A 57,671-nucleotide genomic window follows, 5' to 3' on the forward strand; every position below is an offset into this window, starting at 1 on the left:
CGTATAATGCTTCATACGCACGATTATTGCATTTGATTATTTAAATCTTTTTGAAAGTTGCCTTAAATATTTAAATGTAGCACTTTTTGAAAAATGCCGTTAGGTAAGTGCAGGAGCCGCGCTATGCGGATCGAGGGGCGCTGCGACAATGGGCCGGGCAGGAAAGCGGTAAGCCGCTCCGGTTCATGTTGAATGCGCGTTGAAGATTGAGAATATTGTGGCTAAGAATAGTCAAAATATTTCAATGGGTGGAACTAAAAATGGCAGAACATCATACCGCAGCACCGGCTGAACTTGGCGCGAAGATGGATTATTCCGAGCATGAGAAAACTTATGCCGGTTTCACAAGCGTATTTAAATGGGGCACCGTGGCGCTTGTTGCGCTTCTGGCTTCCATGGCGTTCGGCTTTTTTGCGGGTGGTGCTTTCGCCGCATCCGTTCTTTTTGTCCTTATCTGCGTTGCTGCCTGGTTCATCCTCTAAGGATATAAAGCCGGAATAATCGCGTGATTTGATCGAATGCCTTGGTAAGGGTGCCGTTTGCGCCTCACCGGGGCTTTATGCATGTCGTTTGTTTGATAATTTGATGGGGTATCTTCCCGGATGCCCTGAATTCCGCCCGGCTGTGACGCCGGATCAAGCCACGAAAGGGAAACCAGTTGGCCCAGACTATATTCATTCCGAAAGAGAGTGATCCCAACGAGACCCGCGTTGCGGCATCTGCCGAGACGGTGAAGAAATTCATCGCGCTTGGTTTTGATGTCGTGGTGGAAAAAGGCGCAGGCGAAAAATCACGTATCATTGATACCGAGTTTGTCACTGCGGGTGCGCGCATAGGCACTGCGGCGGATGCCAAAGCGGCAGACGTGATCCTGAAAGTGCGCCGACCGAATGATGCGGAGCTTAAGGGGTATAAGTCGGGTGCAGCGCTTTTCGCGATGCTTGATCCTTACGGCCACGAAGATGCTGTGGCAGCACTTGGCAAGGCTGGAATTTCGGCATTCACGATGGAATTCATGCCACGCATAACGCGCGCGCAGGTGATGGACGTGTTGTCATCGCAGGCCAATCTGGCTGGCTATCAGGCTGTCATTGATGCTTCGGAAGTTTATGACCGTGCTATGCCGATGATGATGACGGCGGCTGGCACCGTGCCTGCTGCCCGTGTCTTTGTCATGGGGGCGGGCGTTGCAGGGCTTCAGGCGATTGCGACTGCTCGTCGTTTGGGTGCGGTTGTGACTGCAACCGATGTTCGCCCGGCGGCAAAAGAGCAGGTGGCTTCGCTTGGCGCGAAGTTCATCGCTGTCGAGGATGAGGAATTCAAGGCGGCGGAAACCTCCGGCGGCTATGCCAAGGAAATGTCGAAGGAATATCAGGCGAAGCAGGCGGCACTTGTTGCTGACCATATTGCCAAGCAGGATATCGTCATTACCACGGCACTTATTCCGGGTCGTGCCGCCCCGCGTCTTGTTTCAAAGGAAATGGTTGCGGCCATGCGTCCGGGGTCTGTGCTGGTCGATCTGGCAGTTGAACGCGGCGGCAATGTTGAAGGTGCTGTTGCCGGACAGATTGCGGAAGTTAACGGCGTGAAGATTGTGGGGTATCTCAACGTACCGGGCCGGATTGCAGCGACTGCTTCGCAGCTCTACGCACGCAATCTTTACGCATTCCTCGAAACGCTGGTCGATAAGGAAGCAAAGCTTCTGAAAATTGATCCGCAGGAAGAGCTGATCAAGGCAACGCTTCTGACCCATGAGGGCAAGGTCGTGCATCCGGCGTTTGCCAAGGCCGAAGCCGAAATAGCGCCGGCAGTCGTGGCTGAGAAGGTCGCCAAGCCAAAAACAGCAGCGAAGCCAAAGGCACCTGCTTTGGAAGCGGCTGCCGAAAAGCCTGTAGCGAAGAGAACCCGGAAAGCGCCCGCAAAAGCTGCAAAAACTTCTGCTGATGGAGGAGAGGCATAATGTCCGATACAGCACTCGAAAAAGCTCTTGAGAGCCTCAATCAGGCGGCAGAGGCCGTAAGGCAGGCAGCGGAAAATGCAGGCGGTTTAGGTGATGCAGCCGCTGCTGCAGCCCATGCCGCTTCCGGTGGAGTGGTCGATCCGTTTGTCTTCCGCCTTGCGATTTTTGTTCTGTCGATTTTCGTCGGTTATTACGTTGTCTGGTCGGTGACGCCTGCGCTGCATACGCCGCTTATGGCTGTCACCAACGCCATTTCATCGGTGATCGTGGTTGGCGCACTTCTTGCAGTCGGCCTGTCGCTTTCGGGCTGGGCAACCGGCTTCGGCTTCATCGCGCTCATCCTTGCCAGCGTGAATATTTTCGGCGGCTTCCTCGTTACCCAACGCATGCTTGCCATGTACAAGAAAAAAGAAAAGTGAGGGCTGAGCCATCATGAGCGTTAATCTCGCAGCCTTCCTTTATCTCGTCTCCGGTGTCCTGTTCATTCTGGCACTGCGCGGCCTGTCGCACCCAACCACCAGCCGTCAGGGTAATACCTATGGTATGATCGGTATGGGTATTTCCATTGTCACCACGCTGCTGCTGGCACGCCCAAGCTTTGGCGGTCTGGTGATGATCATTCTTGGTATCGGCATTGGTGGCGGTATCGGTGCCGTGATTGCGCGCCGCATTGCGATGACGGCCATGCCGCAGCTTGTGGCGGCCTTCCACTCGCTGATCGGTCTTGCAGCCGTGCTCGTTGCTGCCGCAGCCCTTTATTCACCGCATTCCTTTGGCATTGGCGAAGTGGGTCAAATCCACGGTCAGGCGCTGATTGAAATGTCGCTGGGTGTTGCGATTGGTGCAATCACCTTTACCGGTTCGATTATTGCGTTCCTGAAACTTGATGGCCGCATGTCGGGCAAGCCGATCATGTTGCCGGGACGCCATGTCATCAATGCGGCCCTTGCTGCTGCAATTGTGATCCTGATTGCTGTTCTGACCAACACCGAAAGCCATTTCGTGTTCTGGCTGATCGTTATTCTGGCGCTGGTATTCGGTGTGCTGATCATTATCCCGATTGGCGGCGCGGATATGCCGGTTGTCGTTTCCATGCTCAACTCCTATTCGGGCTGGGCTGCGGCAGGCATTGGCTTCACGCTTGGCAATCTGGCGCTGATTATCACTGGTGCGCTGGTCGGCTCATCGGGTGCGATTCTGTCCTACATCATGTGTAAAGGCATGAACCGCTCGTTCATCTCGGTTATTCTGGGTGGCTTTGGCGGTGACGTGACAGCAAGTGGTGGCGGTGAAGTGGAACAGCGTCCGGTCAAACAGGGTTCGGCAGATGATGCAGCCTTCATCATGAAGAATGCATCCAAGGTCATCATCGTTCCGGGTTACGGTATGGCGGTGGCACAGGCACAGCACGCGCTGCGTGAAATGGCCGACAAGCTGAAAGCCGAAGGCGTGGAAGTGAAATACGCAATCCACCCTGTTGCCGGTCGTATGCCGGGTCACATGAACGTGCTGTTGGCCGAAGCCAACGTGCCTTATGATGAAGTGTTCGAACTTGAAGACATCAATTCGGAATTTGCGACGGCTGATGTTGCCTTCGTGATTGGCGCGAATGACGTAACCAATCCGGCAGCGAAGACTGATCCGCAATCGCCGATCTTCGGTATGCCGATCCTTGATGTCGACAAGGCCGGTACGGTGCTGTTCATCAAGCGCGGCATGGGCTCAGGCTATGCGGGCGTGGAAAATGAGCTGTTCTTCCGCGATAACACCATGATGCTGTTTGCAGATGCGAAAAAGATGGTCGAAAGCATAGTTAAGGCTCTCGATCACTAGGCCTTTGATATTCGGGTTCTGGCAGCCTGCAAATGGCGAGGTTCTGCGCTTCCGGTGCGCATGTACGTTCAGTACATTCCGCTCCGGTTCTCGAACCTCACCATTTTAGGCTCGCCATTTCCCGAATCTCATAAGGCCACGGTGCTCTGGCAACAAACAAAAACGGCGGCTTCGAGCCGCCGTTTTTGTTTTTGCTGGTAATTTTCGATCAGCCGTAGATCATTTTGTCCTGCAAAGCGCGCAGCTCGGCGATCTTTGAGCCGGGTTGCGGTACTGCATTGGTATAGGTGATGAGTTCACCCTTCTTGATCGATGCGGTGACGGTGCCATTTTGCAGCAGGCCGCACGGAATGGCTTTCGCGGCCCGTGCTTCCGGCGTGGTCATGATCCATGAGCGATAGCAATATTGGCCAATCGCATCGAGCTTTTCGCCCGGCTGCAAATCTCTCTTTGCCACCGCGCAGACTTCTGCCACTGGCTTTGGCAGTGGCACCATGTCGGATTTGCCGTATAGGACTGCACGCGCGACTGTCAGCGGTACCTCAAGCGATGTAAGGTGGTAGGGGCGGTGGAAGGTGAAATAGGGCCCTTTGCCGATTTTCAGGTCTTCAAGCCGTTCATTCAGGCGCGGGTGGTCCATCTTGGCCACAACAAACACGCCCGGCGAAACGCCTTTGCCGATCGAATAATCAACCACGCCGCTTTTGCTGAGAACGCCGCCATCCGCCTGTGGGATGAGCGTGCTGCTCAACTGGTCAATACTGGCGCGCGGGCCGTGCATGCCAGCAATATCTGGAACAAGGCCTGTTGCATTGGCAATGGCTGCCATCTCGACCATGGTTTTTGAGCCATCGATGAATTCGACCAGCAGGCGGACATTCATGTTCCGGCGGTCGGCTTCTTCTTGATAATCATCAGGGATGGCATCAAAATTGAGCGGGTTGTTCTTGCCCTTGCCAGCAGAGACCACTTCATAACCAAGCGCTGAAACGAACTCTATCAGCTCCATGCAGGAGGAGGGTTCGTCGCCAGCACCCAGCGAATAGATCACGCCTTGCTTGTCGGCCTGTGCCTTGAGGTAAGGTCCGATGGTGACATCGGCTTCGACATTCATCATCACAAGATGCTTGCCGTGCTCAATCGCCTTGATGCCGGTTTCAGCGCCCACTTCCGGAATGCCGGTTGCATCGATAATGACATCAATCAGCGGATTGGAAAGGATCAGATCATTGTCGCCGGTGACGGCAATCTTGCCGCTCTCAATGGCGCTGGTCATAGTGCTTTCAGTGCTGGCTTCTTTGGCGTTGTCTTCGTTACCATAGGCAGTGCGCACAGCCTTGAATGTGTTCGGCAGCCGACGCGCGGAAAGCGCGCCGACTTCGATGCCGGGCATACGGGCAACCTGTGTGACGATATCTGTGCCCATCTCGCCAGCACCGATAAGGCCGATGCGGATTGGTTTTCCTGTTTCTGCGCGTGCCTGCAAGTCCCGCGCCAGTCCAACCAGTGCCACATTCGTCGTCATGAGAGTCTCCGCGATAATTTTGTCACGCTTCTGTTGTTATAGATGCGCAATCGACGAACAGTCTCTATATCGAAAGAGACAAACGCGCATCTCAAATCGGCGCGACAAAATATGCAATTTACCGGAGCCTTTATGAGCAATGCATCTTCCTTCGACCTCGTTATCTTTGATTGCGATGGTGTTCTTGTCGATAGTGAACCACTTTCCTGTCGCGCGTTTGAGCAGGTTTATGCCAATCACGGCATGATTTTGCCGGAAGGAACCGTCGCCAAAGGCATCGGCATGAAGCAGGCTGACATATTAGCGATGATTGCTGATCTGACGGGCCATCGTTTGCCAGATGAGGCTTTGAGCCAGTTCTGGCCCGAAACCAAAACCCTTTTTGCTGAGCATTTGCAGCCGGCGGTGGGAATCGCCGATTTTCTGAAAGTGCTGCCCTATAAGCGTTGTGTTGCCTCCTCCTCGCAGCCTGAGCGCATTGCATTCAGTTTGAAAAAGACAGGCATTGATCAATATTTTGGCGATGCAGTCTATTCATCCAGCATGGTTAAGCGCGGGAAGCCAGCGCCCGATCTTTTCCTGTTTGCTGCCGACAAAATGGGAATTGATCCGGCACGGTGTGTCGTGATCGAAGATTCGCCCTTTGGTGTTGAGGGTGCGATTGCAGCCGGTATGACAGCCTTTGGTTATACGGGCGGCGGGCATACCTATGAAGGGCATGCAGAACGCTTGTCTTCCAAGGGCGCGCAACAGGTTTTTGGCCATTGGGATGATATTGCACGTGAAATACTGGCCGCAGCCTGATCCACAGTCTTGCCGTGTGCTCATTAATGGATAACAAGAGAGTCTGAGTTCAGCAGAAAGTTTGAGGGCATGAAGGACGCAATTACGCTCGACCAGTTGCGCGAGGCGATTGGCACGGAAATCGGATGTTCCGAGTGGCGTGAAGTCACGCAGGAAATGATCAACCAGTTTGCGGATGCAACGGATGATCATCAGTTCATCCATGTTGATCCAGATCGTGCTGCCAAGGAAACGCCATTTGGCGGCACGATTGCGCATGGCTTTTTGACCTTGTCGCTGCTTTCGACGCTGGCATTTGAAGCGCTGCCGATGCTGGAAGGTGCCACGATGGGGATTAATTACGGCTTCGACAAAGTGCGTTTCATGTCACCGGTGAAGACCGGTGCGCGGGTGCGCGCGCGGTTCAAGCTCGCTGATGCCGATATTCGTCCCTCAGGCCGCGTGGTCAATCATTACGAAGTGACGCTGGAAGTCGAGAATATGGTCAAGCCAGCACTCACCGCGACATGGCTCACCATTGCTGTGGTTGAGCCGCCCAAGGCTTGATCCGTCTGTTCTTATGGATTGATAAGTCGTCCTTCTTCATCGAGAGGGGCGGCTTTGTCTTTTTGGGTGGTCATCAGATCACGGAAAAAGAAGGGGCCATGCAGGAACATGCCAAAGTCGTAAAAATTCTTCTTCTCAGCACCGCGCATGTAAAGCAGATGCATCAGGAAGAAATTGCCTTTTGAACGCTTGTAGCGGTTTTCACTGTGTATGTTCTTGAAGCGGATACGATGGATGAGCGGCGGGTTCTCAGTCTTTATTTTCAATGCTTTGGCCGGATCAGAGCCGTAAAAATGGATGATGTCGGTCAGAACCTGAAACTCCGACCAGAGCACAGGGCTTTCGTTCATCACCACGCGCATGTCTTCGCGCAAAGCCCGGGCCTTTGGGTGCAGTGCGATCATCAGTAGGCATGAGCCGATGGCCAGCATTGATACAGGCTGCTTTGTGAGCAGGTCAGGCCGCTCTCGCTGAAGATCCGCCAGAGCTTCAACCGCAGGTACTGTACCCAGGCTGTGGCCGACAATAATCACTTCGTCGGCATTGCTTTGCTCGATTTTCTTTTTGAGCGCTTCGGCAAACGCTTTGCGGCGCTCAATAAGCGTGTCATTGCGACCATAAATGCGGTCATAGGCTGCCGACCAGTCATCCAGCAGATAAGACATGAAGAATCGGTCGCCCGGCCAGCGCACGAGCAAGGTCGCAATCACAGCAGCAAGCGGCAGCGACCAGACGAGATTCCAGGATGGGAAACCTGCAAGCATGGGTGCTGATGCGATCAGAGCTGCAATCGCTATGATGAGGATGGACAGCAGAAACGGCCATAGGAAAAACATGACAAAGCGCCAGCTGGTTAGCAGATAGCGAAGCAGGGTGCCTGTAGATAAGATATTCATGAAAGCGCGAAAGCCGGTAAGCATCCGTTTTGGCGTGGAGCGTGCCGCATAATCATCGAAGACATCCGCAGTGCCAAACTGGCAGAATTCCGTTTCCGTCTCCCACCCATTGCCTTTTGTTCGAGCGGTCAGCGTTCCGCAATCATCCGCCTCGTCGGTCATGGGCGAAAGTTTTGTTTTGGCTTTCCATAACCGGTCAAAATCTTTCAACGCGAGCGCATGTCGCACGCGGACGGCTTTGGGGTGCAGGCCCTCATAGCCTGTGAATTGAATAACGAGTCGTTTGCGTGGGGACATGAATATGATGCGAAGGAATCAATCGAGGGGAAAAGGCTATGAACTGCCGGATTGCTTCTATCGTGGAGCAATGAGGCTGAATTGTGCGGAAGGTGGGGGCTCTCTAGCCTATTGGGTGCGATTTCGTCACTATAATTTATCGTGAGTCCATTATTTATGCGGAACGCCGGGCAAAGCTTTATCTTGATATGGACAAAAGCCGGACTATCTGGTAAAGCCAGCCCCAATTTGCAGCGTTTATGTTGCGAAGCTTGGGAGCCTTTCGGCGTTTATACAGTTGACTCTATCAGCTGGAACTCGTTAAGAGACGCCCTTAATGCCTCAGGCTCAATCGAAATTCTAACCGATACGGGATTACACGTGCAGGTACTCGTCCGCGATAACAATGTTGATCAGGCTCTCCGCGCTCTTAAGAAAAAGATGCAGCGCGAAGGTATCTTCCGCGAAATGAAGATGCGTGGCCATTATGAAAAGCCATCTGAAAAGCGCGCCCGCGAAAAGGCTGAAGCCGTTCGCCGTTCGCGTAAGCTGGCTCGTAAGCGCGCACAGCGTGAAGGTCTTATCGGCGGCGGTCGTACCGCAGCTCGCTAAGTGACCTGAAATTGGCGCTGCATTTGTAGCGCCTTTTGCTTGCCGGTGCAGCTTATGGCTCGCGCCGGTTTTTGCATGTCTGAACATCGGGTTGGTGTTTTGAGCCACTTCACGCGATAAGACATGTCGTTTTGAAGTGTCAGCGGACTGCCATATACTGACCTTTATTGTGGCGTTGAGCTTGTTGCGTCAGTTGGGTTGATCGGCGGTTTTGCCTGCCGCCTTCTCCTGTGCGATAGAATGAGAATATTGTGGCTGTTAAAGCAGCCGGGGACAAAGTTGAAGATAGGCTCCTTTGCTCCGCTCATGCAGAAAGGAACACTGCCGTTGCCAATGCGCTTTAAGGGTATGCATTCGTCCGGGAAATTTTTTGCCCGTAACAGCCTGTTGGCTGCAACAGCCGTTCTGGCACTTGGCCTTGTCGGTTGTCAGAGTTCCTCCAACAATGTGTTGACTTCGATTGATCGTGCGCAGGGTTCAAGTGAGAACATCAGTTCGCTGACCAGTGTCATTCAGAGCAATCCGCGTGATCCTGAAACTTATAATGTGCGTGGCTCTGCCTATGGCAAAGCTGGCCGTTACAAGGAGGCGCTGCGCGATTTCGATCAGGCGATTGCACTCAACCCAAATTTCTATCAGGCTTATGCAAACCGTGCGCTGATCTATCGTTATATGGGTGACAGCGGTAAAGCCGCGCAGGATTATAGCCGGGCGATCCAGATTAATCCGCAGTATGATGCCGCTTATATCGGGCGCGGTAATGTCTATCGGCAGGCCGGACGCCTTGATCAGGCATTGAGCGACTTTAATCAGGCGATTGCGCTTCAGACCACAGATGGACGCGCCTATCACAATCGCGGTTTGATCTATCAGGCCAAGGGGCAGCATAAGCAGGCGATTGAAGATTTCTCAAAAGCCATTTCGCTTAATTCCACTGCACCGGAACCTTATAATGGTCGCGGCCTGTCCTATGTTGCTCTGGGCGACTACGACAATGCTTTTGACGATTTCAATACAGCCATTACGCTTGATGGAAATATCGCTGAAAGCTGGGCCAATCAGGCGCTGGTTTACGAACACCGTGGTGATAAGGCCAAGGCTGCCAATTCTTACTTGCGCGCCACGCAGCTTGATCCGAATTATCAGCCTGCCAAGGCTGGTCTGGCGCGCACGCGCAGCTGATCATTTCTTTGTGAATAATAATAAGGGCGGTACTCTCCAAAATAGGGGGTGCCGCTTTCCTTTATTTAAAGGCGACATATAATAGTTGTATGTCGCTTTTCGATCATATTGGCTTTGAAACTAGAGATCTTCGCCGCAGCCTTTCTTTTTATGAAAGCTGCATGCCCACGCTTGGGCTGGCGGTTATTTCCCACGCAGACCGAGGTTTCTTCGTTAATGGTGGGGAAAGGGCGCCTGTGCCATTTTTGTGGATCCATAAAAGCCGGAAACCGGATGCAGACGCGCCTGACGGCAAGCCGGGCAATCATCTTCACTTGATGTTTACTGCGGTCAGTCGTGAAGATGTAGAGGCTTTTTTCCGTGCAGCGGTTCAGGCGGGTGGCATTGAGAGCGGCAAGCCAGCCTATCAGGGGCCCGAAGAGATGGGCTATTATGCGGCTCTCGTTTTCGATCCCGACGGAAACACACTGGAAGCAGGTTTCCGTCAGAGAGCAAGATAAATTGGTTTAAGCCCTTGAACGCAGGTTGCGCTTGTCGAGACGATTGACGAGAGAGTCGCCGATCAGCTGAATGCCGCACACCATAATGATGAGAATAATCACCACGGCGACCATGATCTGCGTTTCAAAGCGCTGATAGCCGTAGCGGATAGCCAGATCACCCAAGCCCCCCGCACCAATGGCACCAGCCATTGCAGACGCGCCAATAAGCGTGATGATGGTGACGGTAAAGCCTGCGATAATGCCCGGTAGCGCTTCGGGCACCAGCACTTCACGCACGATTGTCCAGCGGTTTGCGCCCATTGAACGGGCCGCTTCCACCAGGCCGTTATCCACTTCACGCAACGAGACTTCAGCGATACGCGCATAGTAGGGAATGGCTGCGATTGACAATGGCACGATAGACGCCCACGTGCCGATTGATGTGCCGACAACAAAACGCGTCACCGGAATGAGTGCCACCAGCAAAATGATGAAGGGCACAGAACGGAAGCCATTGATGATGGCACCGAGGATGGTGTTGACTGTCAGATTTTGCGCAAGGCCACCCCGTTCGGTCAGAATCATGATGAGAGCCAGCGGAAGGCCGACGACGAGCGAAATCAGGCTCGAAAAGCCGGTCATGATGATGGTCTCCCAGAAGGAGCGCCAGAGAAGATCAAGCATTGCCTGAGACATAGCCGAGAACCTCCGTGGCGTCTGCATGGGTGTTGAGATAGGCGAGTGCGGCGTCCAGTTTTGCTTTGTCCTGCGTGGGCAGGCCAATGAACATGGTTCCAACCGGCTCGCCCTGAATGGTATCCATGCCGCCATGGATCAGTTGCAGCGCAATACCAGTCGCAAGTGTTGCTTCGCTAAAAAATGCGCTTTTGGCGGCATCGCCTGAAAGCTTGACCTTAAGAATGGCAAGATCGCCGGTCTTGTCGAGGCGCTCGCGCCACACGACAGGCAGTTCCGGCTCCAGCACCTGCAACATGCTTTGCGTGATGGGCGACTGTGGATTGGCAAAGACTTTCCAGACCGGACCTTCTTCGGCGATTGCGCCATGATCCAGAACGATCACCCGATCGGCGATGCGGCGGATGACTTCCATCTCATGGGTGATGAGCAGAATGGTCAGGCCAAGCTTGGTGTTGATGTCTTTGAGCAGCGCCAGAATTGATTGGGTTGTCTCAGGATCGAGTGCCGAGGTGGCTTCGTCAGAAAGCAGAACGGCGGGTTCGGCAGCAAGTGCACGCGCAATGCCGACGCGCTGCTTCTGGCCGCCGGAAAGCTGTGCCGGATATTGCTTTGCCTTGTCGGAAAGACCGACGAGATCAAGCAGCTCTGCCACGCGCTTGATGCGTTGGGCTTTTGGCATACCGGCAATTTTGAGCGGCAGGGCAACATTTTGCGCGACGGTCTTGGCGGACAGGAGATTGAAGTGCTGAAACACCATGCCGATGCGGCGGCGCACAGGACGCAGCGCGTTTTCATCAAGGTTGGTGATTTCACGGCCTTCAATCTGGATTGAGCCGCTATCCGGCTTTTCAAGGCCGTTGACGCAACGAATCAGCGTGGATTTACCCGCGCCGCTGCGTCCGATGATACCGAGGATTTCGCCGCGTGCGACGGAAAGAGAGACGCCATTGATTGCCGGTGTTTCGCCGAACATTCGGCGCACGTCTTTCATGGCGACGATGGGCGCGGATGTTGCTGGTGGCGGTTCAATGGTCACGGTCGTGTCTTCTGTTTCTTATGCCGCGTTAAAACCGCGACTTGCTAAATCGATAAGGCTTCAAGGAAAATGACGCCAAAGGGCATGGGCGCTTTTTATCAAGCGCGCGCCGATGCTTTTGGGCAATTTTTTTGCGTACGTCAATAAAAGCCGCGCCGGAAAAGCTTTTTCCGGCGCGGTCTTTAAGGCGCTTTAAGGAATTAATTCCAGGCTGGAATGCCTGTGCCCTTGTAAACGCGGTCAAGCTCTGCCTTCACTGCGTCATTCTGGAAGGAGGCAACAAGGTTCTTTACCCAGTCAGCATTTTCATCTTCGGTGCGGACTGCGATGAAGTTGTTGTATGGGTTGTTTTCCTTGGATTCCCAACCGATCGCTTCTTCCTTCTTCAGGCCAGCCTTGGCGGCCCAGTCGTTGTTCACGATGGCGACATCCAGATCATCAATCGAACGGCCAACGACACCGGCGTCAAGCTCCTTGATTTCAAGTTTCTTTGGATTTTCGATGATGTCGATTGGGGTTGCCAGAATACCTGCATCTGGCTTCAGCTTGATGAGGCCCTTTTCTTCAAGCACGCGCAGTGCGCGACCTTCATTCGATGGATCGTTCGGCACGCCGATAACTGCGCCTTCTTTGATTTCATCAAGGCTTTTGATCTTGCGCGAATAGATGCCGATTGGCCAGACAGCGGTGTAACCGGCCACACTGATCTTGTAACCGTGCTGCTTGATCTGTTCGTCGAGGTAAGGCTTGTGCTGAAAGGCGTTCGCGTCGATTTCCTTGCGTTCCAGCGCTTCATTTGGCTGGTTGTAATCATTGAATGTCACGCGTTCGATGATGAGGCCATGCTTCTTGCCTTCTTCGGCAACGACTTTCCAGACGTCTTCATCTTCGCCGCCCATGATGCCGACCTTGATGGTCTTGTCTTCTGCGTGGCTTGGCGCGGCTGCAAAACCAAGGGTGAGGGCTGCTGCGGTGAAGAGAGCAGCTTTCAGACCCGCGCGGCGGGTCAGCGAATAGCGGGAAAGGACTGACGACATTTTTAATTTCCTTGTCTCAAGTTTTTTGGAGAGCCGGTCCCGGAAAGTGATCATGTTAGATGATCTTTCTCCCCCTGCCCACCTTGGGGCCGATAATTCCTGTTTGTACGGCAATAAACAAGGAAAATTATTTCTGATTCGTGCGAGTCAGCGATTTTGAAATTGCGTTCACAGGCATGTGAGCGGATTGCTATTTCCGCTCACGGCATTGACCAGAATCTGGTTCTAACGATTGTCTGAGATAATCATTTGTGCGGCTTTCTCTGCAATCATCAAAGTGGGTGAGTTTGTGTTGCCGGAGGTGATCGTGGGCATGACCGAGGCATCGGCCACACGTAGCCCCTGAATGCCGTTCAGTCTGAGACGCGGATCGACAATTGCTTCTGCATCCGCGCCCATTCGGCACGTGCCGGCGGGATGGAAAATTGTGGTTCCGATATCGCCTGCCACTTTCTCCAGCTGTTCCTGCGTTTCGTAAGACGGACCGGGCTTGAATTCTTCCGGGCGATATTTCTGCAAAGGTGCCTGTGCTACGATATGGCGGGTGAGGCGGATGGCGTCGGCTGCAACGCGGCGGTCACTTTCCGTTGCCAGATAGTTGGGGCGGATGGACGGTTGGGTCCGATGATCGGGGGACTTGATATGAATTGAGCCGCGGCTGTCGGGGCGCAGATTACAGACCGATGCCGTAAAGGCCGGGAAGGGGTGAACGGCCTCGCCGAATTTCTCAAGGCTCAATGGCTGCACATGATATTGCAGATTGGCTGTTTCATAGGACGGGTCTGAGCGGGTGAAAGCACCGAGCTGGCTGGGTGCCATCGACATGGGACCAGAACGGCGCAGGAAATATTCAAGGCCGATCATGGCTTTGCCGAAAAGCTTGCTGGCCTTTTCATTGAGCGTTGGAATGCCGGTCACTTTATAAGCGCAGCGCAGTTGCAGATGGTCCTGCAAGTTTTCGCCCAACTGTTTGCGTTCGAGTTTAGGCGCAATGCCTGCCTGTTGCAGTACATCGCCCCGTCCCACGCCGGAAAGCTCCAATATCTGCGGCGAGCCGACAGAGCCTGCCGTCAGAATAATCTCGCGCTTTGCTTTGACGGTTCGGGTTGTGCCATTTTGATCAAAGGTAACACCCGTTGCGCGTAATTCTTCGATCTCTATGCGGCGAACATGCGCGCCGGTTTCAACGCGCAGGTTGGGGCGGTCACGGGCCGGCCGCAGAAAGGCTTTGGCCGTGTTCCAGCGAATGCCGCGCTTCTGGTTGACCTTAAAATAGGACACGCCTTCATTGTCGCCGCGATTGAAATCGTCGGTTGCTGGAATTCCGGCCGCAACCGCTGCATCGCGGAAGGCATCCAGAATATCCCAGTGCAGACGTGCGTTTTCAACGCGCCATTCGCCGCCCGTACCATGCAGCTCGCTTGCGCCTTCAAAATAGTCTTCCGACTTTTTGAAGACGGGCAGCACGTCGTCCCAGCCCCAGCCGTCGCAACCGGCCTGGCGCCACAGATCATAATCGCGTGCCTGTCCGCGCATATAGATCATACCGTTGATTGAGGAACAGCCGCCAAGCACCTTGCCGCGCGGATAGCCCAGAGAACGACCGTTCAGGCCGGGTTCCGCTTCAGTTGTAAAGCACCAGTCGGTGCGCGGGTTACCGATGCAATAGAGATAGCCGACGGGGATGTGAATCCACGCGTAATTGTCTTTGCCGCCTGCTTCAAGCAGCAGCACGGAACGGTTTTTATCTGCGGAAAGCCGGTTCGCAAGCGCACACCCTGCCGTGCCCGCGCCAACCACGATGTAATCGTAGGTGTCGGTCATGATTTCATATCCAGTAAAAAGGTGGAGCCGCTATCTGATGAGCGTGCGGCTCCGTCGGTTATCCGAACAATTTCTTTCCAAGCCGCGAGGCATAGAACTCGCCGACGATGCCTCTGCGGAAGAGCAGAACGCAGGCCATGAAGATGATGCCGGTGACGATTGTGACGGGGAAGTCGGAGGTTGCGAGGTAGTTTTGCAAAGCTACCACGAAGGCTGCACCGACGATTGGGCCGATCAGCGTTCCAATGCCGCCAAGCAGTGTCATCAGGATCACTTCGCCCGACATCTGCCAGCCTACATCGGTCAGTGTTGCAAACTGGAAGACCAGGGCCTTCATACCGCCTGCAAGGCCTGCAAGCGCTGCCGACATCACAAAGGCTGCAAGCTTGTAGTGATTGACGGAATAGCCCAGCGACACGGCACGGTTCTCGTTTTCGCGGACTGATTTGAGGATCATCCCGAACGGCGAATTGATGATGCGCCAGATCGCAAAGACTCCGATCACGAAGAGTGCCAGCACCAGATAATACATGTTCATCGGCTGGTTGAGATCAATGATGCCAAACAGATAGCCGCGTGGCACGCCCTGCAACCCGTCTTCACCATGCGTGAAGGCCGCCTGCAGACAGAAGAAGAAGAACATCTGCGCTAAGGCCAGCGTGATCATTGTCGAATAGATGCCCTGACGGCGAATGGCGAGATAGCCGATGATGAGGCCAAGGCCTGCGGCTGTGAGCATACCGAGCAGAATGCCGATTTCGGGCGTGACACCCCATTCCTTGACCGCATGGGCCGTCACATAGGCAGCGCCGCCAAAGAAAGCCGCATGGCCGAACGACAGAATGCCGGTATAGCCAAGCAGCAGATTGAAGGCGGAGGCAAACAGCGCAAAGCACAGCATCTTCATCAGAAAGATCGGGTAGACCATGAACGGGGCTGCGATCAGGCCGATGAGGGCTACAGCCAAAACGATCGCCGAGAGGCTGTTGAGGGCGGGTGCCTTTGCCGCGTGCGGTGCAGCCGTTGCTTTAAGAGCGGTATCAGTCATATCAGGCCTCCTTCCCGAACAGTCCGGCGGGTCGCACCAGAAGGACGATAGCCATGATAACGAAGATGACGATGCTGGAGGCTTCAGGATAGAACACCTTGGTCAGACCTTCGGCCAGCCCGAGCACATAGCCGGTGATGATCGCGCCTAAGATCGACCCCATGCCGCCAACCACGACCACGGCAAAAACCACGATGATGATGTTGGAGCCCATCAGCGGGCTGACCTGATAGATGGGTGCTGCCAGAATTCCGGCAAAGCCAGCAAGGGCCGCACCCAGCGCATAGGTGAAGGTGAGAAGCAGCGGCACATTGATGCCAAAGGCTTTAACCAGTGTGGGGTTTTCGGTTGCTGCACGCAAATAAGCGCCGAGCTTGGTTTTTTCGATTAAAAGCCAGGTGCCGATACAGATGACGAGTGATGCCACAACCACCCATGCGCGATAGTTGGGCAGGAACATGAAGCCGAGATTATTGCCGCCTGCAAGGGATGGCGGCACGGCATAGGGCTGACCGGCAGCGCCATAATAATAGCGGAAAGTGCCTTCGATCACGAGTGCCAGACCAAAGGTAAACAGCAGCCCATAAAGCGGATCGAGATTATAAAGCCTTGAAAGCGCAACTCGCTCGATGATGGCGCCGCCCAGACCCACGATCAGCGGAGCCAGAATAAGCGCTGGCCAATAGCCGATGCCAAGGCCGCTCAACAGCAGATAGCCGACAAAGGCGCCAAGCATATATTGCGCGCCATGGGCAAAGTTGATGATGCGCAAAAGCCCGAAGATGATGGCGAGGCCAAGGCTCAGAATTGCATAGAAAGACCCGTTGATAAGGCCCACGAGCAACTGCCCAAGAAGTGCCTGAACAGGGATGCCGAAGATCATTGTCATTGGTTCAGACCCCCAGAGCTTCGTTTAGGGCTGCCATACGTTCGGGCAGCTCAGCGGTGGGGAAGTTCTCTGTCACCACACCATGATCCATCAGATAAAAACGGTCTGCGACTTTTGCGGCAAAGCGGAAGTTCTGCTCGACCAGAAGCACGGTCATGCCGCGCTTTTTGAGTTCCACCAGCACATCGCCGATGCGCTGGATGATGACGGGCGCAAGCCCTTCGGTCGGCTCATCCAGCAGTAGAATTTTGACGCCGGTGCGCAGAATACGGGCAATCGCCAGCATCTGCTGTTCGCCACCCGAAAGCTTGGTGCCGGGGCTGTTGCGGCGCTCATAGAGATTGGGGAACAGTTCGTAAATCTCATCGAGTGACATGGCGCCGCTGCCTTTGGCGACAACCGGTGGCAGCAGCAGATTTTCATGCACGTTGAGCGTTGCAAAGATCCCGCGCTCTTCCGGCACAAAGCCAAGGCCCGTGCGGGCAATGCGATGCAGCGGCACACGCAGAATGTCTTTGCCATCAAGCGTGATGGTGCCGGTGCGCTTGCGGATGATGCCCATGATCGTGCGCAGCGTTGTGGTTTTGCCAACGCCATTGCGGCCCAAAAGCGTGATGGTTTCACCGGGGTAGATATCGAGATCGACGCCGTGCAACGCATGGCTTTCGCCATACCAGGCATTGAGCCCGCGCACGGAAAGCAGAGGTTGGCCTCTATTCATGTTCGGTTCCCATATAAGCGGTACGCACGCGCTCGTCCTGTGCAACGGTTAAATAAGTGCCCGATGCGAGAATTTCGCCGCGTTGCAGCACCGTGACGTGGTGGGCGATGTCGGCCACCACTTTGAGATTGTGTTCGACCATCAGCACCGCGCGATCTTTTGCGACATCGGTGATGAGGGCGGCAATTGTGTGCACATCTTCGTGCCCCATGCCGGCCATTGGCTCATCAAGCAGCAGCACTTTCGGATCAAGTGCAAGTGTGGTTGCGATTTCAAGCGCGCGCTTGCGGCCATAAGAAAGATCGGCGGCCAGCGCATGACGGGCATCGGCAAGACCGACGCGCTCCAGCAGCTCAACCGCCTGTGCATCCAGCCGGTCAAGTGCCGACAAAGGCCGCCAGAATTGCGTGGCCAGACCACTCGGACGCTGAAGCGCGACCTTGACGTTTTCCAGCACAGTCAAATGCGGAAAAGTTGCGGAAATCTGGAACGAACGCACCAGACCCATCCGCGCCACTTTGGCAGGATTGGTTTTGGTGATGCTTTCGCCAAGCAACGTAATCTCGCCGCTTGTTGGCTGGAGAAACTTGGTAAGCAGGTTGAAAACGGTCGTCTTGCCTGCGCCATTCGGCCCGATCAGCGCATGAACGCGGGCGTGCTCGACATCAAGATCGACATTCTTCACCGCATGAAAGCCGCCAAACGACTTGCCCAGGCCGCGCGCCGAAAGAACCGCCCCTGACGGCTCTGCTTCTCGCAGAGCCGTGGCATTTTGAGTTGCTGTGTTCATCCCATTAGCCTCTTATTGTGTGACCAGTGGGCAGCCGCTTTCTTCCGGCTTCATGTAAGCCTGATCGCCGGGGATGGTGGCCAGCACCTTATAGTAGTCCCATGGAGCCTTGCTTTCGTCAGGCTTTTTCACTTCCATGAGATACATGTCATAGATCATGCGGCCATTGGGTCCGACTTTGCCGTTGCGGGCAAAAACATCATTGACCGGCATTTCATGCAGCTTCTTGGCGACGGCTTCCGTCTCGTCGGTGCCTGCTTCCTTGATGGCTTTCAGATACTGAAGAACTGCCGAATAGGTGCCTGCCTGAATCATGTTCGGCATGCGGCCGGTGCGCTCGAAAAAGCGCTTGCTGAACTCGCGCGATTCATCGTCGCGATCCCAGTAAAATCCTTCGGTGAGTGTCAGGCCCTGTGCCGCGTCAAGGCCCAGTCCGTGCACTTCCGCAAGCGTGAAGAGCAAAGCCGCAAGACGCTGGCCACCGGCCACGATGCCGAATTCCGCAGCCTGTTTGATCGCATTGGATGTATCAAGACCGGCATTGGCAAGGCCAACGACCTTGGCACCCGATGCCTGCGCCTGTAGCAGGAAGGAAGAGTAATCGGTGCTGCTCAGTGGATGGCGAACCGAGCCAAGGACTTTACCGCCCTTGGATTCTACGAATTTCGACGTCTGTTCTTCCAGCGAATAGCCGAAAGCATAGTCCGCTGTCAGGAAATACCATGTGTCGCCGCCCTGTTCAACGAGCGAGCCACCTGTGCCGACCGCCAGCGCATGGGTGTCATAGGCCCAGTGGAAACCGTAAGGTGTGCATTGCTTGCCTGTGAGTTCCGATGTCGCGGCACCTGTATTGATGGTGATTTTCTTTTTGTCTTTGGAGAGTGCCTGAACAGCGAGACCCACGGAGGAGCTGGTCAGCTCCATGATGGCATCGACCTGTTCGGTATCATACCACTGACGGGCGATATTGGCTGCAACGTCCGGCTTGTTCTGGTGGTCGGCAGTGATGATTTCAATCGGCGCATCCAGCACAGTGCCGCCAAAATCTTCAGCAGCCATTTTGGCCGCCTCATACGACCATTTGCCGCCGAAGTCAGCATAAACGCCAGACTGGTCGTTCAGAATGCCGATTTTGACTTTGCCGTCTGATATTTCCGCTGCGGATGAAATTGCGGTTGCAGCAAAAAGTGCAGCCGTAGCAAGTGCAAAAAGTTTCATTCAGTGTTCCTCCCAAAAACGTATGATCGTCGCGACAAAGTCGGACGGAATGCTTATTTGAAGCCGTCTTTTCAGACAGGGTGACCAATCTTCCTCATGATTAGGCACCCATATGCTTCTGCCCGGCTCGTTCCTCCTTTAGGGCCTCCATGCGGGCTTGTCCTATGGACGGTAGCATTGACAAATGCGTACAAGAATAGCAATTTTTGAACAGTGTCTGTTCAAAAATGTACAGAAGCTTTAAGGAGGAAACGTTGCGGCAGTTTTCATGGGATGATCTGCAATATTTTCTCGCGGTCGCGCGCACCGGCCAGCTTTCGACTGCCGCAAGACAATTACGCACCAGCCACGTTACGGTTCTGCGGCGCATTGATCGTCTGGAGCAAGCGCTTGCAACAAAGCTTTTTGAGCGCAATCCGCGCGGCTATCTTTTAACGCCGATGGGCGAGCGACTGGTTGAGCCTGCGGAAGTGATGGAGCGAGAGGCGCTGAAATTCCAGACAGAGACGACGGGCAGTTTTTCGGCATTGTCGGGTGTGGTGCGGCTTTCAACCCTTGAAGGTTTTGGCAATTTCTTTCTGGCAGACCGCCTTCCAGTGCTAGCCCAATCCTATCCAAGTCTTTCTGTGGAAGTGGTGACCATCCAGCAAATCATGTCGCTGTCGCGGCGTGAGGCGGAGCTTTCGATCACGCTGCATATGCCGCGTACCGGGCCTTATCACAGTGAAAAACTCACGCCCTATCGTTTGTTTGTTTATGGGCATCGCGATTATCTGAATTGTCATTCAGCGATCAAAACGCGTGAAGATATGACCCAGCATCCTTTTATCGGCTATATAGACGATATGGTGTTTACACCCGGTCTTGATTACATGCGTGAAATTTTGCCTGGAAAGCGTTGCAATTATCAAGGCTCAAGCATTCATGCGCAACTGGTGGCAACATTGACAGGCTATGGGCTGTGTGTGTTGCCATTTTTCATTGCCAGCCAATATTCTGAACTTGTGCCGGTTCTGCCAAAGGAAATGTATCTTGAGCGCGAATATTGGATGAATTGCCATGTCGATGTTATGGCCGCACCGCGTATCAGAGTGATCAGTGATTTTATGCTTGGAGCAGTGCGCGAAGCCTCGGCAAGCTTCTTAGGCGAGAGCCTTCTTCAATCTTAATGTAATCCACCAACAAGTGCATAAATGCAGGTCATGACAAGTGCGCTAAAGCCAAAACCAATAATAAAAAGATTAAGTGTTCGCAATTTCCCCTCCCATTGCAACCCGGGCGGTTTATGTGCGACTTGAGCGATGAAGTCTACTGTAAATTGTATCGATATAAACTAAAGTTGTATTGTCTGCTTTAAGACCTGTTCATACGTGACATCACGGCAATATCTCCGAACGGTAGGGGGATTCGCGCCATTTAAATGGATTGAATCGGCGCCTGCGGGATCTTGCCGAGTTTTCATGATGGTGAAAAACTCGGCTTGAAGTCGAAAGCAAAAGAGACTCGTTATCTCTGTTTGGCTAATCCCTGTTCGCGCATCTGGCTGAGCGTCATTTTGGGCGAAAGGGCTTCCGGGTCGATGCGGATTTCAATCAGCCCCGGCTTACCCGATTGCTCGCAGCGCTTGAAAGCTTCCGCAAAGTCTGCGGTCTTTTCCACCGTTTCCCCATGCAGGCCATAGGCGCGCGCGAGCGCTGCAAAGTCGGGATTTGCAAGGCCAGTGCCGGAAACGCGGCCCGGATAGGTGCGCTCCTGATGCATACGGATCGTGCCATACATGCCGTTATTGACCACAATGAAAATCGCATTGGCTTCATATTGCGCAGCCGTTGCAAGCTCCTGGCCATTCATCAGAAAACAGCCGTCACCGGCGAAACAGACGACTGTGCGTTCTGGTGCGGTCAGCTTGGCGGCAACGGCAGCTGGCACACCATAGCCCATGGAGCCATTGGTTGGTGCCAGCTGGCTGCGATAGGTGCGGTACTGATAAAAGCGGTGCGGCCATGCCGAATAATTGCCTGCACCATTGGTGATGATGGCATCACCGTCGAGATGTGCGCGCAGCCATTCCATGATCTCACCCATCTGAACGTCACCGGGAATTGTCGGCGTTTTCAGATTGTCACGGTAATCGGCTTTGGCGCTTTCAGCCCATGCTTTCCACCGAGGGTTAGAGATAGGCTCAAGCTTTGAGGCTGCTTTGGTGAAGGCTGTCATGCTGGCATTGATCGGAATATCAGCATGATAGACACGGCCAAGTTCTTCCGCACCCGGATGGACATGGATGAGCTTCTGCTTTGGCACAGGAATGTTGACCAGCTCATAGCCCTGCGTGGTCATTTCACCAAGGCGCGCACCCACCACCAGCAAAAGATCGGAATCTTTAACGCGGGCGGCGAGTTTCGGGCTGATCGACGTTCCCATTTCACCGGCATAAAGTGGATGATGATTGTCGAACATATCCTGACAACGGAAAGACGCTGCAACAGGCAGCGACATGTTTTCAGCGAATGTTTGCAGGTCGCGAACCGCTTGGCTATTCCAGCCGCCGCCGCCCACGATCATCAGTGGACGCTCGGCCTTTTCGAGCAGCGATTTCATGTCCTGTAGCTGATCGCTTCCCGGATGCATCTCGACATGTTTATAGGCCGGTGCATCGCTGACGGTTGCGTGTGAGGTCAGCATATCTTCGGGGAGAGCGATGACCACAGGGCCGGGGCGTCCGTTGACCGCGCGATGGAAAGCTTGACTGACCAGTTCCGGGATGCGGGCTGCGTCATCGATCTGCACCACCCATTTGGCCATCTGGCCGAACATGCGGCGATAATCGACTTCCTGAAATGCCTCCCGTTCCACCTGATCGCTTGCAACCTGCCCGATGAACAGAAGCATCGGTGTGGAATCCTGAAACGCGGTATGAACGCCCACGGAAGCATTGGTGGCACCGGGGCCGCGTGTTACAAAGCAGATGCCGGGCTTGCCGGTCAGCTTGCCATAGGCTTCGGCCATGTAAGAAGCCCCACCTTCCTGACGGCAGACGATAAGATCGATCTGGTCACTGACGTCATGGAAAGCATCGAGCGCCGCAAGGTAGCTTTCGCCGGGCACACAGAAAACGCGGTCAACGCCGTGAATGCCGAGTGCATCCACCAATATCTGGCCACCGGTCCGTATGTTGCTGTTTGTTGAGGTTTTATGCATTTCCCTACTCTCAAAATGTCTGAACGACTTTGGCGCGCATGCGCTCTATTTCGGAGGCATACGCAGCGCACCATCGAGCCGAATGGTTTCGCCGTTGAGCATGCTGTTTTCGATAATATGCAGCGCGAGTGCCGCATATTCGTCTGGCCGACCCAGACGCGGGGGGAAAGGAACCATCTGGCCCAACGCATCCTGTGCAGGCTGCGGCAGGCCTTTGAGCATGGGGGTTTCAAAAATACCGGGTGCAATGGCGCACACACGAATGCCAAGGGGGGCAAGTTCGCGTGCCGCAGGCAATGTCAGGCCGACGATGCCGCCTTTAGACGCTGCATAGGCCGTTTGGCCGATCTGGCCGTCAAAGGCCGCAACCGATGCTGTGTTGATGACAACGCCGCGCTCGCCCGTTGGCAGGGCTTCGCTTTTGGAGGCGACATCGGCAAACAGCCGCAGCAGATTGAACGAGCCGATCAGGTTGATCTCAACCGCTTTGCGGAAATCATCAAGCGGCATGACGCTGCCATCACGCGCCAGCATTTTCTTTGCTGGTGCTACGCCCGCGCAATTGACAAGAATCTGTGGTGATCCGAGCTTTTCGCCGATTGCCTTGAACGCGGCCTCAGCACTTGCAGCGTCTGAAACATCGCATTGAATGGCGATGCCGCCGATTTCGGCTGCCACTGTATTGGCGCCGTCAATATTGAAATCGAGGATTGCAACTTTCGCGCCTTTGGCTGCAAGCGCACGTGCGGTTGCGGCACCAAGGCCTGATGCACCACCGCTGACGATGGCGATTTTTCCTTCAATATCCATTTTCCCCCTCATATTGTTTCAACAGCAATGGCTGTTGCTTCGCCGCCACCGATACAGACTGAAGCCATGCCGCGCTTGAGATCGTTCAGCTTCATGGCATGAAGCAGGGTAACGATGATGCGCGCGCCGGAGCAGCCAATCGGATGGCCCATAGCGCAGGCACCGCCATGGATATTCACGGTGTCAGCGGGGAGGTCGAGTTCCTGCATTGCAGCCATAACAACCACAGCGAAAGCTTCATTGATTTCAAACAAATCAACGTCGCGTGCAGTCCAGCCGGTTTTGTCGAAGAGTTTTTTCATCGCAAAAATCGGGGCTGTGGTGAAGAGCGAGGGCTGTTGTGCGTGGCTTGCGTGGCCGTGAATAATGGCAAGCGGTTCTGCGCCCAGCTTTTGGGCTTTGGACAGGCGCATCAGGGTAAGCGATGCCGCACCATCGGAAATCGATGAGGAATTGGCGGCTGTAACCGTGCCGCCTTCGCGGAAGGCAGGCTTGAGGTTTGGTATTTTTTCGGGCTTTGCGCGGGTTGGCTGCTCGTCGCGGTCAAGCGCTGCAACATGGACCAGCTCTTGTGCGAAAGAACCCGCCTCAGCTGCCTTGAGTGCGCGCGAAAGTGAGCGGAGGGCAAATTCGTCCTGTTGCTCACGCGTGAACTGGTAGTGATCTGCTGTTTCTTCCGCGAATGTTCCCATGGCACGGCCTTTGTCATAGGCGTCTTCAAGACCGTCGAGAAACATGTGATCGTAGATTTTGCCGTGGCCCATGCGATAGCCACTGCGTGCTTTTTCAAGCAAATAAGGTGCATTGGTCATGCTTTCCATGCCGCCTGCAACCACAATGTCCGCACTTCCTGCGGCAATGAGATCGGCGCCCAGCATGACGGTTTTCATACCCGATCCGCAAACCTTGTTGATGGTTGAGCAGGGCACAGATTGCGGAAGACCGGCATGAATTGCGGCTTGACGTCCGGGTGCCTGTCCGAGCCCTGCGGGCAACACACAACCCATAAGCACTTCGTCGATCTGATCGGGGTCAAGCTTCGCCCGGTGAACCGCTTCCTTGATTGTGGCTGCGCCCAGTGCTGTTGCACTCTCCCCCTTGAGCGCGCCTTGAAAACTTCCGATCGGTGTTCGTACCGCACTGGCGATAACGATCGGATCTTTTGTTTCCGACATTTGTTTACTCCTCCAGTAAAGCACAGTGATAACAGCATAGCGGAGGCTGTGAAAACAGCCTAAATATGATGAGCAAAGCTGATGAACTCATGTCGCGAAGGTATGGATGAAATGCGTGAGACAAATTCAGGCAGAATCCGTGTGGGTATTGGCGGCTGGGCTTTCGAGGAGTGGGACAAGAGTTTCTATCCGGAAAAGCTCTCCAAAAAACGCCAGCTCGAATATGCTTCGAGCAAGCTGACTTCGATTGAAATCAACAGCACCTATTATGGTCCGCAAAAGCCCACGACTTTTGCCAAATGGCATGATGGAACGCCGGATGATTTCGTTTTTTCGCTGAAAGCGCCGCGCTTTTCGACCAATCGGCGGGTGCTGGCCGAGGCGGGAGAGAGCATCGAGAAATTCGTGACCGGCGGACTGCTTGAGCTCAAAGACAAGCTTGGTGTCATCAACTGGCAGTTCATGGGTACGAAAAAGTTCGATCCAGCCGATTTTGAAGCTTTTCTCAAGCTTCTGCCAAAACGTGTCGATGGGCGTGATCTGCGCCATGCGGTCGAAGTGCGCCACGACAGTTTCAACTCTCCGGATTTCATCGCGCTGCTGCGGGAATATGGCGTTGCGGTGGTGATTGCGGGCGACAGCAAATTCGTGGAAATTGCTGATATGACTGCGCCTTTTGCCTATCTGCGCATCATGGGTACGCAGGAAGGCCAGAAGCTCGGCTACAGCGAGGCGGATCTTGACCATTGGGCAGAGCGGGCCAAAGCAATTGCGGTTGGGCATGTGCCCGATAGTCTTAAAACCATCACGCCACCGCTTCCCGATAACGTTGCCCGCGATGTTTATCTTTATGTCATCAGCGGCCATAAGGCGCACAACCCACAAGCTGCAATGGCCTTGATTGATCGTTTGAAATGATAGGTGTTGTGTGAAGTATTGGAGGCTTTGGTGATGAGTGAACTGAAATTCAGAACCCGCGAAACCGGGGCGGTCGCGGAAATGCCACATGGCAAGCTGCCGACAATCACAACGCCGACAGGCGGCGCGGTGGAGATTGTCACCAGCGTCAGCCAGCCGGGTTTTAACCCGCTCGATCTGATCTATGCATCACTTGCAGCCTGCATGGCGCTCAGTGCGCGTGTTGCTGCGACCAAGCTCGAATTGCGTGAAAAGCTTGACCATGTTCGGGTGGAGGTAAAAGGCGATAAGGCACATGAAGGCCCGTCACGCATCGAACGATTCGCTGTAACATTTCATTTCGATGGCGATCTCACGGAAGATGAAAAGCATCGTCTTGCAGAGGTGGCCGAGCAAATCTGCACCGTCAGCAATACGTTGCGCGGCGATCCGAAGTTCGATCTCAAAGTCACGTAATCAGATTTCTTCGCGTATACGGTCAACGCCAAGCGCGATCACGCTTTCCATCGCAGCACGTGCTTTTTGCTGATCGCGCGAGGCAATTGCATGAGCAATGCGCATGTGATTGGCGGCACATTCTGCAATGCCTTCGGGTGAACTTGCCGGAGACGATAACTGGAACGAAATTGCAAGCGCTGCTTCAATCAGGCTGCTCACGGAACGCATGAACGGATTGCCTGACATGCGGGCAATTGCCAGATGAAACTCAAGGTCGACCTTAGCGATGGATTCTGGCGTATGCATGGGGTCGTCAAATTTCGCAGCAAGCGCATAAAGCTCAACAAGTTCCTCGCTGGTTGCATTTTTTGCGGCAGCAGCGGCAGCAGCTGGTTCAAGCGCCATGCGCATTTCCGCCAGATGATCGACAAAGACCTCATCAAAGCCTGCTTCGAACCGCCATGTCAGCACGTCAGGATCAAAAAAGTTCCAGCTGCTTGCGCCGAGCACACGGGTTCCAACTTTGGCTTTTGGTTCGATCAGGCGTTTTGCAGACAGCGTTTTCATCGCTTCGCGCAGAACAGTGCGGGAAACGCCAAAGCGCAGCGACAATTCGTTATCGCCCGGAAGTATCGAGCCTTCGGGAATGGTGCCTGCGACGATGCCGCGCCCCAGTTCACCCACGACAACGGCGTGGCTGTTATGGCGCTTGCGTCCGGTTATGGCCGTTTCCAGTAATCCCAATTCAGGCCTCCTTCATGCGTTGACGCGCGAGTCTTATATCGGAAAACCATACAAGTCCTCGCTGTAGCGCAATGAACAGGAACAGCAAGATACCGATTGCTATTTTTGTCCACCACGAAGACAGCGTTCCATCGAAAACGATATAAGTCTGTATGAGGCCCTGTATCAGAATACCGACGAACGTACCTGCCACCAGACCGGCGCCACCGGTGAGAAGTGTGCCGCCGATGACCACCGATGCAATGGCGTCAAGCTCCACTCCAACGGTTGCCAGCGAATAGCCGGATGATGTGTAGAGCGTATAAACGATGCCTGCCAAGCCGGAAAGCATGCCCGACATCGTATAGATGCCGATTGTCGTGCGGCCAATGGGAACGCCCATCAGTTCTGCCGATTGTGCATTGCCGCCGAGCGCATAGATGTTTGCGCCAAAGCGTGTGCGATGCGCAATGATGCCGCCGATGATGAAGACAGCCAGCATCAGCATGGCGACAAAAGTCAGTCTGCCACCACCGGGAAGCCTGAAGTAAAAGCCCTGTAAGGTTTCGATGAATGGATGCGAAATCGGCACAGACTGCGTCGAGATCAGGAATGCCGCACCGCGTGCGAGAAACATGCCTGCAAGCGTTGCCACAAAAGGCGGTATCCCGAGATAATGGATCATCATACCCATCCACGCGCCAAACATTGCGGCAATCACCAGAATGAGGCCAAAGGCGATCAACGGATGCACGCCATGTCCTACAAGGACTGCCACAAAAACGCTGGTAAAGGCGATGACTGATCCGACTGATAGGTCGATGCCGCCGGAGATGATCACAAAGGTCATGCCAACGGCTGCGATACCTAAAAAGGCATTGTCCGTCAGAAGATTACCGATCACTCGTGTTGACAGCATGTTCGGGAACTGGATCACGCAGACCGCATAGGCGAGCAGGAAAATCGCGACCGTTGTGACGAAAGGCAGATTGCGAAGCACTCTCATTGCCGTGCTCCCTGTTGGCTATGTTGGTTTGTATTGGTTGTATTGCCTTTGCGTTCAGCGCGCAGGAAGGTGAAGAAGCCAGCAATTGCAGGCGACTGGAACGTGAGTACGATCACGATAATGCCTGCCTTGATGATGAGGTTGAATTCTGGCGGAAACCCAGCCATCAGAATGCCGGTATTGATCGACTGGATGATCAGCGCGCCGAGCAGCGATGCCATGATCGAGAAACGTCCGCCATTCAATGATGTGCCGCCGATGACGACCGCCAGAATGGCATCGAGTTCAAGCCAGAGGCCGGCATTGTTGGCATCTGCGCCGCGAATATCGGCGGTTGCGATCAGTCCGGCAAGCGCTGCACAAACGCCTGATACTGCATAGACGCTGAACAGAAGAAAGCGGGCTTTAACGCCTGCCAGCATGGCTGCGCGGCGGTTGATGCCGGTTGCTTCAATCAGGAAGCCAAGCGCTGTCGAGCGCACGACAAGCCCGACGACAAGGCCTGCCAATATCCAGATCAGCACCGGCACCGGCACGCCAAGAAACGAACCGGAGCCAAGAGTTGCAAAGGAATCATTGTTGAAGGTGAGGATTGCGCCTTCGGTGATAAGCTGCGCGATGCCACGCCCAGCCACCATCAATATCAGCGTTGCGATGATCGGCTGGATGTCGAAAACGGCGACAAGAAAGCCGTTCCATAGACCGCAGAGCAGACCCACGCCGAGTGCCACGGGAATGACGATCGCCAGCGGATAGCCAGAAACGATGAGCGATGCAGCCGCAGCGCCGCTGATTGCCATGACCGCGCCGACCGACAGATCAATACCGCGTGTCGCAATCACCAGTGTCATGCCGACGGCGAGAATGGCAACGGGCGCAGCACGTACCAGAATATCGATCAGGCTTCCGTAGAGGCGCCCGTTCTGAAAAGAAATGCCCAGAAAGCCCGGTGATATAATGGTGTTTACAATCAGAATGAGCGCAAGGGCTGCGAGCTGTGGGCTTAGTCTTTTCAGTTTTTTGCCAATACGCGCCATCATGCTGCATCTTCCTTTATGCTTCCGGTCTCGGCGATGGCACGCACGATATTGTCGGCGGTGATTTCTGCGCCCGAAAGTTCTGCCACATGGCGGCGGTCTGAGAGCACGACAACGCGGTTTGCCACCGCCGCAAGCTCCTCAAACTCGGATGAAATAATCACCAGAGACATGCCTTCGGTGCAGAGTTCGCCGATCAGTTTGAGGATTTCCGCATGGGCGCCGATGTCGATGCCGCGGGTTGGTTCATCCAGAATCAGCAGGCGCGGATCGGTGGCCAGCCAGCGTGCCAGAATGGCCTTTTGCTGGTTACCGCCCGATAGAAACTTGATCGGTTTGTCTGGATCTGCGGGGCGGATATCCAGCGCCTTGATATAGCGCTCTGCAAGCGCTGCTTTTTCGCGTGAGGAAATCGGCTTCGACCAGCCGTGTTTTGCCTGTATGGCGAGCGCGATATTTTCTGCCACCGAAAAATCGCCGATGATGCCATCGGTTTTGCGCTCTTCCGGGCAGAAGGCAAAGCGTTCGGCAATGGCTGCAACAGGTGAGGGCAGCTTTGTGTCTTTGCCATCAACCATGAGTGCACCGCTGTCTGCCTGATCGACGCCGAACATGAGCAATGCGGTTTCTGTCCGGCCAGAGCCGAGAAGGCCTGCAATGCCGACCGCTTCACCCGGCTTGATGGCAAGATCGAATGGTGCAACACTGCCTTTTTTACCAAAGCCTGAAAAGCGAATGGGGGCAGTCCCGTTATCGCTTGCTTCTTCCGTCAGCTGTCTGCGGACGGTTTCCTGCAACTGATGGCCAAGCATCATTGAGATCAAATCGGTGCGCGGTAGTTCTGAAAGATTGCGACTGCCAACCAGCCGGCCATTGCGCAGTACGGTGACGCAATCGGCAATGGCATAGACCTGATCCAGAAAATGCGTGATGACGATGATGCCGAGGCCTTCGGCTTTCAACTGACGCAGCACACCAAACAGCATCTCGACTTCGCGGGCATCAAGACTGGCGGTCGGCTCATCCAGCACCAGCACCTTGCCGGAAACATCGACGGCGCGGGCTATTGCGATAATCTGCCGGATCGCCACCGAATAAGCGGACAGAGGTGCGCCGACATCAATGGTGAGGCCATAGCGCGCGAGCAGGGTGGCTGCGTCCGTCTCCATGCGGCGACGGTCGATGAAACCGAAACGCCGTGGCTGACGACCCAAAAACAGGTTTTCGGCAACGGTCAGATTCTCCAAGAGATTGACCTCCTGATAGACCGTGCCGATACCAAGCGTCTGCGCTTCTGAAACGGAAGCTGGCGCAATTTCTTGTCCATCAAGCAAAACCGAACCGTCAAAGCCATGATAGGCGCCAGTCAATATCTTGATAAGCGTTGATTTTCCTGCCCCGTTTTCGCCGAGCAGCGCGTGTATTTCACCACGATTGAGCACGAAATCGACGTGATCAAGCGCAGTTACTCCGAGAAAGGATTTGGTTATTGAGCGCGCTTCAAGAAGCGGCGTTGCTGGCGTCTCGTGCGCAGCGATGTCGGGGCGAGCCATGGCAGTCTTCCGTTCGCATCTTGCAGAACCGCTCCGGGCCGCGATGAGAAGCGGCCCGGAGGCATGAAGGTGTGATCTGAGGCTTAGTAGCCGAGGCCCTTCTTGGCTTCATAAACGGCCTTTGGATCGTCAGCCTGTGTGTAAAGCTTGGATTCGGTCTGGATCCATTTTGGCGGAACAGTGCCATTGGCTTTGAGTGCTTCGATGACGTCGAAAGCAGGACCTGCCATGTTTGGCGTCAGCTCAACCGTTGCATTGGCTTCGCCATTGGCCATTGCCTGGAAAATATCCGGCACGGCATCGATTGAAACGACCTTAATGTCGGTTCCGGGCTTGAGACCAGCTTCCTTAATGGCTTGAATGGCGCCGACGGCCATGTCGTCATTATGCGCGTAGACTGCACAAATGTCCTTGCCGCCATTTTCCGCCTTGATGAAGCTTTCCATGACTTCCTTGCCCTTGGTGCGGGTGAAGTCGCCAGTCTGCGAGCGGGAAATCTTGATGTTATCGTGGCCTGCAAGTGCTTCTTCAAAGCCCTTCTTGCGGTTGATCGCCGGAGAAGAACCTGTCGTGCCCTGAAGCTCGACGACCGAACAAGGCTTGTCGCCGACTTCCTTGACCAGCCAGTCGCCCGCAACCTTGCCTTCATGGACCTGATCGGAAGTCACAGCGGTGAGATAGAGATCTTCCGGTGCATCAATCTGGCGGTCGAGAAGCACGACCGGAATTTCGGCTTCCTTGGCTTCTTTCAGAACGGCGTCCCAGCCGGTTGCAACAACCGGCGCAATCAGGATGGCATCAACGCCTTGTGCAATGAAGCCGCGAACGGCCTTGATCTGATTTTCCTGCTTCTGCTGTGCGTCGGCAAATTTGAGAGTGTGGCCGCGCTTCTCAGCTTCCTGCTTTGTTACACTTGTTTCGGCGGCGCGCCAGCCCGATTCTGAACCGATCTGCGAGAAGCCGACCGTCAGGGAAGCGGCGGATGCGCTTGAGATCAGAGCGAATGAAAATGCGGCTGTCAGAGCCGTCAGACTGCGTTTCATATTAAGTCCTCCCAATAAAAAGGCTCTCCCAGCCTTCGTGTTTATGAAGCATATAATATTACTTTATGGCAAGTACATTTCGTATATTCGCTGAAAATTGGGGGTGCGACAAACGTGCATGATGGCGAATTTTATAGTGAAATCATGCGTTTATTAAAGGGGCGGCAATGGTCTTGGTGTGGGGGTGGTGCGCGCTGTGTTTCCCTTGCTTGACAAGTGGGTATTTGCCGAAATAGTCATATTAATGAGAAGGAGCCGTTCATCCGCATACCTGTGTTTTTGAACGGTCGAGAAGAATGTTCCGCAAGCGTTTTGCGGAAAATGGGAGGTTTAATGTTACGTCTGGTACAAATCCGCGACTTGCGCGGAGAAACACGTGTGGCCGCTTGCGATGATGAAGGCGCGGCCCATATCGTCAATGGCGTGACGACGACTTACGAACTGGCATGGGCGGCGATCTCTGCGGGCATTAGCCTTGCTGAGCAGGTTGAGCGTAATGGCAAAGGTGAAGCTGTCGATCTTGATGCCGCACTTGCTGATGGTCAGGTTGACCTGCCTATTACCCATGAAGATCCCGCGCATTTGATTGTTGCAGGGACAGGCCTCACACATCTTGGTTCGGCGGATGGTCGTGACAAGATGCACAAGGCAGCACAGGCCGCTGAAAAGCCGACCGACTCGATGCGCATGTTTTTGATGGGTGTTGAAGGCGGTAAACCAAAGCGCGGTGAGACGGGCGTTCAGCCGGAATGGTTTTACAAAGGCGATGGGTCGGCGCTGGTCGCGACGGGCGGTGAACTCGTCTCTCCAGCTTTTGCCGAGGATGGCGGTGAAGAGCCGGAACTCGCAGGCATCTATCTGATCGGCCCGGACGGTACGCCGTTCCGCCTTGGCTTCTGCCTCGCCAATGAGTTTTCCGATCATGTGATCGAAAAGCAGAATTATCTGTGGCTGGCGCATTCAAAGCTGCGTCAGGCGTCGCTGGGGCCAGAGCTTTATGTGGGCGCTCTGCCGGATCATGTTGAGGGTGTTTCGCGGATCAAGCGTGGCGATCAGGTGATCTTTGAAAAGCCGTTTCTGTCGGGCGAAGCGAACATGTCGCATACGATCGCCAATCTGGAACATCATCATTTCAAATATGAACTGTTCCGTCGTCCGGGAGACATTCATGTGCATTTCTTCGGCACGGCGACATTGTCGTTTTCGGAAGGTGTTAAGACGGAAAACGGCGACCAGTTCGAAATTTCCGCAAAGCCTTTCCGTTATCCGCTGGTCAACAGGCTGGCGCAGGCGAAAGCCGAAGATATTGCCGTGAAGGCGCTTTGAGATGACAGTGGCGTCCAATATCAATCTGGCAATTGTTGGTCTTGGCAAGATTGCCCGCGACCAGCATCTGCCATCGATTGAAGCGACGAGTGGCATTGAACTCAAAGCCATTGCCAGCCGCAATGCGGGTCTTGATGGGTTGCCGTCGTTCCATGACATTGAAGAGCTGCTTGAGAGTGATGTTGCAATCGATGCGGTGTCGCTTTGCACGCCGCCGCAGGGGCGTTTCAATCAGGCTTATGCAGCCCTTGCGGCGCGCAAGCATGTGATGCTGGAGAAACCTCCGGGCGCGACGATTTCGGAAGTGCAGGCGCTGACGCGTTTTGCTGAAAAGCAGGGCGTTACGCTTTATGCGACCTGGCATTCGCGCGAAGCCGCAGCCGTTGAACCGGCACGCGGATTTCTGAAAGATGCCGCAATCAAATCTGTTGCGGTGTCGTGGAAAGAGGACGTGCGCCACTGGCATCCCGGCCAGCAATGGATCTGGGAGCCGGGTGGTCTTGGTGTGTTCGATCCGGGCATCAATGCGCTCTCAATCGTGACGCATATTCTGCCGGAACGGTTTTTTCTCACCAAGTCCGACCTCTATTTTCCAGAAAATCGGGCGGCACCGATTGCCGCTGATCTCGCGTTTGAAACGGAAGGCGGCGTGCCGGTTTCCTTTGAACTCGACTGGCGCCAGACGGGTCCGCAGACATGGGATATTCGGGTCGAGACAGACAAGGGAACGCTGCTTCTCAGTCATGGCGGCAGTCGGCTGACGATCGCAGGCACGGAAAAAATGGCGGAGCCTGATCGTGAATATCAGCGTCTTTACCAGAATTTTGTGAAGCTGGTTGGCGAAGGGCAGAGCGATGTTGACCTAGCACCTCTGACCCATGTTGCCGATGCTTTCCTTCTCGGAAAGCGCCATGCCGTTGAATCTTTTGAAGACTAGGAATTGGGGCCGCGCGGCGGTCTCTTACCCATGCAGGACAATGAAATGAATAAGCCCGTTACGCCGAAAGCACCGAGATTTCGCTCACGCGCATGGTTCGATAACCCGGACAATGTTGATATGACGGCGCTCTATCTTGAGCGTTACATGAATTACGGTCTCAGTCAGGAAGAACTGCAATCCGGTCGTCCGATCATCGGCATTGCGCAGACGGGTTCTGATCTTTCGCCGTGCAACCGTCATCATCTGGAACTTGCCAATCGCGTGCGTGAAGGTGTGCGTGAAGCGGGCGGCATCGTGATCGAATTTCCGGTCCATCCGATTCAGGAAACCGGCAAGCGTCCGACTGCGGGCCTTGATCGCAACCTTGCTTATCTCGGCCTCGTTGAAGTGCTTTATGGCTATCCGTTGGATGGCGTTGTGCTGACCATTGGTTGCGACAAGACCACGCCTGCCTGCCTGATGGCTGCTGCGACCGTCAATATTCCGGCAATTGCGCTCTCCGTTGGTCCGATGCTCAATGGCTGGTTCCGGGGTGAACGCACGGGTTCGGGCACCATCGTCTGGAAGGCGCGTGAGTTGCTCGCCAAGGGTGAGATCGACTATGCGGGCTTTGTAAAGCTGGTTGCGTCTTCCGCACCATCGACCGGTTATTGCAACACGATGGGTACGGCCACGACGATGAATTCGCTTGCCGAAGCACTCGGAATGCAGCTTCCGGGTTCGGCGGCGATTCCGGCCCCTTACCGTGATCGTCAGGAAGTGGCTTATCTGACCGGCCGCCGCATTGTGGAAATGGTTTATGAAGACCTCAAGCCAACTGACATCATGACGAAGGAAGCCTTTATCAATGCGATCCGCGTCAATTCCGCGATTGGCGGTTCGACCAATGCGCCGATCCATCTCAATGCACTGGCACGTCATGTCGGCGTGGAGCTGAGCGTCGATGACTGGCAGAAATATGGCGAGGAAATTCCGCTTCTGGTCAATCTCCAGCCAGCGGGCGAATATCTCGGCGAAGATTACTACCACGCGGGCGGCGTGCCAGCAGTCGTCAATCAGCTGATGGGGCAGGGCCTCATTCATGAGGATGCGATCACTGTCAACGGCAAGACCATCGGTGAAAACTGCAAAAATGCTACGATTGAAGACAGCAATGTCATCAAGACCTTTGACCAGCCATTGAAGAAACATGCCGGTTTCCGCGTGCTGCGCGGCAATCTCTTCTCGTCGGCGATCATGAAATTGAGCGTTATTTCGGAAGAATTCCGCAATCGCTATCTCACAGACGAAAAAGACCCGAATGCCTTTGAAGGCAAGGCGATTGTGTTTGATGGCCCGGAAGATTATCACCACCGGATTGATGATCCGTCGCTCGAAATTGACGAGCGTTCGGTGCTGTTCATGCGTGGTGCGGGTCCAATTGGCTATCCGGGGGCAGCAGAAGTCGTGAATATGCGCGCGCCTGATTATCTTTTGAAGAAGGGCATCAGTTCGCTCCCTTGCATCGGCGACGGTCGCCAGTCGGGCACGTCGGGTTCGCCGTCGATCCTCAACGCGTCGCCGGAAGCAGCCGCTGGCGGTGGCCTTGCCATCCTCAAGACGGGTGATCGGGTCCGCATCGATATTGGTCGTGGTACGGCGGATATTCTGATTTCGGATGACGAGCTGGCCGAACGCCGCAAGGCTTTGGAAGCTGCCGGTGGTTATAAATATCCGGAAAGCCAGACGCCGTGGCAGGAAATTCAGCGCGCGGTTGTTGGTCAGATGGAAACGGGTGCGGTTCTCGAAAACGCGGTCAAGTATCAGGACATTGCGCATACGCGTGGCCTGCCACGAGATAACCATTGATGTTGGGAGTGAAAACACCATTTGCGGCAGTTGCGGACTGGGGAACAACCCGGTTCCGCCTCTGGACGCTGGATGTTGATGGCAACGTGCTCAATGAAAGCCGTGGTGATGACGGGCTGATCTCTGCAAAAGAAACGGGCTTTGAAACGCTGCTTGAACAGCATCTGGCAAAGCTTGGTGCGCCGGATGATCTGCCGGTGGTGATCTGCGGCATGGCGGGTTCGCGCACTGGCTGGATCGAAGCACCTTATATGAGCTTGCCTGCCGGGCTTGAAGGCGTCGTTGCTGCTGCGGTTCGCGTGCCTGCAAAGCGCCCCGTCATCATGCTGCCGGGTGTTGCACGGCGGAGCGTCGATGCGCCGGATGTGATGCGCGGCGAGGAAACCAAGCTGCTTGGTCTGGTACATCGCGGTACGCGGGATGCCGTGGTGGTGATGCCCGGAACGCACGCCAAATGGGTGCAGATTGCAGATGGCAAGCTTAACGATTACCGCTCTTTCATGACGGGTGAATTGTTTGCGCTTCTCAAAGACAAGTCGGTTCTCGCCGGTGCACTTGAAGGAGCGGGACCGGTTGACCCGAAGAGTGCTGCCTTTGCTAGAGGCGTGAAAGCTTCGCTTGAAACACCGGAGCTTATCGCCAACGCGCTCTTTACGGTGCGTGCTGGCTGGCTGGTGCATGACTATAAGCCGACCGATCAGCTTGCACGTCTGTCGGGTCTGCTGATCGGGCTGGAGGTTGCCGGTGGCCGCACATTGTTTGGCAAACCTCATGAAGTTCTGCTGCTTTCCGACGGCATGATGGGCGCGCTTTATGCGGCTGCACTTGAGATTGCCGGTGTGAAAGTGAGCCACATCGAGGCTGATGAACTGGTGCGCGATGGGTTGTTCATGGCCGCCCGCCATGCTTTTGCGGGAGGTGCGCAATGAGCGATCATATCGCATGGCCCAAACTGCGCTATCCGCTGGTTGCCATTCTGCGTGGCATTCGGCCGGAAGAAACCGAAGCCATTGTCTCCACTCTGATTGAGACGGGCTTTGAGGCGATTGAAATTCCGCTCAATTCGCCGGAGCCGTTTGTCTCCATTGAAAAGGCAGCAAAGCTTGCGCCGGGCAATGTGCTGATCGGTGCTGGCACCGTGCTGTCGGTTGAAAATGTTGATCGGCTTCATGATGTCGGCGGCAGGCTTCTGGTCAGCCCGAATGTCGAGCCGGATGTCATTCGCCGCGCGGCCCATCATGGCATGGTGACGATGCCCGGCGTGTTCACACCGACCGAGGCTTTCAGCGCCATTCATGCAGGCGCATCGGCGTTGAAGTTCTTCCCGGCGAGTGTGCTGGGGGCCGATGGTATCAAGGCCATTTGTGCAGTCTTGCCAAAAGATATTCCGGTGGGTGCTGTGGGTGGCGTATCGGAAGATAATTTTGCCACTTATGTCGGCGCGGGCGTGCGCTGTTTTGGACTAGGTTCCAGTCTTTATAAGGCTGGACTGACTGCTGCTGAGGTTCGCTACCGCGCGCAGCGTGCAGTTGAAGCATGGGACAAGATCGCAGGCTGAGTGCTGTTGTGACTTGTTTTGGAGGAATTCCGCATAGCCAGATGGCGGTAGCGGAAGTTTGGGAGAATGGCAGGCCTTAAAAGCCTGTCCTACGATGGGAGTGAACCAATGGCAGGCATAAAATCATTCACACTGGCGGCAGCATTAGCTGCATTTGCCTTTACCGGCTTTGCACAGGCAGAGGACAAGGGTCTTGTTGGCGTTGCTATGCCAACCAAGTCGTCGGCGCGCTGGATTGCTGACGGCGATAACATGGTCAAGGTGCTTCAGGAGCGCGGTTATAAGACCGATCTTCAGTACGCTGAAGATGATGTTCCGAACCAGTTGGCCCAGATCGAAAACATGGTGACCAAGGGTGCCAAGGTTCTGGTCGTGGCATCAATTGATGGCACCACGCTGTCCGATGTTCTGGCAAAGGCCAATGATGCAGGCATCAAGGTCATCGCCTATGACCGCCTGATCCGCGACACACCGAATGTGTCCTATTATGCGACCTTTGATAATTTCCAGGTTGGTGTGTTGCAGGCACAGTCGATTGAAAAGGCACTTGATCTCAAGAACAAGGAAGGTCCTTTCTATATCGAATTGTTCGGCGGCTCGCCTGACGATAACAACGCCTATTTCTTCTATAATGGCGCAATGTCCGTTCTTCAGCCTTACATCGACAGCGGCAAGCTTGTTGTTGGCAGCGGCCAGACCGGCATGGACAAGGTCGCAACGCTGCGCTGGGATGGGGCAACCGCTCAGGCACGTATGGATTCAATCCTCTCGGCCTTTTATTCCGACAAGAAGCTTGACGCTGTTCTGTCACCTTATGACGGTATTTCGATTGGTATTCTGTCGTCGCTTAAGGGTGTTGGTTATGGCAGCGGCGACATGCCGATGCCTGCCGTTTCCGGTCAGGATGCGGAGGTACCTTCGGTCAAGTCGATCCTTGCTGGCGAACAGAATTCGACAATCTTCAAGGATACCCGCGAACTCGCCAAGGTCACCGTTGATATGGTTGACGCTGCGATGAGCGGCAAAGAGCCGGAAGTGAACGACACCAAGACCTATGACAATGGCGTCAAGGTTGTCCCGTCCTATCTGCTCAAGCCGGTGATCGTCGATAAGTCGAACTGGAAGGAAGTTCTGGTCGATAGCGGTTACTACAAAGAAGATCAGATCCAGTAAATTTTGTGCCCGGACGCGCCGCAAAACAAGTGCGTCCGGAATGCCTGCTCTAATGCCATCATCCCCGCCGCCCAGTTTTCGAACTGGGTTAGGCCAACAGATTGACAGCGTTGTCTTTTTGAAGGCGATAAAACCGGGAGTGGTGGCATGGCAGGTTCGTTATGGGAGCGAGCGATGAACGTAACCAATTCTGTCCTGCTTGAGCAGAACAGTGGACAGCCGGATAGTGCCGGTAAACCACTGCTGGAAATGCGCGGCATCAGCAAATCTTTCGGCGTTGTGAAGGCGTTGAGTGACGTCAATTTCACGGTAATGCCGGGAGAAATTCACGCATTTGTGGGTGAAAATGGTGCGGGTAAATCCACGCTGATGAAAGTGCTGTCGGGTGTTTATCCCTCTGGCAGTTATGACGGTTCGATTGTCTTTGACGGAGAGGAGCGGCATTTCCGCGACATCAATGATTCCGAGGCGCTTGGCATCGTGATCATCCATCAGGAGCTTGCACTGGTGCCGCTGATGTCGATTGCCGAGAATATTTTTCTCGTCAATCCACCCGGCTCTTACGGTGTGATTGATCGCAACGAAGTCTATCAGCGCACAAAGGCGCTTTTGAAGAAAGTCGGACTGACGGAGTCGCCTGATACGCTGGTGACGGATATTGGTGTTGGCAAACAGCAGCTTGTTGAAATCGCCAAAGCGCTCTCCAAACGGGTACGCTTGCTCATTCTTGATGAACCAACGGCAAGTCTGAATGAAACCGACAGTGCGGCGCTTTTGGCCTTGCTGAAAGAATTTCGTGCGCAGGGCATCACTTCGATCCTGATTTCGCACAAGCTCAATGAAATTCGCGAAGTGGCTGACAAGATTACCGTGCTGCGCGATGGACGCGCGGTTGCGACGTTGGATTGTCATGCGGGCGAAGTCGAGGAAGATGACATTATCCGCAAGATGGTCGATCGTGATCTGGAAAGCCGCTATCCAAAGCGTGATCCGAAGATCGGCGATGTGATTTTCGAGGTCGACAATTGGTCGGTTTATCATCCGTTGCACCCGGAACGTCACTCGGTTAAAAACGTGTCGTTCAAAGTGAAAGCGGGCGAAATCGTCGGCATTGCTGGCCTTATGGGTGCGGGTCGTACCGAATTTGCCATGAGCCTGTTCGGACGCTCATGGGGTACAAATATTTCCGGCGATGTGCGCATGCATGGCAAGCCGGTTGATATTTCGAGCGTTGCCCGCGCCATTAAATCGGGTCTCGCCTATGTGACTGAGGACCGCAAGAAGCTGGGCCTTGTTCTGGGCGAAAATATTTCGCGCAACATATCACTCGCGCATTTGCGCGGCGTCAGCCCCAAGGGGGTGATCGACAGCATTCGCGAAATGAAGGTCGCGAACGACTACCGCTCTCAAATGAGCATTCGCTGCCACAATGTTTATCAGGAAACCGGCACGCTTTCAGGCGGCAACCAGCAGAAGGTGGTGCTGTCGAAATGGCTGTTCACCGGACCCGATGTGCTGATCCTCGATGAACCGACACGTGGCATCGATGTGGGCGCGAAATACGACATCTATACAATCATCAATTCACTGGCTGACAGCGGCAAGGGCGTGGTCGTCATTTCATCCGAAATGCCGGAGCTGATCGGGATCTGCGACCGCATTGTCGTCATGCACGAGGGCGCTTTCGTCGGCGAAGTGGCGGGCGAGGCAGCAACGCAGGAAAACATCATGCGCGCCATCATGCAGAACAAAGGAAAACAACAATGAGCGAGAACGTTATCCAGGGCGGTCAGAAGGCGCCAAGCAGCGTGGGGCGCTATTTAAAGAACAATCTGCGTGAATCGGGAATGCTGCTCTCGCTGATTGCAATCATGATCTTTTTCCAGATTGTTACCGGCGGCGTGCTGATGAAGCCGCTGAACCTGACTAACCTCGTGTTACAAAACAGTTATATCGTCATCATGGCGCTTGGAATGTTGCTGATTATTGTGACCGGGCACATCGATTTGTCGGTCGGATCGGTCTGCGGTTTCATCGGCGCGCTGGCGGCTGTGATGATGGTGCGATGGGGAATTCCGTTTCCAATTGCCGCCATTCTGTGCCTGATTGCCGGTGGCATTATTGGTGCGATGCAGGGCTTCTGGGTTGCCTATTTCAATATCCCGTCCTTTATCGTCACACTTGCTGGCATGCTGGTTTTCAAGGGGTTGATGCTGGCGGTGCTCGGCGGACAGTCGGTCGGTCCATTCCCACCGATGTTTCAGAAGCTCTCGTCAGGCTTTATTCCTGAATTCATTGGTGTGACAGGCGGTATTTATCTCACATCGCTGATCCTTGGTCTGGTTCTTGCTGGTTTTATCGTCTGGCAGAACACACGCTCGCGTGCACGTCATATTGCGCATGAGGTCGAGACAGAACCGTTCGGCCTGTTTGTGGTCAAGAATATTCTGTTCTTTGCAGGCATCGCCTATCTGGCGCTGCTGATCTCGTCGCATCGCGGCATGCCTAACGTGCTGATTATTATGGCTGTTTTGATCGCGGCCTATGCGTTTCTCACAAGCCGCACGGTTATTGGTCGTCAGATTTATGCGGTCGGTGGCAATCGCCATGCAGCGAAGCTTTCGGGCGTCAAGACCGAGCGGCTGACCTTCCTTGCATTTGTGAATATGGGCGTGCTGGCAGCCCTTGCCGGTCTGGTTTTTGCAGCACGTCTGAACACGGCGACACCAAAGGCCGGTCTTGGATTTGAGCTTGATGTGATTGCTGCCTGCTTCATCGGTGGCGCATCGGCTTATGGTGGTGTGGGGCGTGTGACGGGGGCTGTGATCGGCGCGCTGATCATGGGTGTGATGAACAACGGCATGTCGATTCTCGGGATCGGGATCGACTATCAGCAGGTCATCAAGGGGATCGTTCTGCTGGGCGCTGTTTGCATCGATGTTTACAACCAACGCCGCTAAAATAGGGATTTGCCATGAATTGGCCATATTATGAACACGAGCTTGCCGTGAAAATCACATTTTGAACATCACTTTTCGCGAATTAAACATCGCTTTTCGCGAAAAAATGCTCAGAAAAAGCGCGTTTTCGCGCTTTTGCTCCGCCCTTTTGGGAGAGGGAGGCGTGAGCCAGTCGGGCCGGAACTTAAGTTCCGGCCCGATCTGTTTTCAACTTGATTTACGATTTTCAGATTGCAGTGCGGCGCGCGTGGTCGAGATAGATATCACGCAGCTTGAGCGCCACCGGACCGGGTTTGCCGCCACCGATTGGTTTGTCGTCGATAAACGAAATCGGCGTTACGAAAGTGCCCGCACTGGTCATGAAGGCTTCTTTCGCAGCATAAGCTTCATCAAGCGTGAAAGCGCGCTCTTCGAGCGTCATGCCGGTCTCGGCAATGAGCTGCAACAGCGACAGGCGTGTACAGCCCGGAAGCACCGCATTGGAGTTGGGGCGGGTGACGATGACATCGTCCTGCGTGACGATATAGCCAGTTGAAGAGGCGCCTTCGGTGACAAATCCGTCTTCCAGCATCCAGGCTTCATCGCAACCGGCATTCTTTGCGATTTCTTTGGCGAGCGCCTGCGGCAGAAGGCAGACGGTTTTGATGTCGCGGCGTTTCCAGCGCAGATCATCAAGTGACAGCACGCGGATGCCTGTTTCGACTTCCGGTCTGTTGGCAAGGGCCTTAACTTGAGTGAACAGGACGACTGATGGCTTCAAGCCCTTGGCGACAAAATCACGGTCGCGACCGTCACCGCGCGTGACCTGAAGATAGACCAGACCTTCGGTCAGGTTATTACGGCGGATCAGTTCGCGCTCGATCTCGACGATCTCATCTTCGCTCATCGGCATCGGAATACCAATTTCACCGGTTGAACGACGCAGGCGCTTCATATGCGGATCACTATCGACCAGCTTACCGTCAAGCACGGCGGTCACTTCGTAAATGCCGTCACCGAAGAGAAAGCCACGGTCAAAGATGGAAATACGGGCATCGCGGGCGGCAACATATTCGCCATTCACGTAAACGATGCGGTTTTCAAGTGCTGCTGAAATAGCCATGGTCTGTCCTGAGATGGGAAAATTGCGAACAACATCGCAGCAATTTCTTATGCGTTCAATGCTTCAAGTGAAACATCTATTTTCAGGTGATGTGAGGTTTTCAAGGAGGGGGACAGGCGACTGGCGACATGCGTGAGAGTGCAATTTGGAAAGCGTCAAAGAGCCAAAGACAGGCATGTAACGTAATGTTATTTCAGCTTTGGCCTGCTTTTAAGAATGGTGCGCTAAAATAATCGGTTTCAGAACGGTTTATCGACTTCAACGAAGAATGTGATTCATGAAAAAGCCGCCGCAGGGGAAAGCGGCGGCCAAGTTGCGGCTTAATCTGGGTGGCGATCAGGCCGCGCGTTTTAACGCATCTCCAATCATGGAAACGATGGTGTCGATCTGTTCCTTTTCCACGATGAGCGGTGGCGAAAGCGCGATCACATCGCCGGTGACGCGGATCAGAAGACCCTTCTTGAAGCAGTCGACAAAGACATCGTAAGCGCGCGCGCCAATGGCGCCTTCGCGTGACGACAGTTCGATTGCGCCGACGAGGCCCAAGTTGCGGATGTCGATGACATTTGGTGCGTCTTTGAGCGAATGAAGTGCGTTCTGCCAATGCTCGGCCAGTTCAGCGCCGCGGGTAAGCAGGCCTTCTTCGGCGTAGATTTCAAGCGTTGCGAGACCGGCAGCACAGGCAACCGGATGGCCGGAATAGGTGTAGCCGTGGAACAGCTCGATGGCGTTTTCCGGGCCGGTCATCAGTGCGTCATGCACCGCACGGCTTGCAAAGACAGCACCCATTGGAATTGCGCCGTTTGTCAGGCCCTTGGCGGTGGTGACGAGATCAGGCTTGACGCCGAAATAATCGACAGCAAATGGTGTGCCGAGGCGTCCGAAGCCGGTGATGACTTCATCATAGATCACCAGAATGCCGTGCTTGTCAGCGGTTGCGCGGATGCGTTCGAGATAGCCCTTTGGTGGCAGGACAACACCGGCAGAACCGGACATTGGTTCAACGATGACGGCGGCAATCTTTTCTGCGCCGTGCAGCTGAACCAGACGTTCCAGATCGTCTGCAAGCTCAATGCCGTGCTCCGGCAGACCTTTGGAGAATGCATTGCGGCCAACATCAAGCGTATGGCGCATATGGTCGGCAGGGATTTGCGGGAAGACGCGGCGGTTGTTGACGAGACCGCCGACAGAAATGCCACCGAAGCCAACGCCGTGATAACCTTTTTCACGGCCGATCACGAGGGTACGGGTGCCCTGACCGATGGCGCGCTGATAGGCGATGGCGATCTTGAGAGCGGTATCAACCGATTCCGAGCCCGAATTGGTGAAGAACACGCGGTCCAGCTTGGCATCCGGGCCGCCGGGCGCAATGGCTGCGAGCTTTTCAGCAAAGTCGAAAGCGATGTTGTGGCCCATCTGGAAGGTTGGCGCGAAGTCCATGGTCGAGATCTGGCGCTCGACGGCTTCCGTGATGCGCTTGCGGCCGTGACCGGCATTGCAGCACCAAAGGCCAGCCGTGCCATCGAGAACCTGATTGCCGTCGACATCGGTGTAATACATGCCCGAAGCGCTTGCGAGCAGGCGTGGAGCGGCCTTGAACTGGCGGTTCGCTGTGAACGGCATCCAGAAGTTATCAAGGCTTGGCGCGTTGGTGTTGTTAAGCATTAGAACCTCCTATTTTCGACCAACAGGACATGCTTTCTCGAAGGCAACAAGTCCTTTTCTTATGAAAATTAAAGCATTGAAATTTCGTGCTTCGAAATGGAAGTTTGTGATATATCGAACATCATAAACAGTAAGAGGACGTGTCGATGAGCATCGATATTGGTGGCAGGCTTCGCTATGTGCGCATGCGGCAGAATCTGTCTCAGCGAGAGCTTGCAAAACGGGCTGGCGTGACCAATTCCACCATATCGCTGATCGAAGCCAATCAGTCCAATCCATCAGTTGGTGCATTAAAGCGCATTCTGGATGGAATTCCTATCGGAATGGCCGAATTTTTCGCGCTGGAACCGGATGCGCCGCATAAGGTTTTCTATCAGGCGGATGAGCTGGTGGAGATCGGCAAGGGGCCGATTTCCTATCGGCAGGTGGGTGATCACCTCTTTGCGCGTTCGCTGCAAATCCTCAAAGAGCGTTATGAACCTGGATCGGATACCGGCAAGGTTCTGCTCATGCATGAAGGCGAGGAGGGGGGAATCGTCATTTCCGGCCGCATCGAAGTGACGGTCGGCAGCGAGCGCCGCATTCTTGGCCCGGGTGATGCCTATTATTTCTCAAGCAAGCTACCGCATCGGTTCAAATGCGTGGGACCGGTGGCTTGCGAGGTGGTGAGCGCCTGCACACCACCAAGTTTTTGATAGTGTTCAGCTTATGAGTAGCGGGCGATGCTTAAATCGTCGGCCTGAATGTCCGGTTTGTTGCCGGAAATAAGATCTGCGAGAAGCTTGCCGGAGCCGGGGCCCATGGTCCAGCCAAGTGTGCCGTGGCCCGCATTGATAAATACGTTTTCGTAGCGGGTTGCGCCGATGATCGGCGTTGAATCCGGCGTCATGGGACGCAGGCCCGACCAGAAGGTTGCAGCCTTGAGATCGCCGCCGGGGAACAGGTCGCTCACCGACAGATCAAGCGTTGCGCGACGTGCTGCCGGCAGATCTTTGGTAAAGCCGGAGACTTCGGCCATCCCGCCCACGCGGATGCGGTCGCCAAGGCGGGTGATGGCAATCTTGTAGCTTTCATCAAGCACGGTCGAGACCGGCGCCAGTTCTTCATTGATGATCGGAGCGGTGATCGAATAGCCTTTGACCGGATAGATTGGAGCGTTCAGGCCAAGCGACTTGACCAGTGCGGGCGTATAACTGCCGAGCGCCACAACATAACGATCAGCTGTCAGAATGCCTTCCGACGTTTCGACACCGGAGACTTTTCCACCTGTCAGCAAAAGCGATTTGATATCGACGCCGAAACGGAACTTGACGCCAAGGCCTTCGGCAATTTTCGCCAGTTCATTGGTGAATTTGAAGCAGTCTCCGGTCTCATCATTTGGCAGGCGCAGGCCGCCGACGAATTTATCGCGGGCGCGCGCCAGAGCAGGCTCAATGCGCACGCAGTCTTCGCGGTCGAGCACTTCAAACGGCACGCCATCCTGACGCAGCACTTCAATATCTTTGCCGATGCCGTCGAGCTGATACTGTTCGCGGAAGAGCTGCAAGGTGCCCTGCATGCGCTGGTCATATTGAATGCCAGTCTCATCGCGCAGCGCGATAAGGCAATCACGGCTATATTCGGCCACGCGGACCATACGGCTTTTATTGACCTTGTAGCGGCTCTCTGTGCAGTTGGCGAGCATCTGCAACAGCCAGCTATACTGCTTTGGATCAGAGCTCAGGCGCAGAATCAGCGGCGCATGTTTCTGAAACAGCCATTTTGCGGCTTTCAGCGGAATGCCGGGTGCGGCCCAAGGTGAAGCATAGCCTGGCGACACCTGACCGGCATTGGCGAAACTTGTTTCCAGCGCAGGGCCTTCTTCACGGTCAACGACAGTGACTTCGTGGCCAAGCTTGGCCAGATAATATGCAGTGGTGACGCCAACAACGCCGCTGCCCAGAATGATGATATGCATGTTCGCCTCTTATTATTATGCGTGTGTGCCGGCTTCGCTATCGTTGTAAACGCGGGCATAGCGGTGGCCTAATGATGTGAGAATTTCATAAGGAATTGTGTCGCAATCCCGCGCCACATCTTCAAGTCGTTGATGCGGGCCGACGAGTTCAACCAGACTGCCGAGCTTGAGCGTGTCTTCCGGCAGGGCCGTGACATCAAGCGTGATGGAATCCATCGAAACGCGCCCGACAATCGGCAGGCGCGTGTCACCATAAAAGGCCGATCCTTTGTTGCTCAAAGAGCGGAACCAGCCATCGGCATAGCCGACTGCAATGGTTGCAATGCGCATGGGTTTTTCTGCGATAAAGGTGCCGCCATAGCCGACCGCCGCGCCCTTGTCGATATCGCGCACCTGAATGACGCGTGCGGATAGTTCGAGCACGGGGCGGATTGGATTTTCGCGGGCGTCCGGGCCGACGCCATAAAGGGCGACACCGGGACGAGCGAGATTGAAGTGATAAGTCTGATCAAGGAAGCAGCCGCCGGAATTTGAAAATGCTACGGGCAGTTTTGGCAGACGCGCGAGCGCTGCATTCATGGCTGCAAGCTGGCGGGCATTGGCCGGATTTTGCGGCTCATCGCCGCTCGCCAGATGGCTGATGACAAATTTGACATCGATATGGTCGAGCAGATGCTGGTCATTGACCAGTTGGTCAAGTTCTTTGGCCGACAGGCCAAGACGCGACATGCCGGTATCGATTTGCAGCAAAGCGGGCAGTTTTTCGTTCAAGCTTGCAGCCAGTGCCGACCAGTTTTCAATCTGTTCCAGCGAATTGAGAACCGGCAGGATTTTCTCGCGTGCGCAGGCAGCTTCTGTGCCGGGTTGAAGGCCATTGAGCACGTAAAGCGTTGCATCCGGATTGAGAAAAGGCCGGAGCGAAATGGCTTCGCCCAGATGGGCGACGAAGAAATCGCGGCAGCCTGCTTCATAAAAAGCCGGTGCGACGCGATTTGCACCAAGGCCATAAGCATCAGCCTTCACCACAGCGGCGGTGCGCGTGGGGGCGATGCGACTGGAAATTGTCGAATAATTATGACGCAGAGCCGCAAGGTCGATCGTTAATATGCCACCCGCAGCAAGGTCGCGTTCGGTCTGGGAAAAATGCATCGACATATCGGTCATTTCCAGTTCACTCAAATGATTGCGGGATGAACAGGACTGATCCGCTTCCCCCCAAAAGCTGATTGTTGCGGAAAGCAAAGGCCATAATGTATTGCCTCCAAAACAATAGCGATCATGATAGTCGAAGACTATTCGAATGTTTTTGCAATTTTTCGCATAATATGCGAATTTTTGCATGATTTGCGCACTTATTAGCTTTTGAGTTGAAGATTCTGCATGGCCATACTGGATAGCATAGACCGCAATATCATCCGCTCTCTCAGGCGCGATGGTCGTATGACCAATAGCCAGCTTGCAGGCGAAGTGGGGCTGTCACAGTCGGCCTGTCTCAGGCGCGTGCAGATTTTGGAGGAAAGCGGTGTCATTCGCGGATATACCGCCATTGTCGGGTCTTCAGGCGGCGATGAGCGGCTTGTCGCCATTGTGCGCATCACGCTGGACCGGCAGACGGAAGAATATCTCAACCGCTTTGAAGAGGCGGTGCGCCGCCATCCTGAAGTGCAGGAATGTTATCTCATGACGGGGGATGCCGACTATATTCTGCGGGTTGAGGCAGAGAATGCGGCTTCTTATGAAGTCATTCATAAGGAAATTCTCTCGCGGCTCCCCGGCGTTGCGCGCATTCATTCGAGCTTTGCGATCCGCACCGTGCTTTTGTCAAAAGCGCCTACAAGTCGTGCATGAAAAAGCCCGGCGCAGGGCCGGGCTTTTCGTGATGATCATACGCTTGTTTTAGCGGAATTCGTAACGAAGACCGGCGCGGACAGTATGGAGGTTAAAGCCGTTATCGCGTGCCTGTGCGCCTGTTGCGCCGGGGCCGACCGCATTGCCGTAAGGGTTTGTGCTCTGATCTGCCGCATCGAACGCATAAGCTTTGCCGCCATTGACACGCAGATAGCGATAGCCAACATCAAGTTTGAGCTGGTCGGTGAGATCGTAGCTGACACCGGCCATCAGAGCCATTGCAAAACGCCAGCTGTCCAGTCCGTCCTTATCGCTTGTGTAAGAGCAGCCCGCGCAAACTTCATGGGTTTTCCATGTGTCGTATTTGACGAATGCTGCGCCAAGCCCCGCACCGACATAAGGTGTCAGGCCGCCAACCTTGCCAAGATCAACATAGGCGTTGGCCATGGCTGTCCAGATATTTGCTGTCGAGTTATCTTCGTAATTGCAATTGTCTTCGACGGGATTAAAGCCCTTGGCAGATTTGATGTAGCTTGGGCAGGCGGTCCGTCCGTTGATGCCGGCACGGAAGAAATCCAGTGTGGCATCGGTACGCAGCATTTCATTAAAGCGATAGCCAACACCGAGACCGTATGAAGCGCCGCCTTTGAGTTTGAAATCGTCATAACGCAGATTGTCATCAATGCCGCGATAAGGTGGGTCAAACTGATTCCAGAAGGCCCAATCGCCGTCAGTCTTGTTTTTGAAATTATAGCCGATATCACCGCGAATGTACCAACCCGCAGCGACAGGCAATGGAGCCGGCGCAACAACCGGATCGTCAAGAATAATGTCAGCTGCGTGCGCTCCATTTACAGCGATCAGCATCCCACATGCCATGAGCGCAATCGCGGAAACATTTTTCATCTAACCAACTCCAAAATAAACCAATGTCGGCCCCAGAACCGTTAGCTGAAGATGGTAAATGAATATGCTTAAGTTAATGTTACTTTCTATTAGGGAGTGCTAAATATGTAGTGCGGGTTGTAAAGAATAAGTTTCGCAGCGGCGATCTGATGCAATCAAATCGCCGCTTTATCTGTTTGTTTTTAAATGTTTTTTTAAAATACGGTGTCTATATTTTTTACTTGAAGTCCGCCGATTTTATTATTGAATGATCAATATCATCGATGTTGCGCTTGCCGCACAACGCCATGGTGATGTCGAGCTCCTTGCGGATGATTTCCAGCGCGAGTGTAACGCCTTCCTTGCCCATGGCACCAAGTCCGTAAAGGAATGGACGGCCAATAAAGACACCCTGAGCACCGAGCGCACGCGCTTTGAGCACATCTTGCCCGGAGCGGATGCCACCATCCATATGCACTTCGATCTTGTCGCCGACCGCATCGACAATCGGCTTAAGCATGGAAATGGATGAAGCGGCACCGTCCAACTGGCGGCCACCATGATTGGAAACGATGATGGCGTCGGCACCGGTTTTGGCTGCCATCTGTGCGTCTTCCACATCAAGGATGCCTTTGAGGATCAGCTTGCCGCCCCATTGTTCCTTGATCCATGCAACATCGTTCCAGTTGAGCTGGGGATCAAACTGTTCATTCGTCCATACAGAAAGGGAGGACAGATCCGTTACATTCTTTGCATGGCCTGCGATGTTGCGGAAGGTCCGGCGCTGTGTGCCCATCATGCCAATGCACCAGCCGGGCCGGGTCGCCATCTGCCAGATATGCTTTGGGGTAAATTTTGGCGGCGCGGAAAGTCCGTTGCGCAGGTCCTTGTGGCGCTGGCCAAGGATTTGCAGATCAAGTGTCAGCACCAAAGCCGAGCAACCAGCCGCTTTGGCACGGCTGATCAGGTTTTTGACAAATTCGCGATCCCGCATGACGTAGAGCTGGAACCAGAAAGGCTTTTTGGTCACAGAGGCCACATCTTCGATTGAGCAGATGCTCATGGTTGAAAGGGTGAAAGGAACACCGAAAGCCTCAGCAGCCTGTGCGGCCAGCATTTCACCGTCTGCATGCTGCATGCCGGTGAGGCCTGTCGGGGCAATTGCCACTGGCATTGAGACTTTTTCGCCGATCATCGTCGTTTCAAGCGAACGGTTGGTCATATCAACCAGCACGCGCTGGCGAAGCTTGATCTTCGCAAAATCAGCTTCGTTGGCGCGATAAGTCGATTCCGTCCAAGCCCCTGAATCCGCATAGTCGAAAAACATTTTTGGGACGCGGCGCTTGGCAAGTCGCTTCAGATCAGCGATCTCGACGATGTTGGGCATGGTCTCTCCCTTTGTGGTCAGTTTTGTTTACCAGTCGAATGACTGATTGTTTCAGGGAAATCAAGAGCGATCCAACAGGCGTTGGTTGTTCACTCTCGGTTATTTGATCACATCTCTCTTTCAACTATACTATCTACTGGCTTTTGTGACTGAGATATCGATGCCATATGCTATGACGTACAGATAAGCTTGTGAGAATTAGCGGCCATTTTTGACGCATATTGAAGGTCAATAGCCTGAAAAAAGTAGCATTGTTGTACATAAAAGGTTGGGCTGAAACGCTGTGCAGTCGAGGATAGCAAAATGAGCAAAACTCACGACACCAGATTTATTGGCAAGAAGTCGAGTGCTGCCGGCGGATGGGGTGCGTTGAAAAGCTGTGGCAAGCAATTGCTGGCCAGCGGTGCACCGCTGACAGGTGCGCGCGCCCTTCTCAAGGCCAATCAGCCTGACGGTTTTGATTGCCCCGGCTGCGCATGGGGCGACCCGGAACACGGCTCTTCCTTTGAGTTTTGTGAAAATGGCGTGAAGGCTGTCGCTTGGGAAGCGACGGAGCGGCGCACAACACCGAAATTTTTCACCGAGCATACGGTGTCCGAACTGCGCGCATGGACGGATTATGCGCTGGAAAACACGGGCCGCCTTACGCATCCGATGCGTTACAACGCGGCGACTGATACATACGAAGCCGTTGAATGGGATGAGGCTTTTGCTGCCATTGGCAATATTCTCAAAAGCTTTGACAGCCCTGATCGGGTTGAATTCTACACATCGGGCCGTGCTTCCAATGAGGCCGCTTTTCTCTACCAGCTTTTTGTGCGCTCTTATGGCACCAATAATTTCCCCGACTGCTCCAACATGTGCCACGAGGCCAGCGGTGTGGCTCTGACGCAATCGGTTGGTGTTGGCAAAGGGACGGTTCTGCTTGAAGATTTCGAGCAGGCCGATGCGATTTTCGTGGTCGGCCAGAACCCCGGTACCAACCATCCGCGGATGCTGGGCGATCTGCGTCGCGCAGCGGAGCGTGGTGCGCAGATTGTGGTGTTCAACCCAGTGCGCGAGCGTGGCCTTGAGCGGTTCTCTGATCCGCAGGACAAACTTGAAATGATGCATGGCGGCAGCGAAGCCATTGCAAGCGACTATTATCAACCGCGTCTTGGGGGTGATCTTGCGGCATTCCGCGGCATGGCCAAGGCTGTGTTTGCCGCCGATGATATAGCACTTGCCGCCGGAGAGCCTTCGGTTCTCGGCCGGGCGTTTCTCGCACAACATACGGCAGAGTTTGAAGCCTATCGCAAGGCTGTTGATGCGACGACCTGGGAGGAAATTGAAGACCAGTCCGGTTTGCTGCGTCCGTCGCTTGAACACGCAGCACGCATTTATATGCAGGCTGACAAGGTTATTTGCACATGGGCGATGGGCATTACGCAGCACCGCCATTCGGTGATCACGATCCGTGAAATCACCAATTTCATGCTGTTGCGCGGCAATATCGGTAAGCCCGGTGCCGGGCTTTGCCCTGTTCGCGGCCACTCCAATGTGCAGGGTGATCGCACGGTTGGCATCAATGAAAAGCCGTCAGCAGCGTTTCTTGATGCGCTTGAAAAAGAATTTGGTTTCAGCGCACCACGTGCGCCGGGGCACAATGTGCTGGCCGCGATTGGTGCGATGCTTGATGGCTCGGCAAAGGCATTTATCGGCCTTGGTGGCAATTTTGCGCGCGCAACACCGGACAGCCCGATGATTGCCAAGGCATTATCCGGTCAAAGGCTGACCGTGCATATCGCGACCAAGCTTAATCATTCGCATCTTGTGCCGGGAGAGGATTCCTTCATCCTGCCATGCCTTGGACGCACGGAAATTGATCTCAATTCCAAAGGCGTTGCGCAGATTGTGACTGTTGAGGATTCCATGAGCATGGTTCATGGATCGGGGGGCATTAATAAACCCGCATCGCCGTTGCTGCGTTCAGAGGTTGCGATCATTGCCGGTCTGGCCAATGCAACATTGGGGCCAAAGCCGGTTAATTGGCTTGAACTGGCTGATGATTATGATCTGATCCGCAATCATATAGCGCGGGTGCTGCCTGATTTTTATGATTTCAATGCGCGTGTTCGCGTGCCGCGCGGCTTTCATTTGCGCAACAGCGCGCGCGAACTCGAATGGGCAACGCCCAAAGGCAAGGCGACATTCTGGAGCGGTGCGCTGCCGGAAGCCGTTGAGCACCAGCAGGCACGTGATAAGCCGGGGCGTTATGTTCTGCAAACCTTCCGCAGCCATGACCAGTATAATACGACCATTTATGGCATGGATGACCGCTATCGCGGCGTTTACGGCGAACGACAGGTCGTGTTCATGAACCCTGCCGATATGTCGGATATTGGCGTTGAAGCGGGTGATCGGGCTGATATTGTCGGTGATTTTGATGATGGGATTGAACGGGTCGCGCGCAATTTCCGCTTTGTGCCTTATGATATACCGCGTGGCTGTATTGCCGGTTATTATCCCGAGATGAATGTCCTTGTGCCACTTGGCAGTGCAGGTGACGGAAGCGATACGCCGACATCAAAATCGGTTATCGTGTCATTTCGTCCTGTGCAGGCGGTGCGCGCGTGAGCGAAGAAGCCGAGTATATGGCGCTGGTCGACGCACTTGAGGCGGCATCAGGTAAAATTTCACGGCTCGGCGCGGGTATTCTTGCTGCCGCAGCACGCGATATTGCATCGGACAGCCGCAGTTTTTCACGGATATTTGGCGTTGCGCATGCGCTTGTGTTGCGGGAGCTTGTGACGCTTGGTGCAGAGGGCGGCTCTCTTCGCATCCGCCAAAGAGACGAGCGAACGCAACGCACCCGTTACGAGCTGAGCGCTGTCGGTCACCGGCTTGTCGAAGAGGTGCAATTATAATTTTCTATCATTAATTATGTTTATAAAGCCTGCTTTTAACGGCAACCTTTTGGTTGCATTGTGCCTGCGAAAAAACAGTGAGAATCGTTACATGGCCGCAAGAGTTCTTCTCCTTGTTCATGGTGGGCGGAGGGTGTGCAAAGCAATCGCGCGTGTCCTTATTGCGGCCGCTGCGGTTCTGGCTTCGGGCCTTGTGGCGCATTCTGAAATGAGCGGAACGATTCCGGTCGCTGTGATTGAAAGCAAGCTGGTCGATTACCAGCCGCAATTGACGCTGTCGGGGGCTGTTGCTGCCCGTTCTCTGGTCAATGTATCCTTTCGCCTGAATGGACAGGTTGTCGAGCGCCTTGTTGAGATTGGTCAGCATGTTGATAAAGGCGAGGTTCTTGCCCGGATCGATAATGCCGAGCAAAAGGCCAATATGCGCGTTGCACAAGCCTCGCAGGATGCTGCAAAAGCGCAGCTCGTTCAGGCAGAAGCCAGTTTTAAACGTCAGCAGACTTTGCTGGGGCAGGGGTTTACCACGCGCAGCCAGTTTGATCAGGCACAACAGGTTTTACGCACGGCACAAAGTACGCTTTCCAATGCTGAAAGCCAGTTGAGCAATGCGCGTGACGAGTTGTCTTACACAGAGCTTCGCGCTCCGGCTGCCGGTGTTGTAACCGCGCGCAATGTGGAGAGCGGGCAGGTTGTGCAGGCCGCACAAACCGCGTTTTCAATTGCCGAAGACGGTGCACGTGACGCGATTTTCGATGTTCAGGAAACGTTGGTCAACCATGCCAAAATTGGCATGGGCGTGACACTCGGCCTGCTTTCCGATGAAAATGTTAAAACCGAAGGAAGTATTCGTGAAATCTCTCCGGTGGTCGATGCGCAGACAGGCACTGTGCGCGTGAAGGTTGGTATCTCAGAGGTGCCAGCGCAAATGGCACTCGGCGCGATTGTGACCGGCACGGTTCATATGGATGGTCAGCAGGTTTTCATTTTGCCGTGGAGCGTGATGACATCGGATGCCGGGAAAACGGCTGTGTGGCGGGTGGACAAGAAGACCAAGCTTGCAACGCTGGCTCCTGTTCGGGTGCTGGCGTTTGAAAAGGAGCGGGTGATTGTTGCATCTGGTCTGAATGCCGGAGACCTTGTTGTCACCAAGGGCGCGCAATTGCTGCGTTCTGGTGCCCAGACAGAGATCATGCAGGGTCTGGAAGGAGCGGGCGCGCAATGAAACCGATGCTGAAACTCTGCTGCGCCTTCGTTTTTTCCGCTGTCCTTTTGACAGTTGCAGCCTGTGGCAAGGAGGACGATCAAACAGCAGGGACTGAGCCTGTTCGTCCCGTGCTTTACACAATTGCTGCGTCAAAGCCTGAAACACAAACCAGCTTTGCCGGTTCCATTGAGCCGCGTTATTCAACAAATCTGGCGTTTCGGGTGCTTGGTCGCATCATTGCGCGGCCTGTTAGTATCGGCGATCTGGTGAAAAAAGGCGAGACGGTCGCCATGCTTGATCCTGCGACGCTTGATCTTGCGGTGCAATCGGCAAAAGCCGACCTTGCAAGCGCGCAGGCTCAGTTTGCCAATGCTGCCGGTAGCGAAGAACGCCTGCATATTCTGCTTAAGGGCAATAACATTTCGCAAGCCGATTACGATGCAGCAAAGCAGGCGCGTGACAGTGCTGAAGCCGGACTTGAAAAAGCGCAGGCAGGCTTACGCAAGGCGGAAGATCAGCGTGGGTATGCTGTTTTGAGCCCGGATTTTGATGGTGTCGTCTCTGCCACCAATGCAGAAGTTGGTCAGGTTGTGGCCGCAGGACAAGCCGTGATGACGGTTGCACGCCCCGATATTCGCGAAGCAGTTCTCGATATTCCCGACAGTATGCGTGACTATTTTGCGGCCGGTACGCCTTTTCATGTTCAGTTGCAGGCGGATCCGAGCGTGACAGGTCTTGGCAGAGTGCGCGAGGTGGCGCCGCAAGCAGATGCGCAGACCCGCACGCGCCGTGTTCGGATTGCGCTTGATAATCCGCCGGAAGGTTTCCGCCTTGGCGCAACAATTCGGGCAGGGCTTGCAAGCGCTCAGAAAGATCATGTCACTTTGCCGATACAGGCATTGTTTGAAAAAGACGGAAAAACTGCAATCTGGGTGATTGATCCAAAAACGCAAACTGTAAGTCTTCACGAGGTTGAGCTTGTCGAGCGCCGCGCCGACAGTTTTCTGGCAAACAATGTGGAGGTGGGAAGCTATGTGGCGACGGCTGGTGTGCACCAGCTTGAAGAAGGTCAAAAAGTCCAGTTGGATGCAAGGGGAAGCAGCCTGTGAAAAAAGGTTTCAATCTTTCTGACTGGGCGCTGAACCACCGCTCGCTGGTGTGGTATTTTATGATGGTGTTTCTGGTCGCGGGGCTTGTGTCCTATCTCGACCTCGGTCGCGCCGAAGATCCGGAATTCACAGTCAAGACGATGGTCGTTCAGGCAAGTTGGCCAGGTGCTTCCATCGATGAGACGATGAACCAGGTCACAGACCGGCTTGAAAAGAAGCTCGAAGAGCTTGATACGCTTGACTACACACGCAGCGTGACAACGGCTGGCAAGTCGGTTGTGTTTGTGTTTCTTAAATCGACAGTGCGCAAGAAGCAGGTGGCAGAAGCCTGGACTGAAGTGCGGCACATGCTCGATGACATCAAGCCCAGTTTGCCTGATGGCGTTTATGGGCCTTATTACAACGATAAGTTCGGTGATGTATTCGGCAATATTTTTGCCTTCACCGCTGACGGGTTGTCGATGCGGCAGCTTCGCGATTATGCCGAAGATGTGCGCACAAAAATCCTCACCATTCCCAATGCCGGTAAGGTTGAGCTGATCGGTGCGCAGGATGAGGCAATTTATCTCGAATTCTCGACGCGGCAAGTCGCAGCCCTTGGTCTTGATCAGCAGGCAATTCTCAAAGCGCTTCAGGATCAGAATGCGATCACGCCCTCTGGTGTCGTGCAGGCGGGGCCAGAACGCATCAGCGTGCGGGTGAGCGGCCAGTTCAACTCTGAAGATGATCTGCGAGCCGTCAATCTGCGCGTGAATGACCGTTTCTTTCGCTTGTCCGATGTTGCGACGATCACGCGCGGCTATGTCGATCCGCCATCAGCGATTTTTCGGGTTAATGGCCAAGATGCGATTGGTCTTGGCATCGGCATGAAACCAAATGGCAATCTGCTGGAATTTGGTGCAAAACTTGATGCGATGATGGAGCAGTTGAAAGCTGAACTGCCGGTTGGCGTTAATGTTTTCAAGGTTGCCGATCAGCCTGAAGTTGTTCAGGATGCCGTCTCCGGCTTTACCAAAGCGCTGTTTGAAGCCGTTGTCATCGTACTTGCGGTGAGCTTTATCAGCCTTGGCCTGCGTGCAGGTTTTGTCGTGTCGCTTTCCATTCCGCTGGTGCTGGCGATCACCTTCCTTGTCATGTCGTTGATGGATATTTCGCTGCAACGTGTGTCGCTTGGGGCGCTGATTATTTCGCTGGGACTTCTGGTCGATGATGCGATGATTGCGGTTGAGATGATGGTTGCGCGGCTGGAGCATGGCGATCCCATCAACAAGGCTGCGACCTATGTCTATTCGCATACGGCCTTCCCAATGCTGACAGGCACGCTTGTGACGATTGCGGGTTTTATACCGATTGGCCTCAACACGAGTCAGGCCGGTGAATATACATATACGCTTTTTGTGGTGATTGCTGTTTCGCTGATTGTTTCCTGGATTGTGGCCGTGTTGTTTGCGCCGCTTCTGGGTGTGACTTTCCTGCCCAAAAAGATGAAGCACCATGAAGAAAAGCGTGGCCGCTTCTTTGAGGCCTTTTCGAAGACGCTGGTTTTGGCGATGCGTCATAAGTGGATCACGATTCTGACGACGATTGCCTTGTTTGTCATCTCGGTTTTTGGAATGGGCTTTATTGAACGTCAGTTCTTCCCGGAGTCTGACCGTCCGGAACTGGTGATCGACTGGACCTTGCCGCAAAACAGCTCAATTGCCGATACCAAGGCGCAGATGGAGCGCTTTGAGCAGACGATGCTCAAGGATAATCCGGACGTCGATCACTGGAGCACTTATATCGGGCAGAGCGCGATCCGCTTTATTCTTTCCTTTGATGTACAACCTGCCAATCCCTATTTCGGGCAGATGGTGGTTGTTGCCAAGGACGTGGAGGCGCGCGATCGTTTAAAGGCAAAATTTGATGAGGCCTTGCGTAAGGATTATGTCGGCACGGATACTTATGTGAAGTTCCTTGAACTCGGGCCGCCGGTTGGGCGCCCGGTACAATATCGCATCTCCGGACCTGATATTCAGAAATTGCGTGGTATCGCGCAGGACTTTGCCGGCATCATGAACGCAGATAAGCGATTGGGTGTCGTCAGTTACAACTGGAATGAACCCGGCCGTGTTATCCGTGTGGATGTCATGCAGGACAAGGCGCGCAAGCTTGGCATTTCGTCCAAGGATATTGCCACGACGCTCAATGGCGTGGTGGGTGGCATTCCGATTACGCAGGTGCGTGATTCCATCTATCTGATTGATGTCATCGTGCGGGCGCAAGAACACGAACGCGATTCCATCGACACATTGCAGAGTCTGCAAATCGCAACCGGCAACGGCAGCTCCGTGCCGCTCGCAGCCATTGCCAACTTCCATCATGAGCTGGAGCAGCCGGTGGTCTATCGCCGTTCGCGCATTCCAACCATCACGGTTGCTGCCGGTATTAATGACAATACAATGCCGGATACGATTGTGAGTGAATTGCAGCCTGCGGTGAATAAATTCATCGAAAATCTGCCGGCGGGTTATTCGATTGT

53 protein-coding genes (2 of these 53 cut by a window edge) are annotated in these 57,671 nt (G+C 54.4%); 28 read left to right on the forward strand and 25 right to left on the reverse strand.

Going from position 1 to position 57,671, the window contains the following annotated elements; translation table 11 throughout:
* The 5 genes from ABE527_RS07510 to ABE527_RS07530 all read left to right on the forward strand — a co-directional run.
* A protein-coding gene (locus tag ABE527_RS07510; protein ID WP_265986523.1) for an N-acyl amino acid synthase FeeM domain-containing protein crosses the window boundary here: on the forward strand, positions 1-7 show its final stretch. Its footprint begins 740 nt before the window's first position; the window shows 7 of its 747 coding nt (coding positions 741-747); its start codon lies off the left edge, out of view; it ends in the stop codon at positions 5-7.
* A gap of 253 nt (positions 8-260) precedes the next feature.
* The gene (locus ABE527_RS07515; protein WP_499694051.1) at positions 261-482 is read left to right on the forward strand and encodes an aa3-type cytochrome c oxidase subunit IV; all 222 of its coding nucleotides are present in this window, start codon (positions 261-263) and stop codon (positions 480-482) included.
* A 176-nt stretch (positions 483-658) separates the two neighbouring features.
* The gene (locus tag ABE527_RS07520) at positions 659-1,960 is read left to right on the forward strand and encodes a Re/Si-specific NAD(P)(+) transhydrogenase subunit alpha (RefSeq protein WP_499696545.1); all 1,302 of its coding nucleotides are present in this window, start codon (positions 659-661) and stop codon (positions 1,958-1,960) included.
* Entirely contained in the window at positions 1,960-2,379 is a 420-nt protein-coding gene (locus ABE527_RS07525; RefSeq protein ID WP_265986526.1) for an NAD(P) transhydrogenase subunit alpha part 2, read from the forward strand. Before ABE527_RS07520 ends, ABE527_RS07525 begins: the two co-directional genes overlap by 1 nt.
* Before the next feature lie 13 nt (positions 2,380-2,392).
* Positions 2,393-3,793, forward strand: a complete 1,401-nt coding sequence (locus ABE527_RS07530; protein ID WP_265986527.1) for an NAD(P)(+) transhydrogenase (Re/Si-specific) subunit beta — start codon at positions 2,393-2,395, stop codon at positions 3,791-3,793.
* A 208-nt stretch (positions 3,794-4,001) separates the two neighbouring features.
* Here the strand turns inward: ABE527_RS07530 and ABE527_RS07535 are convergent, their stop codons facing one another.
* Positions 4,002-5,318, reverse strand: a complete 1,317-nt coding sequence (locus ABE527_RS07535) for a 1-deoxy-D-ribulose 5-phosphate reductoisomerase (protein ID WP_499696546.1) — start codon at positions 5,316-5,318, stop codon at positions 4,002-4,004.
* Between the two features lie 132 nt (positions 5,319-5,450).
* Here ABE527_RS07535 and ABE527_RS07540 point away from each other — a divergent pair, with 132 nt between their 5' ends.
* Positions 5,451-6,122 carry an HAD family hydrolase gene (locus tag ABE527_RS07540; RefSeq protein ID WP_265986530.1) on the forward strand — a complete coding sequence of 224 codons (672 nt, stop codon included), beginning with the start codon at positions 5,451-5,453 and terminating at the stop codon, positions 6,120-6,122.
* A 69-nt stretch (positions 6,123-6,191) separates the two neighbouring features.
* The gene (locus tag ABE527_RS07545; RefSeq protein WP_499696547.1) at positions 6,192-6,668 is read left to right on the forward strand and encodes a MaoC family dehydratase; all 477 of its coding nucleotides are present in this window, start codon (positions 6,192-6,194) and stop codon (positions 6,666-6,668) included.
* 11 nt (positions 6,669-6,679) lie between these two features.
* Here ABE527_RS07545 and ABE527_RS07550 read toward each other — a convergent pair whose 3' ends face one another.
* A complete protein-coding gene (locus tag ABE527_RS07550; protein WP_499696548.1) occupies positions 6,680-7,861 on the reverse strand; it encodes an alpha/beta hydrolase in 1,182 nt (393 codons plus the stop codon).
* A gap of 360 nt (positions 7,862-8,221) precedes the next feature.
* On the opposite strand from ABE527_RS07550, the gene rpsU reads away from it, so the two are divergent.
* The 3 genes from rpsU (at position 8,222) to ABE527_RS07565 (ending at position 10,134) form a co-directional block, all read left to right on the forward strand.
* A complete protein-coding gene (gene rpsU, locus ABE527_RS07555; RefSeq protein ID WP_187544203.1) occupies positions 8,222-8,452 on the forward strand; it encodes a 30S ribosomal protein S21 in 231 nt (76 codons plus the stop codon).
* A 306-nt stretch (positions 8,453-8,758) separates the two neighbouring features.
* A complete protein-coding gene (locus tag ABE527_RS07560; protein WP_499696675.1) occupies positions 8,759-9,634 on the forward strand; it encodes a tetratricopeptide repeat protein in 876 nt (291 codons plus the stop codon).
* An 89-nt stretch (positions 9,635-9,723) separates the two neighbouring features.
* Positions 9,724-10,134: a VOC family protein gene (locus tag ABE527_RS07565; protein ID WP_499696549.1), complete on the forward strand. Its 411-nt coding sequence runs from the start codon at positions 9,724-9,726 to the stop codon at positions 10,132-10,134.
* 6 nt (positions 10,135-10,140) lie between these two features.
* Here the strand turns inward: ABE527_RS07565 and ABE527_RS07570 are convergent, their stop codons facing one another.
* The 9 genes from ABE527_RS07570 to ABE527_RS07610 all read right to left on the reverse strand — a co-directional run bounded on the left by ABE527_RS07570 (position 10,141) and on the right by ABE527_RS07610 (position 19,378).
* Positions 10,141-10,812, reverse strand: coding sequence for a methionine ABC transporter permease (locus tag ABE527_RS07570; RefSeq protein ID WP_499696550.1), 672 nt, complete (start codon positions 10,810-10,812; stop codon positions 10,141-10,143).
* Positions 10,793-11,851, reverse strand: a complete 1,059-nt coding sequence (locus ABE527_RS07575) for a methionine ABC transporter ATP-binding protein (protein ID WP_499696551.1) — start codon at positions 11,849-11,851, stop codon at positions 10,793-10,795. Before ABE527_RS07575 ends, ABE527_RS07570 begins: the two co-directional genes overlap by 20 nt.
* Positions 11,852-12,051: 200 nt before the next feature.
* Entirely contained in the window at positions 12,052-12,888 is an 837-nt protein-coding gene (locus tag ABE527_RS07580; protein ID WP_499696552.1) for a MetQ/NlpA family ABC transporter substrate-binding protein, read from the reverse strand.
* A 225-nt stretch (positions 12,889-13,113) separates the two neighbouring features.
* A complete protein-coding gene (locus ABE527_RS07585) occupies positions 13,114-14,712 on the reverse strand; it encodes a GMC family oxidoreductase (protein ID WP_499696553.1) in 1,599 nt (532 codons plus the stop codon).
* A 58-nt stretch (positions 14,713-14,770) separates the two neighbouring features.
* Positions 14,771-15,760, reverse strand: a complete 990-nt coding sequence (locus ABE527_RS07590; protein WP_499694039.1) for a branched-chain amino acid ABC transporter permease — start codon at positions 15,758-15,760, stop codon at positions 14,771-14,773.
* A 1-nt stretch (position 15,761) separates the two neighbouring features.
* Positions 15,762-16,649, reverse strand: coding sequence for a branched-chain amino acid ABC transporter permease (locus ABE527_RS07595; RefSeq protein WP_265987216.1), 888 nt, complete (start codon positions 16,647-16,649; stop codon positions 15,762-15,764).
* A gap of 4 nt (positions 16,650-16,653) precedes the next feature.
* Positions 16,654-17,370, reverse strand: coding sequence for an ABC transporter ATP-binding protein (locus ABE527_RS07600; protein WP_396997153.1), 717 nt, complete (start codon positions 17,368-17,370; stop codon positions 16,654-16,656).
* Positions 17,363-18,160, reverse strand: a complete 798-nt coding sequence (locus ABE527_RS07605; RefSeq protein ID WP_499694036.1) for an ABC transporter ATP-binding protein — start codon at positions 18,158-18,160, stop codon at positions 17,363-17,365. Before ABE527_RS07605 ends, ABE527_RS07600 begins: the two co-directional genes overlap by 8 nt.
* 12 nt (positions 18,161-18,172) lie before the next feature.
* A complete protein-coding gene (locus tag ABE527_RS07610) occupies positions 18,173-19,378 on the reverse strand; it encodes an ABC transporter substrate-binding protein (protein WP_499696554.1) in 1,206 nt (401 codons plus the stop codon).
* Positions 19,379-19,632: 254 nt separating this feature from the next.
* Between ABE527_RS07610 and ABE527_RS07615 the strand changes: the two genes are divergently transcribed.
* Positions 19,633-20,547: a LysR family transcriptional regulator gene (locus ABE527_RS07615; protein WP_265985688.1), complete on the forward strand. Its 915-nt coding sequence runs from the start codon at positions 19,633-19,635 to the stop codon at positions 20,545-20,547.
* A gap of 337 nt (positions 20,548-20,884) precedes the next feature.
* Here the strand turns inward: ABE527_RS07615 and ABE527_RS07620 are convergent, their stop codons facing one another.
* Genes ABE527_RS07620 through ABE527_RS07630 form a run of 3 tightly spaced genes read right to left on the reverse strand, consistent with a single transcriptional unit; the run spans position 20,885 to position 24,564 of the window.
* Positions 20,885-22,579: a thiamine pyrophosphate-binding protein gene (locus ABE527_RS07620; RefSeq protein ID WP_499696555.1), complete on the reverse strand. Its 1,695-nt coding sequence runs from the start codon at positions 22,577-22,579 to the stop codon at positions 20,885-20,887.
* Positions 22,580-22,624: 45 nt separating this feature from the next.
* Complete coding sequence (locus ABE527_RS07625; protein ID WP_499694033.1) at positions 22,625-23,389, reverse strand: SDR family oxidoreductase; 765 nt, start codon at positions 23,387-23,389, stop codon at positions 22,625-22,627.
* Between the two features lie 8 nt (positions 23,390-23,397).
* The gene (locus tag ABE527_RS07630; RefSeq protein ID WP_499696556.1) at positions 23,398-24,564 is read right to left on the reverse strand and encodes an acetyl-CoA C-acyltransferase; all 1,167 of its coding nucleotides are present in this window, start codon (positions 24,562-24,564) and stop codon (positions 23,398-23,400) included.
* Positions 24,565-24,675: 111 nt separating this feature from the next.
* On the opposite strand from ABE527_RS07630, the gene ABE527_RS07635 reads away from it, so the two are divergent.
* Positions 24,676-25,482 (forward strand): DUF72 domain-containing protein, encoded by an 807-nt coding sequence (locus ABE527_RS07635; protein WP_499696676.1) that lies wholly within the window; start codon positions 24,676-24,678, stop codon positions 25,480-25,482.
* A 33-nt stretch (positions 25,483-25,515) separates the two neighbouring features.
* Positions 25,516-25,938 carry an OsmC family protein gene (locus ABE527_RS07640; RefSeq protein ID WP_499696557.1) on the forward strand — a complete coding sequence of 141 codons (423 nt, stop codon included), beginning with the start codon at positions 25,516-25,518 and terminating at the stop codon, positions 25,936-25,938.
* On the opposite strand, the gene ABE527_RS07645 is transcribed toward ABE527_RS07640, so the two are convergent.
* From ABE527_RS07645 to ytfQ, 5 genes are all read right to left on the reverse strand, one after another.
* Positions 25,939-26,664 carry a FadR/GntR family transcriptional regulator gene (locus ABE527_RS07645; protein WP_265985676.1) on the reverse strand — a complete coding sequence of 242 codons (726 nt, stop codon included), beginning with the start codon at positions 26,662-26,664 and terminating at the stop codon, positions 25,939-25,941.
* Between the two features lies 1 nt (position 26,665).
* Entirely contained in the window at positions 26,666-27,649 is a 984-nt protein-coding gene (gene yjfF / locus ABE527_RS07650; RefSeq protein WP_499694030.1) for a galactofuranose ABC transporter, permease protein YjfF, read from the reverse strand.
* On the reverse strand, positions 27,646-28,689 hold the full coding sequence (locus ABE527_RS07655; RefSeq protein WP_499696558.1) for an ABC transporter permease: 1,044 nt from the start codon (positions 28,687-28,689) through the stop codon (positions 27,646-27,648). Before ABE527_RS07655 ends, yjfF begins: the two co-directional genes overlap by 4 nt.
* Positions 28,686-30,239: a sugar ABC transporter ATP-binding protein gene (locus ABE527_RS07660; RefSeq protein WP_499696559.1), complete on the reverse strand. Its 1,554-nt coding sequence runs from the start codon at positions 30,237-30,239 to the stop codon at positions 28,686-28,688. Before ABE527_RS07660 ends, ABE527_RS07655 begins: the two co-directional genes overlap by 4 nt.
* A gap of 83 nt (positions 30,240-30,322) precedes the next feature.
* Positions 30,323-31,282, reverse strand: a complete 960-nt coding sequence (gene ytfQ, locus ABE527_RS07665; RefSeq protein WP_139976961.1) for a galactofuranose ABC transporter, galactofuranose-binding protein YtfQ — start codon at positions 31,280-31,282, stop codon at positions 30,323-30,325.
* A gap of 333 nt (positions 31,283-31,615) precedes the next feature.
* On the opposite strand from ytfQ, the gene araD1 reads away from it, so the two are divergent.
* The 8 genes from araD1 (at position 31,616) to mmsB (ending at position 41,087) form a co-directional block, all read left to right on the forward strand.
* Positions 31,616-32,608, forward strand: a complete 993-nt coding sequence (gene araD1, locus ABE527_RS07670) for an AraD1 family protein (protein WP_265985668.1) — start codon at positions 31,616-31,618, stop codon at positions 32,606-32,608.
* 1 nt (position 32,609) lies between these two features.
* Positions 32,610-33,545 (forward strand): Gfo/Idh/MocA family protein, encoded by a 936-nt coding sequence (locus ABE527_RS07675; protein ID WP_265985667.1) that lies wholly within the window; start codon positions 32,610-32,612, stop codon positions 33,543-33,545.
* 45 nt (positions 33,546-33,590) lie between these two features.
* Positions 33,591-35,396, forward strand: a complete 1,806-nt coding sequence (locus ABE527_RS07680; protein ID WP_499694026.1) for an IlvD/Edd family dehydratase — start codon at positions 33,591-33,593, stop codon at positions 35,394-35,396.
* Positions 35,396-36,325, forward strand: a complete 930-nt coding sequence (locus ABE527_RS07685) for a 2-dehydro-3-deoxygalactonokinase (protein ID WP_499696560.1) — start codon at positions 35,396-35,398, stop codon at positions 36,323-36,325. The genes ABE527_RS07680 and ABE527_RS07685 overlap by 1 nt, the downstream gene beginning before the upstream one ends.
* Positions 36,322-36,954, forward strand: a complete 633-nt coding sequence (locus ABE527_RS07690) for a 2-dehydro-3-deoxy-6-phosphogalactonate aldolase (RefSeq protein ID WP_499696561.1) — start codon at positions 36,322-36,324, stop codon at positions 36,952-36,954. Before ABE527_RS07685 ends, ABE527_RS07690 begins: the two co-directional genes overlap by 4 nt.
* A 108-nt stretch (positions 36,955-37,062) precedes the next feature.
* Positions 37,063-38,127 carry a multiple monosaccharide ABC transporter substrate-binding protein gene (chvE, locus tag ABE527_RS07695; protein ID WP_265985663.1) on the forward strand — a complete coding sequence of 355 codons (1,065 nt, stop codon included), beginning with the start codon at positions 37,063-37,065 and terminating at the stop codon, positions 38,125-38,127.
* A gap of 174 nt (positions 38,128-38,301) precedes the next feature.
* Complete coding sequence (gene mmsA / locus ABE527_RS07700) at positions 38,302-39,894, forward strand: multiple monosaccharide ABC transporter ATP-binding protein (protein ID WP_499696677.1); 1,593 nt, start codon at positions 38,302-38,304, stop codon at positions 39,892-39,894.
* The gene (mmsB, locus tag ABE527_RS07705; protein WP_396997138.1) at positions 39,891-41,087 is read left to right on the forward strand and encodes a multiple monosaccharide ABC transporter permease; all 1,197 of its coding nucleotides are present in this window, start codon (positions 39,891-39,893) and stop codon (positions 41,085-41,087) included. The genes mmsA and mmsB overlap by 4 nt, the downstream gene beginning before the upstream one ends.
* 226 nt (positions 41,088-41,313) lie before the next feature.
* Here mmsB and ABE527_RS07710 read toward each other — a convergent pair whose 3' ends face one another.
* Together ABE527_RS07710 and aptA are read right to left on the reverse strand one after the other, a co-directional pair.
* Positions 41,314-42,189, reverse strand: coding sequence for a D-amino-acid transaminase (locus ABE527_RS07710; RefSeq protein WP_499696562.1), 876 nt, complete (start codon positions 42,187-42,189; stop codon positions 41,314-41,316).
* Positions 42,190-42,525: 336 nt separating this feature from the next.
* Positions 42,526-43,854: an omega-aminotransferase AptA gene (aptA, locus tag ABE527_RS07715; RefSeq protein WP_265985660.1), complete on the reverse strand. Its 1,329-nt coding sequence runs from the start codon at positions 43,852-43,854 to the stop codon at positions 42,526-42,528.
* Between the two features lie 146 nt (positions 43,855-44,000).
* Here aptA and ABE527_RS07720 point away from each other — a divergent pair, with 146 nt between their 5' ends.
* Positions 44,001-44,549 carry a cupin domain-containing protein gene (locus ABE527_RS07720; protein ID WP_007876209.1) on the forward strand — a complete coding sequence of 183 codons (549 nt, stop codon included), beginning with the start codon at positions 44,001-44,003 and terminating at the stop codon, positions 44,547-44,549.
* 11 nt (positions 44,550-44,560) lie between these two features.
* Here the strand turns inward: ABE527_RS07720 and ABE527_RS07725 are convergent, their stop codons facing one another.
* A complete protein-coding gene (locus ABE527_RS07725; RefSeq protein ID WP_499694021.1) occupies positions 44,561-45,811 on the reverse strand; it encodes a D-amino acid dehydrogenase in 1,251 nt (416 codons plus the stop codon).
* Positions 45,812-45,826: 15 nt separating this feature from the next.
* The gene (alr, locus tag ABE527_RS07730) at positions 45,827-46,975 is read right to left on the reverse strand and encodes an alanine racemase (RefSeq protein WP_499696563.1); all 1,149 of its coding nucleotides are present in this window, start codon (positions 46,973-46,975) and stop codon (positions 45,827-45,829) included.
* 216 nt (positions 46,976-47,191) lie between these two features.
* Here alr and ABE527_RS07735 point away from each other — a divergent pair, with 216 nt between their 5' ends.
* A complete protein-coding gene (locus ABE527_RS07735) occupies positions 47,192-47,659 on the forward strand; it encodes an Lrp/AsnC family transcriptional regulator (RefSeq protein ID WP_499694019.1) in 468 nt (155 codons plus the stop codon).
* Between the two features lie 48 nt (positions 47,660-47,707).
* Here ABE527_RS07735 and ABE527_RS07740 read toward each other — a convergent pair whose 3' ends face one another.
* Both ABE527_RS07740 and ABE527_RS07745 read right to left on the reverse strand, forming a co-directional pair.
* A complete protein-coding gene (locus tag ABE527_RS07740; protein ID WP_265985656.1) occupies positions 47,708-48,565 on the reverse strand; it encodes an outer membrane protein in 858 nt (285 codons plus the stop codon).
* Between the two features lie 217 nt (positions 48,566-48,782).
* A complete protein-coding gene (locus ABE527_RS07745; RefSeq protein ID WP_499696564.1) occupies positions 48,783-49,931 on the reverse strand; it encodes an alpha-hydroxy acid oxidase in 1,149 nt (382 codons plus the stop codon).
* A 303-nt stretch (positions 49,932-50,234) separates the two neighbouring features.
* On the opposite strand from ABE527_RS07745, the gene ABE527_RS07750 reads away from it, so the two are divergent.
* From ABE527_RS07750 to ABE527_RS07770, 5 genes are all read left to right on the forward strand, one after another.
* Positions 50,235-52,547: an FdhF/YdeP family oxidoreductase gene (locus tag ABE527_RS07750; RefSeq protein WP_499696565.1), complete on the forward strand. Its 2,313-nt coding sequence runs from the start codon at positions 50,235-50,237 to the stop codon at positions 52,545-52,547.
* 17 nt (positions 52,548-52,564) lie between these two features.
* The gene (locus ABE527_RS07755) at positions 52,565-52,837 is read left to right on the forward strand and encodes a hypothetical protein (RefSeq protein WP_265985710.1); all 273 of its coding nucleotides are present in this window, start codon (positions 52,565-52,567) and stop codon (positions 52,835-52,837) included.
* Positions 52,838-52,928: 91 nt separating this feature from the next.
* The gene (locus ABE527_RS07760; protein WP_499696566.1) at positions 52,929-54,059 is read left to right on the forward strand and encodes an efflux RND transporter periplasmic adaptor subunit; all 1,131 of its coding nucleotides are present in this window, start codon (positions 52,929-52,931) and stop codon (positions 54,057-54,059) included.
* The gene (locus tag ABE527_RS07765; protein WP_499696567.1) at positions 54,056-55,150 is read left to right on the forward strand and encodes an efflux RND transporter periplasmic adaptor subunit; all 1,095 of its coding nucleotides are present in this window, start codon (positions 54,056-54,058) and stop codon (positions 55,148-55,150) included. Before ABE527_RS07760 ends, ABE527_RS07765 begins: the two co-directional genes overlap by 4 nt.
* A protein-coding gene (locus tag ABE527_RS07770) for an efflux RND transporter permease subunit (protein WP_499696568.1) crosses the window boundary here: on the forward strand, positions 55,147-57,671 show its 5' portion. Its footprint extends 550 nt past the window's final position; 2,525 of the gene's 3,075 nt are visible here — the first part of the coding sequence; the start codon lies at positions 55,147-55,149; the stop codon falls past the right edge of the window. The genes ABE527_RS07765 and ABE527_RS07770 overlap by 4 nt, the downstream gene beginning before the upstream one ends.

This window comes from Brucella sp. TWI432 (assembly GCF_039674445.1).
Taxonomy (GTDB): domain Bacteria; phylum Pseudomonadota; class Alphaproteobacteria; order Rhizobiales; family Rhizobiaceae; genus Brucella; species Brucella chromiisoli.

Coding starts and splice junctions, on each gene's coding strand:
- ABE527_RS07605 (WP_499694036.1), bottom strand. CDS start 18,160: ATGAACACAGCAACTCAAAATGCCACGGCTCTGCGAGAAGCAGAGCCG.
- ytfQ (WP_139976961.1), bottom strand. CDS start 31,282: ATGAAACGCAGTCTGACGGCTCTGACAGCCGCATTTTCATTCGCTCTG.
- ABE527_RS07680 (WP_499694026.1), top strand. CDS start 33,591: ATGAATAAGCCCGTTACGCCGAAAGCACCGAGATTTCGCTCACGCGCA.
- ABE527_RS07600 (WP_396997153.1), bottom strand. CDS start 17,370: ATGAATAGAGGCCAACCTCTGCTTTCCGTGCGCGGGCTCAATGCCTGG.
- ABE527_RS07735 (WP_499694019.1), top strand. CDS start 47,192: ATGGCCATACTGGATAGCATAGACCGCAATATCATCCGCTCTCTCAGG.
- ABE527_RS07660 (WP_499696559.1), bottom strand. CDS start 30,239: ATGGCTCGCCCCGACATCGCTGCGCACGAGACGCCAGCAACGCCGCTT.
- ABE527_RS07560 (WP_499696675.1), top strand. CDS start 8,759: ATGCAGAAAGGAACACTGCCGTTGCCAATGCGCTTTAAGGGTATGCAT.
- ABE527_RS07655 (WP_499696558.1), bottom strand. CDS start 28,689: ATGATGGCGCGTATTGGCAAAAAACTGAAAAGACTAAGCCCACAGCTC.
- aptA (WP_265985660.1), bottom strand. CDS start 43,854: ATGCTTAACAACACCAACGCGCCAAGCCTTGATAACTTCTGGATGCCG.
- mmsA (WP_499696677.1), top strand. CDS start 38,302: ATGAACGTAACCAATTCTGTCCTGCTTGAGCAGAACAGTGGACAGCCG.
- ABE527_RS07675 (WP_265985667.1), top strand. CDS start 32,610: ATGACAGTGGCGTCCAATATCAATCTGGCAATTGTTGGTCTTGGCAAG.
- ABE527_RS07525 (WP_265986526.1), top strand. CDS start 1,960: ATGTCCGATACAGCACTCGAAAAAGCTCTTGAGAGCCTCAATCAGGCG.
- ABE527_RS07610 (WP_499696554.1), bottom strand. CDS start 19,378: ATGAAACTTTTTGCACTTGCTACGGCTGCACTTTTTGCTGCAACCGCA.
- mmsB (WP_396997138.1), top strand. CDS start 39,891: ATGAGCGAGAACGTTATCCAGGGCGGTCAGAAGGCGCCAAGCAGCGTG.
- ABE527_RS07570 (WP_499696550.1), bottom strand. CDS start 10,812: ATGTCTCAGGCAATGCTTGATCTTCTCTGGCGCTCCTTCTGGGAGACC.
- ABE527_RS07585 (WP_499696553.1), bottom strand. CDS start 14,712: ATGACCGACACCTACGATTACATCGTGGTTGGCGCGGGCACGGCAGGG.
- ABE527_RS07740 (WP_265985656.1), bottom strand. CDS start 48,565: ATGAAAAATGTTTCCGCGATTGCGCTCATGGCATGTGGGATGCTGATC.
- ABE527_RS07530 (WP_265986527.1), top strand. CDS start 2,393: ATGAGCGTTAATCTCGCAGCCTTCCTTTATCTCGTCTCCGGTGTCCTG.
- alr (WP_499696563.1), bottom strand. CDS start 46,975: ATGACCGATATGTCGATGCATTTTTCCCAGACCGAACGCGACCTTGCT.
- ABE527_RS07760 (WP_499696566.1), top strand. CDS start 52,929: ATGGCCGCAAGAGTTCTTCTCCTTGTTCATGGTGGGCGGAGGGTGTGC.
- ABE527_RS07545 (WP_499696547.1), top strand. CDS start 6,192: ATGAAGGACGCAATTACGCTCGACCAGTTGCGCGAGGCGATTGGCACG.
- ABE527_RS07640 (WP_499696557.1), top strand. CDS start 25,516: ATGAGTGAACTGAAATTCAGAACCCGCGAAACCGGGGCGGTCGCGGAA.
- ABE527_RS07625 (WP_499694033.1), bottom strand. CDS start 23,389: ATGGATATTGAAGGAAAAATCGCCATCGTCAGCGGTGGTGCATCAGGC.
- ABE527_RS07595 (WP_265987216.1), bottom strand. CDS start 16,649: ATGACAATGATCTTCGGCATCCCTGTTCAGGCACTTCTTGGGCAGTTG.
- yjfF (WP_499694030.1), bottom strand. CDS start 27,649: ATGAGAGTGCTTCGCAATCTGCCTTTCGTCACAACGGTCGCGATTTTC.
- ABE527_RS07620 (WP_499696555.1), bottom strand. CDS start 22,579: ATGCATAAAACCTCAACAAACAGCAACATACGGACCGGTGGCCAGATA.
- ABE527_RS07745 (WP_499696564.1), bottom strand. CDS start 49,931: ATGCCCAACATCGTCGAGATCGCTGATCTGAAGCGACTTGCCAAGCGC.
- ABE527_RS07580 (WP_499696552.1), bottom strand. CDS start 12,888: ATGTCGTCAGTCCTTTCCCGCTATTCGCTGACCCGCCGCGCGGGTCTG.
- ABE527_RS07515 (WP_499694051.1), top strand. CDS start 261: ATGGCAGAACATCATACCGCAGCACCGGCTGAACTTGGCGCGAAGATG.
- ABE527_RS07690 (WP_499696561.1), top strand. CDS start 36,322: ATGAGCGATCATATCGCATGGCCCAAACTGCGCTATCCGCTGGTTGCC.
- ABE527_RS07535 (WP_499696546.1), bottom strand. CDS start 5,318: ATGACGACGAATGTGGCACTGGTTGGACTGGCGCGGGACTTGCAGGCA.
- chvE (WP_265985663.1), top strand. CDS start 37,063: ATGGCAGGCATAAAATCATTCACACTGGCGGCAGCATTAGCTGCATTT.
- araD1 (WP_265985668.1), top strand. CDS start 31,616: ATGTTACGTCTGGTACAAATCCGCGACTTGCGCGGAGAAACACGTGTG.
- ABE527_RS07550 (WP_499696548.1), bottom strand. CDS start 7,861: ATGTCCCCACGCAAACGACTCGTTATTCAATTCACAGGCTATGAGGGC.
- ABE527_RS07710 (WP_499696562.1), bottom strand. CDS start 42,189: ATGGCTATTTCAGCAGCACTTGAAAACCGCATCGTTTACGTGAATGGC.
- ABE527_RS07540 (WP_265986530.1), top strand. CDS start 5,451: ATGAGCAATGCATCTTCCTTCGACCTCGTTATCTTTGATTGCGATGGT.
- ABE527_RS07750 (WP_499696565.1), top strand. CDS start 50,235: ATGAGCAAAACTCACGACACCAGATTTATTGGCAAGAAGTCGAGTGCT.
- ABE527_RS07565 (WP_499696549.1), top strand. CDS start 9,724: ATGTCGCTTTTCGATCATATTGGCTTTGAAACTAGAGATCTTCGCCGC.
- ABE527_RS07765 (WP_499696567.1), top strand. CDS start 54,056: ATGAAACCGATGCTGAAACTCTGCTGCGCCTTCGTTTTTTCCGCTGTC.
- ABE527_RS07590 (WP_499694039.1), bottom strand. CDS start 15,760: ATGACTGATACCGCTCTTAAAGCAACGGCTGCACCGCACGCGGCAAAG.
- ABE527_RS07720 (WP_007876209.1), top strand. CDS start 44,001: ATGAGCATCGATATTGGTGGCAGGCTTCGCTATGTGCGCATGCGGCAG.
- ABE527_RS07685 (WP_499696560.1), top strand. CDS start 35,396: ATGTTGGGAGTGAAAACACCATTTGCGGCAGTTGCGGACTGGGGAACA.
- ABE527_RS07635 (WP_499696676.1), top strand. CDS start 24,676: ATGCGTGAGACAAATTCAGGCAGAATCCGTGTGGGTATTGGCGGCTGG.
- ABE527_RS07725 (WP_499694021.1), bottom strand. CDS start 45,811: ATGCATATCATCATTCTGGGCAGCGGCGTTGTTGGCGTCACCACTGCA.
- ABE527_RS07755 (WP_265985710.1), top strand. CDS start 52,565: ATGGCGCTGGTCGACGCACTTGAGGCGGCATCAGGTAAAATTTCACGG.
- ABE527_RS07630 (WP_499696556.1), bottom strand. CDS start 24,564: ATGTCGGAAACAAAAGATCCGATCGTTATCGCCAGTGCGGTACGAACA.